The sequence below is a fragment of the Chryseolinea sp. T2 genome (genome assembly GCF_037203685.1).
GTDB lineage: Bacteria > Bacteroidota > Bacteroidia > Cytophagales > Cyclobacteriaceae > Chryseolinea.
In genome coordinates this window covers 57,672-115,342 of sequence record NZ_JBBCAU010000001.1, presented here as the reverse complement: position 1 = coordinate 115,342, position 57,671 = coordinate 57,672, and the positions used below count along the sequence as shown (strand labels likewise).

Annotated in this window: 45 protein-coding genes (2 of these 45 cut by a window edge); 30 read left to right on the top strand and 15 right to left on the bottom strand. The window is 48.5% G+C overall.

Translation table 11 applies throughout. The features are described from left to right. The 7 genes from WBG78_RS00475 to rodA all read left to right on the top strand — a co-directional run. Positions 1–651, top strand: partial view of an amidohydrolase gene (locus tag WBG78_RS00475; protein WP_337324392.1) — the 3' portion only. The gene continues 177 nt to the left of window position 1, outside the view; 651 of the gene's 828 nt are visible here — the last part of the coding sequence; its start codon lies off the left edge, out of view; its stop codon occupies positions 649–651. A 57-nt stretch (positions 652–708) separates the two neighbouring features. Continuing rightward, positions 709–2,235: a bifunctional phosphoribosylaminoimidazolecarboxamide formyltransferase/IMP cyclohydrolase gene (gene purH / locus WBG78_RS00470; RefSeq protein WP_337324391.1), complete on the top strand. Its 1,527-nt coding sequence runs from the start codon at positions 709–711 to the stop codon at positions 2,233–2,235. 412 nt (positions 2,236–2,647) lie between these two features. Further along, positions 2,648–3,673, top strand: coding sequence for a rod shape-determining protein MreB (locus WBG78_RS00465; RefSeq protein WP_025539554.1), 1,026 nt, complete (start codon positions 2,648–2,650; stop codon positions 3,671–3,673). A gap of 5 nt (positions 3,674–3,678) precedes the next feature. Continuing rightward, positions 3,679–4,518, top strand: coding sequence for a rod shape-determining protein MreC (mreC, locus tag WBG78_RS00460; RefSeq protein ID WP_337324390.1), 840 nt, complete (start codon positions 3,679–3,681; stop codon positions 4,516–4,518). Further along, entirely contained in the window at positions 4,515–5,030 is a 516-nt protein-coding gene (locus WBG78_RS00455) for a Rod shape-determining protein MreD (RefSeq protein WP_337324389.1), read from the top strand. Before mreC ends, WBG78_RS00455 begins: the two co-directional genes overlap by 4 nt. 59 nt (positions 5,031–5,089) lie before the next feature. Beyond that, positions 5,090–6,904 (top strand): penicillin-binding protein 2, encoded by a 1,815-nt coding sequence (gene mrdA, locus WBG78_RS00450; RefSeq protein ID WP_337324388.1) that lies wholly within the window; start codon positions 5,090–5,092, stop codon positions 6,902–6,904. 23 nt (positions 6,905–6,927) lie between these two features. Beyond that, the gene (gene rodA, locus WBG78_RS00445; RefSeq protein ID WP_337324387.1) at positions 6,928–8,202 is read left to right on the top strand and encodes a rod shape-determining protein RodA; all 1,275 of its coding nucleotides are present in this window, start codon (positions 6,928–6,930) and stop codon (positions 8,200–8,202) included. Positions 8,203–8,364: 162 nt separating this feature from the next. On the opposite strand, the gene WBG78_RS00440 is transcribed toward rodA, so the two are convergent. Further along, positions 8,365–9,417, bottom strand: coding sequence for a hypothetical protein (locus WBG78_RS00440; RefSeq protein ID WP_337324386.1), 1,053 nt, complete (start codon positions 9,415–9,417; stop codon positions 8,365–8,367). Between the two features lie 208 nt (positions 9,418–9,625). Here WBG78_RS00440 and WBG78_RS00435 point away from each other — a divergent pair, with 208 nt between their 5' ends. From WBG78_RS00435 to recO, 3 genes are read left to right on the top strand one after another with little or no spacing between them, the layout of a single operon-like run. Next, on the top strand, positions 9,626–10,213 hold the full coding sequence (locus WBG78_RS00435; protein WP_337324385.1) for a thymidine kinase: 588 nt from the start codon (positions 9,626–9,628) through the stop codon (positions 10,211–10,213). Further along, entirely contained in the window at positions 10,210–12,447 is a 2,238-nt protein-coding gene (gene porZ / locus WBG78_RS00430) for a type IX secretion system anionic LPS delivery protein PorZ (RefSeq protein WP_337324384.1), read from the top strand. Before WBG78_RS00435 ends, porZ begins: the two co-directional genes overlap by 4 nt. A 54-nt stretch (positions 12,448–12,501) precedes the next feature. Beyond that, positions 12,502–13,170 carry a DNA repair protein RecO gene (recO, locus tag WBG78_RS00425; RefSeq protein WP_337324383.1) on the top strand — a complete coding sequence of 223 codons (669 nt, stop codon included), beginning with the start codon at positions 12,502–12,504 and terminating at the stop codon, positions 13,168–13,170. Positions 13,171–13,447: 277 nt separating this feature from the next. Here the strand turns inward: recO and WBG78_RS00420 are convergent, their stop codons facing one another. After that, positions 13,448–14,170 carry a superoxide dismutase gene (locus tag WBG78_RS00420; RefSeq protein ID WP_337324382.1) on the bottom strand — a complete coding sequence of 241 codons (723 nt, stop codon included), beginning with the start codon at positions 14,168–14,170 and terminating at the stop codon, positions 13,448–13,450. Between the two features lie 80 nt (positions 14,171–14,250). Here WBG78_RS00420 and WBG78_RS00415 point away from each other — a divergent pair, with 80 nt between their 5' ends. Together WBG78_RS00415 and WBG78_RS00410 are read left to right on the top strand one after the other, a co-directional pair. Continuing rightward, complete coding sequence (locus WBG78_RS00415) at positions 14,251–15,222, top strand: isopenicillin N synthase family dioxygenase (RefSeq protein WP_337324381.1); 972 nt, start codon at positions 14,251–14,253, stop codon at positions 15,220–15,222. A 13-nt stretch (positions 15,223–15,235) separates the two neighbouring features. Next, positions 15,236–16,510, top strand: a complete 1,275-nt coding sequence (locus WBG78_RS00410) for a chromate transporter (RefSeq protein ID WP_337324380.1) — start codon at positions 15,236–15,238, stop codon at positions 16,508–16,510. A 123-nt stretch (positions 16,511–16,633) separates the two neighbouring features. Here the strand turns inward: WBG78_RS00410 and WBG78_RS00405 are convergent, their stop codons facing one another. From WBG78_RS00405 to WBG78_RS00390, 4 genes are all read right to left on the bottom strand, one after another. Then, positions 16,634–17,371, bottom strand: coding sequence for a hypothetical protein (locus WBG78_RS00405; RefSeq protein ID WP_337324379.1), 738 nt, complete (start codon positions 17,369–17,371; stop codon positions 16,634–16,636). 76 nt (positions 17,372–17,447) lie between these two features. Next, positions 17,448–17,786 (bottom strand): bacillithiol system redox-active protein YtxJ, encoded by a 339-nt coding sequence (ytxJ, locus tag WBG78_RS00400; RefSeq protein ID WP_337324378.1) that lies wholly within the window; start codon positions 17,784–17,786, stop codon positions 17,448–17,450. 1 nt (position 17,787) lies between these two features. Continuing rightward, a complete protein-coding gene (locus WBG78_RS00395) occupies positions 17,788–20,127 on the bottom strand; it encodes a hypothetical protein (RefSeq protein WP_337324377.1) in 2,340 nt (779 codons plus the stop codon). Between the two features lie 444 nt (positions 20,128–20,571). Further along, positions 20,572–22,551: an alpha-ketoacid dehydrogenase subunit alpha/beta gene (locus tag WBG78_RS00390; RefSeq protein WP_337324376.1), complete on the bottom strand. Its 1,980-nt coding sequence runs from the start codon at positions 22,549–22,551 to the stop codon at positions 20,572–20,574. Between the two features lie 57 nt (positions 22,552–22,608). Here WBG78_RS00390 and WBG78_RS00385 point away from each other — a divergent pair, with 57 nt between their 5' ends. The 3 genes from WBG78_RS00385 (at position 22,609) to mnmD (ending at position 25,155) form a co-directional block, all read left to right on the top strand. After that, positions 22,609–23,847 (top strand): M16 family metallopeptidase, encoded by a 1,239-nt coding sequence (locus WBG78_RS00385; RefSeq protein WP_337325273.1) that lies wholly within the window; start codon positions 22,609–22,611, stop codon positions 23,845–23,847. Between the two features lie 169 nt (positions 23,848–24,016). After that, positions 24,017–24,499: a 2-C-methyl-D-erythritol 2,4-cyclodiphosphate synthase gene (gene ispF, locus WBG78_RS00380; RefSeq protein ID WP_337324375.1), complete on the top strand. Its 483-nt coding sequence runs from the start codon at positions 24,017–24,019 to the stop codon at positions 24,497–24,499. After that, on the top strand, positions 24,496–25,155 hold the full coding sequence (gene mnmD / locus WBG78_RS00375; protein WP_337324374.1) for a tRNA (5-methylaminomethyl-2-thiouridine)(34)-methyltransferase MnmD: 660 nt from the start codon (positions 24,496–24,498) through the stop codon (positions 25,153–25,155). The genes ispF and mnmD overlap by 4 nt, the downstream gene beginning before the upstream one ends. Before the next feature lie 145 nt (positions 25,156–25,300). Here the strand turns inward: mnmD and WBG78_RS00370 are convergent, their stop codons facing one another. Next, on the bottom strand, positions 25,301–25,516 hold the full coding sequence (locus WBG78_RS00370) for a hypothetical protein (RefSeq protein ID WP_337324373.1): 216 nt from the start codon (positions 25,514–25,516) through the stop codon (positions 25,301–25,303). A gap of 395 nt (positions 25,517–25,911) precedes the next feature. Between WBG78_RS00370 and gltB the strand changes: the two genes are divergently transcribed. From gltB to WBG78_RS00355, 3 genes are all read left to right on the top strand, one after another. Then, positions 25,912–30,447, top strand: coding sequence for a glutamate synthase large subunit (gene gltB, locus WBG78_RS00365; protein WP_337324372.1), 4,536 nt, complete (start codon positions 25,912–25,914; stop codon positions 30,445–30,447). A 7-nt stretch (positions 30,448–30,454) separates the two neighbouring features. Continuing rightward, positions 30,455–31,930, top strand: a complete 1,476-nt coding sequence (locus WBG78_RS00360) for a glutamate synthase subunit beta (protein WP_337324371.1) — start codon at positions 30,455–30,457, stop codon at positions 31,928–31,930. Between the two features lie 221 nt (positions 31,931–32,151). Beyond that, positions 32,152–33,030, top strand: coding sequence for a carbon-nitrogen hydrolase (locus tag WBG78_RS00355; protein ID WP_337324370.1), 879 nt, complete (start codon positions 32,152–32,154; stop codon positions 33,028–33,030). 65 nt (positions 33,031–33,095) lie between these two features. On the opposite strand, the gene WBG78_RS00350 is transcribed toward WBG78_RS00355, so the two are convergent. Then, positions 33,096–35,483, bottom strand: a complete 2,388-nt coding sequence (locus tag WBG78_RS00350) for an ABC transporter permease (RefSeq protein ID WP_337324369.1) — start codon at positions 35,481–35,483, stop codon at positions 33,096–33,098. 320 nt (positions 35,484–35,803) lie between these two features. Between WBG78_RS00350 and WBG78_RS00345 the strand changes: the two genes are divergently transcribed. Next, complete coding sequence (locus tag WBG78_RS00345) at positions 35,804–36,904, top strand: agmatine deiminase family protein (protein WP_337324368.1); 1,101 nt, start codon at positions 35,804–35,806, stop codon at positions 36,902–36,904. A gap of 6 nt (positions 36,905–36,910) precedes the next feature. Here the strand turns inward: WBG78_RS00345 and WBG78_RS00340 are convergent, their stop codons facing one another. Together WBG78_RS00340 and WBG78_RS00335 are read right to left on the bottom strand one after the other, a co-directional pair. Beyond that, the gene (locus WBG78_RS00340) at positions 36,911–37,942 is read right to left on the bottom strand and encodes an LLM class flavin-dependent oxidoreductase (protein WP_337324367.1); all 1,032 of its coding nucleotides are present in this window, start codon (positions 37,940–37,942) and stop codon (positions 36,911–36,913) included. 356 nt (positions 37,943–38,298) lie between these two features. Then, positions 38,299–38,715 (bottom strand): DUF2541 family protein, encoded by a 417-nt coding sequence (locus WBG78_RS00335; RefSeq protein ID WP_337324366.1) that lies wholly within the window; start codon positions 38,713–38,715, stop codon positions 38,299–38,301. Between the two features lie 270 nt (positions 38,716–38,985). Here WBG78_RS00335 and WBG78_RS00330 point away from each other — a divergent pair, with 270 nt between their 5' ends. After that, positions 38,986–41,361 carry an ABC transporter permease gene (locus WBG78_RS00330; RefSeq protein WP_337324365.1) on the top strand — a complete coding sequence of 792 codons (2,376 nt, stop codon included), beginning with the start codon at positions 38,986–38,988 and terminating at the stop codon, positions 41,359–41,361. A gap of 10 nt (positions 41,362–41,371) precedes the next feature. On the opposite strand, the gene WBG78_RS00325 is transcribed toward WBG78_RS00330, so the two are convergent. Both WBG78_RS00325 and WBG78_RS00320 read right to left on the bottom strand, forming a co-directional pair. Then, positions 41,372–42,034, bottom strand: a complete 663-nt coding sequence (locus WBG78_RS00325) for a DUF2461 domain-containing protein (RefSeq protein WP_337324364.1) — start codon at positions 42,032–42,034, stop codon at positions 41,372–41,374. A 55-nt stretch (positions 42,035–42,089) separates the two neighbouring features. Next, a complete protein-coding gene (locus WBG78_RS00320) occupies positions 42,090–43,373 on the bottom strand; it encodes a UDP-N-acetylmuramoyl-tripeptide--D-alanyl-D-alanine ligase (protein ID WP_337324363.1) in 1,284 nt (427 codons plus the stop codon). A 138-nt stretch (positions 43,374–43,511) separates the two neighbouring features. Between WBG78_RS00320 and WBG78_RS00315 the strand changes: the two genes are divergently transcribed. From WBG78_RS00315 to ftsY, 6 genes are all read left to right on the top strand, one after another. Further along, complete coding sequence (locus WBG78_RS00315) at positions 43,512–45,689, top strand: T9SS type A sorting domain-containing protein (protein ID WP_337324362.1); 2,178 nt, start codon at positions 43,512–43,514, stop codon at positions 45,687–45,689. A gap of 23 nt (positions 45,690–45,712) precedes the next feature. Next, the gene (locus WBG78_RS00310; RefSeq protein ID WP_337324361.1) at positions 45,713–46,357 is read left to right on the top strand and encodes an HAD family hydrolase; all 645 of its coding nucleotides are present in this window, start codon (positions 45,713–45,715) and stop codon (positions 46,355–46,357) included. Positions 46,358–46,459: 102 nt separating this feature from the next. Further along, entirely contained in the window at positions 46,460–46,699 is a 240-nt protein-coding gene (gene rpmB, locus WBG78_RS00305; RefSeq protein WP_337324360.1) for a 50S ribosomal protein L28, read from the top strand. 28 nt (positions 46,700–46,727) lie between these two features. Continuing rightward, positions 46,728–46,910, top strand: coding sequence for a 50S ribosomal protein L33 (gene rpmG / locus WBG78_RS00300; protein ID WP_337324359.1), 183 nt, complete (start codon positions 46,728–46,730; stop codon positions 46,908–46,910). A 3-nt stretch (positions 46,911–46,913) separates the two neighbouring features. Continuing rightward, the gene (locus WBG78_RS00295; protein WP_337324358.1) at positions 46,914–47,069 is read left to right on the top strand and encodes a DUF4295 domain-containing protein; all 156 of its coding nucleotides are present in this window, start codon (positions 46,914–46,916) and stop codon (positions 47,067–47,069) included. Between the two features lie 89 nt (positions 47,070–47,158). After that, positions 47,159–48,118: a signal recognition particle-docking protein FtsY gene (gene ftsY / locus WBG78_RS00290; protein ID WP_337324357.1), complete on the top strand. Its 960-nt coding sequence runs from the start codon at positions 47,159–47,161 to the stop codon at positions 48,116–48,118. Here the strand turns inward: ftsY and WBG78_RS00285 are convergent. Both WBG78_RS00285 and WBG78_RS00280 read right to left on the bottom strand, forming a co-directional pair. Further along, positions 48,101–48,919 carry a DUF6048 family protein gene (locus tag WBG78_RS00285; protein ID WP_337324356.1) on the bottom strand — a complete coding sequence of 273 codons (819 nt, stop codon included), beginning with the start codon at positions 48,917–48,919 and terminating at the stop codon, positions 48,101–48,103. The genes ftsY and WBG78_RS00285 overlap by 18 nt on opposite strands. Beyond that, positions 48,903–49,718 carry a DUF6452 family protein gene (locus tag WBG78_RS00280; protein ID WP_337324355.1) on the bottom strand — a complete coding sequence of 272 codons (816 nt, stop codon included), beginning with the start codon at positions 49,716–49,718 and terminating at the stop codon, positions 48,903–48,905. The genes WBG78_RS00285 and WBG78_RS00280 overlap by 17 nt, the downstream gene beginning before the upstream one ends. Positions 49,719–49,933: 215 nt before the next feature. On the opposite strand from WBG78_RS00280, the gene rimO reads away from it, so the two are divergent. The 3 genes from rimO to WBG78_RS00265 all read left to right on the top strand — a co-directional run bounded on the left by rimO (position 49,934) and on the right by WBG78_RS00265 (position 53,487). After that, on the top strand, positions 49,934–51,259 hold the full coding sequence (gene rimO, locus WBG78_RS00275) for a 30S ribosomal protein S12 methylthiotransferase RimO (RefSeq protein ID WP_337324354.1): 1,326 nt from the start codon (positions 49,934–49,936) through the stop codon (positions 51,257–51,259). Positions 51,260–51,336: 77 nt separating this feature from the next. After that, entirely contained in the window at positions 51,337–52,905 is a 1,569-nt protein-coding gene (bshC, locus tag WBG78_RS00270; RefSeq protein WP_337324353.1) for a bacillithiol biosynthesis cysteine-adding enzyme BshC, read from the top strand. 9 nt (positions 52,906–52,914) lie between these two features. Further along, positions 52,915–53,487 carry a 5-formyltetrahydrofolate cyclo-ligase gene (locus WBG78_RS00265; protein WP_337324352.1) on the top strand — a complete coding sequence of 191 codons (573 nt, stop codon included), beginning with the start codon at positions 52,915–52,917 and terminating at the stop codon, positions 53,485–53,487. A gap of 30 nt (positions 53,488–53,517) precedes the next feature. Here WBG78_RS00265 and WBG78_RS00260 read toward each other — a convergent pair whose 3' ends face one another. Then, on the bottom strand, positions 53,518–56,010 hold the full coding sequence (locus WBG78_RS00260) for a YhdP family protein (protein ID WP_337324351.1): 2,493 nt from the start codon (positions 56,008–56,010) through the stop codon (positions 53,518–53,520). A 404-nt stretch (positions 56,011–56,414) separates the two neighbouring features. Between WBG78_RS00260 and WBG78_RS00255 the strand changes: the two genes are divergently transcribed. After that, on the top strand, positions 56,415–57,671 hold the 5' portion of the coding sequence (locus WBG78_RS00255) for a M20/M25/M40 family metallo-hydrolase (protein ID WP_337324350.1). Its footprint extends 93 nt past the window's final position; the window shows 1,257 of its 1,350 coding nt (coding positions 1–1,257); it begins with the start codon at positions 56,415–56,417; its stop codon lies off the right edge, out of view.

Sequence of the window (57,671 nt, the reverse complement as noted above, 5' to 3'; positions counted from 1 at the left end):
ATGAACATGCGCACATTTAAGTGGATGAAGCACATGTCCGAGCAAACCGGCGCCCTCATCCTGGGCAGCTACATAGTTTCAGTTCATGATCGCTATTACAACCGCCTCCTCTGGATGGAGCCAAACGGTAACTTCAGGACCTACGACAAGCGGCACCTGTTCCGGATGGCCAATGAGCACAAAACCTATGCACCCGGAGAAAGCCTGCTGATCTCAACCTGGAAAGGATGGCGCATTTGCCCGTTGATCTGTTACGACCTTCGCTTTCCTGTTTGGAGCCGTAATCGCTGGGATGCAATTGCCAAGCGACCATCTTACGATGTCGCAGTTTACGTCGCCAACTGGCCAACTGCACGGATCGAAGCATGGGATACTTTGTTGAGAGCACGTGCCATCGAGAATCTCTCCTACGTGATCGGCGTGAACCGTGTCGGGCAGGATGGTAATGGCATTGAATACAATGGCCATTCATCGGTCATCAGCCCAAGGGGCGAAACCATCTTCACCAATGAAGGTGCAGAAATGGTGCACACGTTAGAACTCAGCGCTAACTCGCTTCAGGCGTTCCGCGACAGGTTCCCGGCATACCTGGATGCAGACGAATTCACAGTGGAATATGAGCACTACGAAGAATCAGACTTCGGAATGTGAGCACCATAATTGAATATCCATCTCGCCACAGAGGCGTATAATCCCCATATATCAAGCATGTCTCAACGAAAGATCTCCCGGGCCCTTATTTCTGTATATTATAAAGACAACCTCGAGCCCATCATCCACACACTGGCAAAGAACGGTGTTGAGTTTGTGTCAACAGGAGGCACTCAGGACTTCATCGAGAAACTGGGCTACCCGGTAACACCGGTGGAAAAACTTACCGGCTACCCTTCAATATTCGGAGGACGTGTTAAAACCCTTCACCCTGCCGTTTTCGGAGGTATTCTTTATAGACGTGACGATAAGTCTGATGTCGCCCAGGCCTCTGAATTCAAGATTGGTCCTTTGGATCTCGTAATCGTGGATCTGTACCCATTCGAAGAAACAGTTGCAAAAGGAGGATCTGAAGAAGATATAATTGAAAAAATCGATATCGGTGGCATTTCGCTGATTCGTGGTGCAGCCAAGAATTTCAACGATGTGCTGATCGTTTCGTCCAGGTCCCAATATGCAGACGCGCTTCAACTTCTGCAGGAAAAGTCGTGCAGCACGGAGCTTTCCGATCGTAAGCGTTTTGCAGCGGCCGCATTTGATGTGACCTCACACTACGACAGTGCCATCTTCAACTACTTCAATGCAGAACAGGGAGCTACCCGATTGAAAAAGAGCATTCAACAGGGACGACAACTTCGATATGGTGAAAACCCTCACCAGCAGGGCACCTTTTTCGGAGACCTTGATGCTCTGTTTGAGCAATTGAACGGCAAGGAATTATCATACAACAACCTTGTCGATGTCGATGCTGCAGTCAATCTGGTGGCTGAGTTTAGAGGAGAAACTGCTTTTGTCATCATCAAACACACGAACGCGTGTGGCGTAGCCACAAGCAATACATTAAAGGAAGCCTATCTTAAAGCTTTCCAGGCCGACACAATTTCAGCCTTTGGAGGCGTGCTGGCGACAAACCAAACCGTCGATCTGGCGGCCGCAGAAGAGATCAACAAGTTGTTTTTCGAGATCCTCATCGCGCCGGCTTTCAATGACGATGCTTTGGCACTGCTTCGATCCAAAAAGAATAGAATGATCCTTCGCCAGAAGCAGTCATTAAATGAGAAGAAACAGATAAAGAGTATTCTCAATGGCGTGATCGAGCAGGACCTCGATCTGAAGACGGATGCCAAAACAGACTTAAAGGTCATGACTCGTCTGGCTCCAACGGCCGATCAGGTCGATGCCCTCCTTTTTGCAAGCAAGATATGTAAGCATACGAAGTCTAATACAATCATCCTGGCAGTTGATGGACAGCTCCTCGCCAGCGGCGTAGGTCAGACATCACGCGTCGACGCATTAAAGCAGGCTATCGAAAAGGCAAAGGCCTTTGGCTTCTCGCTTGAAGGCACCGTCATGGCTTCAGATGCTTTCTTCCCTTTCCCTGACTGTGTAGAAATTGCCTCAAAGCAAGGGATCAAAGCTGTTATCCAGCCGGGTGGCTCTGTTAAAGATCAGGACTCAATTGATTACTGCAATGCTAATGGGATGAGCATGGTGTTTACCGGCTTCAGACACTTTAAGCACTAGTACCAACCGACAATTTGATAATTAAAGAGGGCCTTTAGGCCCTTTTGTCTTTATGATCTCTCTTCCCAATGGTATAGAATCGTGTATTAATAGAAATATTTACGCGGGTAAAGTTAGTTCGTCGAAAACCAAAACTTGTCTCTTGAACATTTGACAATTGATCACCTATTTTGAAGACGATTATGGTCCCGACAGAGGCCTGAAAAAATTGCCAGTTGTCAATTAGCATTTGTCTATTGAAATCGCGGCGACACTAAACGCAACTCGTGTCTCCAAAATTTTACTTAGCCGTCAAAAAACGTACATTTTTTAAGGGACAGTTAATTTTTTTCTAAATTGAATCCAATTTTGCGACCAGTCTCATTTTCACGCAAGCAACATTTTTTAAACCTCGGTAATCAATTAAGAGTACATGGCATTTTTTGATTTTTTCACCAGCGATATAGCAATCGACCTGGGTACGGCGAACACCCTCATCATTTACAAAGACAAGATCGTAGTTGATGAGCCCTCCATTATAGCATTGGACAAGGTTAACAGCAAGGTTTTGGCTATTGGTCGCGAAGCCATGCAGATGCACGAGAAGACCCATGATCACATCAAAACCATCCGTCCTTTGAAGGAAGGTGTGATTGCCGACTTCCAGGCAGCTGAAATGATGATCCGTGGTCTTATCAAAATGATCGACACAGGCAAACGCCTGTTCCCACCATCTTACAGGATGGTGATCTGCATTCCATCAGGGATCACTGAAGTTGAAAAGCGTGCCGTTCGCGATTCTGCTGAACACGCGGGCGCGAAAGAAGTTTATATGATCTACGAACCTATCGCCGCAGCCATAGGCACAGGTATCGATATCGATCAACCTATCGGAAACATGATCGTCGACATCGGAGGAGGTACCACCGATATCGCCGTGATCGCTTTGTCGGGTATCGTCTGCGATCAGTCAATTCGTGTTGCCGGTGATACATTTAACCGTGACATCCTCGATTATATGCGCAGACAGCACAACCTTCTCATCGGAGAGCGTTCGGCTGAGCGTGTGAAGATCGAAGTTGGCTCTGCCCTTACAGAACTCGATGAAGGTCCTGGCGACTATGAAATCCGTGGCCGTGACCTCATGACAGGTATTCCCAAAACCATTAAGATATCTTATTCAGAAGTAGCATTTGCCCTCGACAAGTCAGTATCCAAACTTGAAGAAGCTGTGCTCAAAGCGCTTGAAACATCTCCTCCGGAATTGTCGGCTGATATTTATGAGCGCGGAATTTATCTCACAGGCGGCGGTGCTCTCCTCCGCGGTCTCGATAAACGACTTGCCCTTAAAACTAAACTTCCTATCCACGTGGCTGATGATCCCCTGCGAGCTGTCGTTAGAGGTACAGGCCAGACCTTGAAGAACATTAATCAGTTCCGGGCAGTGTTGATGACATAGGTTGAATGGAGCGGCTCATTCTTTTTGTATACCAGAACAGGGCTTTTTTCACATTTCTTTTTTTGGAGCTTTTCTGTGCGTGGCTCATTGTCCAAAACAATGCGTACCAGGGATCAAAGTTCTTTAATTCGTCAAATGGTCTTGTTGCAGCGATGAACTCGTTCTCTCAGAGTGTACGAGACTACTTCATGCTGACCGAGGTAAACCGCACACTCTCCGAGGAGAATGCGTTGCTGAAACGAAAGTTAAGTCAGCAACCCATGACGTTCGTTTTACCCAACGATAGCATCTATCGCGACTCTTCAGCTGTTAACCAGTATCAGTTCGTTAGTGCCAAGGTGGTGAACAACCACGTTGACATGGTTAAGAACTTCATCACTATTAATAAAGGAAGTGAAGATGGAATAGAAGCCGGAATGGCGGTTATCAGCCCACTTGGCGTTGTCGGAAAGGTGAAGCTCGTGTCCAATCACTACGGAGTAGTTACCTCCATCCTGCACGTGGATGTAATGGTTTCCGCCGTTCTGAAGCGCACGGAGCATTTCGGAACCGTTAGATGGGACGGTAAGGATCCCGACGTAGTGGAATTGAATTACATTCCGCCACACGTTCGCCCCAATGTCGGTGACACGGTTGTTACGTCCGGATATAATGCGGTGTTCCCTCAGAATGTCATGATCGGTGTTATTTCATCGGTCGACCTCAACAAGGATGCACTCTTCTATGATATCAAGGTTAGACTCAGTCAGGATTTCCGAAAGCTTGCATGGGTAACTGTGGTGAAAAACACTCACCACGCTGAACAGGATTCGCTGGAACAGGTCATTCAAAAGTTGGAGAGATGAGCAGGAATATCATTTTATCGGTCATATCCTTCTTTATCTATCTGCTTTACCAGGTGCTGATCCTGCAGAACGTCGTATTGTTTCATACAGCTTTCTGCTTCCTTTATGTAGCGTACCTGCTGTTGTTACCAGTGGAAACGAACCCGCTCACGCTGATGGGTATCGGCTTCGTCATGGGCCTTGCCGTCGACATGTTTTATGACAGCGTTGGTCTCCATGCCTTCGCCTGCGTCATGATCATGTATATCAGAAACTACTGGCTGAATAACCTCACACCTCAGGGTGGATACAATACCAACGATGCCCCTTCAATAGCGCTCAACGGCTTGCAGTGGTTTACGGTTTATGCAACGCCGCTTGTGTTCATTCACCACGCTGCATTGTTCTTCGCCGAAGTTGGCGGCTTTTCAATGTTCTGGTTCACCCTTTGGAAAATAATAACGAGCACTTTATTCACATTAGTTGTAATTTTAATTGCCCAGTCTTTGTTTCCAGGACGACGGTCCCGATAAACCCCCTCGGGCCCTACGTGTATTAATTTTTTTAATCTGCCCCAGGCAGCCTATGTGATATGAACGAGGGAAGAAAAGAGATTATTCAGATTGCCTGCGTTTTGGTCGGGTTGATATTCCTGATCAAACTATTCGTCATTCAGGTCCTTGATGACCGCTATGACAAGCTGGCCTATAGTAACGCCATCCTGCGTGAAGTGGATTATCCTGTTCGCGGCCTTATTAAGGACCGTAACGGTAAACTCATTGTATATAACACACCCGAGTTCGATCTTCAGATCATTCACAAGGAGGTTAAGAACCTTGACTCAGCAAAGTTTCGCGAAGTTTTCGACCTGACCCCCGAACAGCTCCGTCTGAAGTTCAAGGAACTAAAAGCTAAGCGCGAGTACTCACCAGTAAAACTGACAACGTTCCTCACGCAGTTATCTACCCGCGACTTTGCCAAGATCCAGGACAACATCGACCTGTTCCAGGGATTCTACATTCAGGCCCGAACAACCCGCGCCTACAGAGCACAAGCTGCAGCCAACGCCATTGGATACGTGAGCGAAGTTTCGAAACGCCAGCTTGACAAAGACGAAAGTGGCTTCTATAAACAGGGCGACTACATCGGACAAAGCGGTATCGAAGCTTACTACGAGCAATATCTCCGGGGTCAGCGTGGTGTTCGTTTTAAACTGCGTAATGTGGATGGCGTTGAAAAAGGATCATTCCGCAACGGCGCCATCGACACACTGTCAGTTGCAGGACAGGATATCACCAGCACACTCGATCTTGATCTTCAGACCTACGGCGAGTACCTCTTAAAAGGCAAGTCCGGAAGTATTATCGCCATCGAACCATCAAGCGGTGAAATACTTGCCATGGTCTCCGGACCTTCTTACGATCCAACGTTGCTTACCGGCAGAAACTATAGTAAAAACTATGTGCTGATCAACAGCGATACCAATAAGCCGCTGTTCAACAGGCCATTGATGGCAGCATATCGTCCGGGTTCAATCTTCAAGATCGCGCAGGCAATGACAGCCCTTCAGGAAGGAGTCATTACACCTGAAACAAGATTTAAATGTGACCGGGGACATCCAATGAATTGTCACGGTCCGCACTCTAACGAAGATCTCCGGGGAGCAATCACCAACTCGTGCAATCCTTATTTCTACAATGTGCTAAAGCGCATGGTCGCTAAAGGTACCTCAAATGATCCTTTCACTGATGCTCGGGTCGGTCTTGAGGAATGGACCAAACACATTAGAAGTTTTGGTTTGGGTAAACCCTTAGGCGTCGATCTTCCGAATGAAAAGGGTGGCCTGGTGCCGAGCGTTAGTTACTACGATCGCGCTTATCGCGGACGTCCCTGGAAATTCTCAAATATCTATTCTATCGCCATCGGTGAAGGTGAAAATCTGGTCGTTCCACTTCAGATGGCCAACTTCGCAGCCACTATTGCCAACAAAGGGTACTACATCGTTCCTCACCTGGTGAAGGGAGTTGGCGACTCCGGCAAACCACTGCCACAGTATCTTGAAAAACATTATACAACGATTGACTCAGCTTACTTCCGCATTGCTGCCGATGCTATGGAGCGCGTGGTAACGGAAGGAACGGGTCAGTTCCGCGCAAAGCTCAAGGACATCGTATTGTGTGGAAAGACAGGAACCGTTCAGAATGAACCGAGACCTGATCACTCTGTATTCATCGCCTTCGCGCCTAAAGACAATCCTAAGATTGCAGTGTCGGTGTATGTCGAGTACTCCGGTCAGGGTGCTCGTGCAGCTGCCGCCATCGCCAGCTTAATGGTTGAAAAATATCTGCTTGGTGCTACAGAGCGACCTCAGGTGGAAGAGTATGTGTTGAAAGGTAAATTTTTGTAGGACTGTTTCGGGGTAAAATTGCAATGGCTAACAGAGACGACATTCTTTCAACCAAAATGGACTGGGTTACGGTAGCGATATATATCGCTATCGTGTTCATGGGTTGGCTGAACATTTACGCGGTTACCTACGATCCCGAAAGCGATCTTTCCATCTTTAATCTCACCATCAACTCAGGACGTCAGCTGATGTTCATTGGTGGTGCATTTGTCATTATCATGGCAATCCTTATAGTCGACATGCGCTTCTATGAGACTTTTGCCTACGTTATTTATGGTGTCATCATGTTCCTTCTGCTGCTCGTTCCTATCATAGGAAAGGAAGTCGGAGGAAACAGAGCATGGTTGGGTATCGGATCTTTTGGTGTACAACCCTCGGAGTTTGCAAAGTTCGCCACTGCTCTTGCAGTTGCCAAGTTCATGGGAGGTATTGGTTTTCGCATGGACCAGCGTAAGAACCAGATCATCCTGTTTGTCATGATTGGCATACCCATGCTTTTGATCCTCGCTCAAAAGGATACGGGTACTGCCCTGGTGTTCACGATCTTTTCGGTAGTGTTCTTTCGCGAGGGCATGTCGCCAATGCTGATCATTGCAGGACTAGTCGCAGGTATCATCTTTGTCCTTACGTTGCTTGTGAATGAAATCTATTTGTTCACCGGCATCGGCGTAATACTGTTGTCTGCAATCATGCTTGGCAAAAAGAAGCCGAAGCGTATCGCCTGGCTCGTGGCTGGAGCAATAGCCATATGTGGCATCATTAAGAGTGTGGACTATGTTATTACCGATGTGCTTCGGCCTCACCAGCAGGCACGCGTTAAAGCACTCATCAACCCCGATGCCGACCCGCTTGGCTTCGGTTGGAACGTAACGCAGTCAAAGATTGCTATCGGTAGCGGTGGCTTCCTCGGCAAAGGCTTCCTTCAGGGAACTCAAACAAAGTTCAACTTCGTGCCCGAGCAAAGCACCGACTTCATCTTCTGTACTATCGGTGAAGAACACGGATGGCTGGGTAGCCTTCTTACCATCGCTTTGTTCATTGGCCTCATGCTGCGGGTGATCTTCCTCGCAGAGCGACAGAAAAACCGCTTCGCGCGGGTATACGGCTATTCCGTTGCCGTGATCTTTCTGTTTCACTTCGCCGTCAACATAGGAATGACAATCGGCTTATTCCCGGTAATTGGTATTCCTCTTCCATTCTTTAGCTACGGTGGCTCCGGACTATGGGCATTCACAATCCTGTTGTTCATCCTCCTCAAACTCGACGCGCACAGAATGTATGTGCTGCAACGAATCTGAGGCAATTAAGAATTAAGAGTTAAGAATTATGAATTAGCTGTCGGCTGGCCCGACCGTGCTATAAAACGTTCGTGTCTCTTTAAAGGCCAACAAAAAAGCCCCTGATAAGGGGCTCCAAAATTATCAATTATCAATTATCAATTGTCAATTATCAATTGGAACCTACATGATGAACCTCTTCTCCACCAGCTCCATGAACTCATGAAATTCATTAGACTCATGGTCCCATCCACCCGCGTGCTCGTCTTCGATATAACGCAGCGCCGCCTTCTTGTTTTCCAATTTGTCGAGGTGGTCGATGGCCTGACTGAATAGTTCAAAGTCGCCGTGGAACAGCACCTTCGTGAACATGAACTTCTGATTGATGGTGAGGCTGTCACGGATCTTTCCAATGCGCTGGAGATTCTCAGCCAATGATGGTCGCACTTGCTGTCGACTCAACATTTCATTTACTGTGAGGCGCACAGGAGGCTTTTGTCGCGTGGGCAGGGGTTCGGACTTCGAACGAAGTGGTTGTGCCTCTGCTCTCCTTTCCTGAGGAGCTGCCTTTGGCGCCGGCGGGGGAGGAGGAGGTTCCTCACCTTTTGGAACATATAGCTTGTTCGCATCCAATGGCACGATGCCGGAAAACTTTTCAATATAAGGATCTACGTCCTCGGGGGTAAAACTCACCTCCTCCAGGATCTGATCCAATATGCCGAGCGCTTCATTGCCCGGTATTTCTGTAACCCTCTGTTCCTCCAGCTTCGACAACATCTTCTCCAGAGGCGCTTTATTAACCTTAAGGTACTTGATCTCTTCCTTGAAGCGGGCGATATCAAGCTTGTTTTCCTTTCCCGTTATTATCATCGAGTAATAATCGAGTGGATCAAAAACAACAAGCAACACCTGACCGACAGCCTTCTTCAGTAGGGGAGCAAAATTGGTTCTGTTAATGGATATGTTCTGCGAAAGCAGTTTCATGAGGCTGTCCAGCGCCTCCTTTACTTCCGGCTTCTCATAGTCGAAGTAAGGACTCTGCATCTTCTTGGTGTCCTCTTTCCACGACTTGAACAGTTCGCGGATAACGAAGAGATTCACCTGTTGAATGTTACAAAGCTCTTTTATCTCGTTGCCTGTGATCTTGTCGCGGGATGAAAAAAACCGATCGAGCACTTTGTCTGCATAGGCATCAGCATATTTTGTGATGGCGTCCAGACTTATCTTCTCGTCCATGTGCAGTTCCGAATTAAAAGTACAACGGTAAAGTTAATGGATATCCAGAAAAGTGCGACGCCCGGGGCCCGTAAACAGCGGATTGTTTGGGGCTTTAACTGCTTTAAATGCAGAATTCGGACCTCCGGAACCTACCCCGTGAAATGCCCGATTTTGAGGAATTGAATTGGGCGTTGCGATGTTCCTGTAACGTCTTAAATTTAGCGCCATGTTTATTGAACCCCACCTCGGAGGCAAGAATCGAAAAACTGGTTGGATTGAAGTCGTATGCGGGTGCATGTTCTCTGGAAAAACTGAAGAACTCATCCGTCGTCTCAACCGCGCTCTGATCGGGAAGCAAAAGGTTGAGATCTTCAAGCCAGGCAAAGACGTTCGTTATCATCATGAACAAATCGTCTCTCACAACGAAACACGCATTCGGTCAACACCTGTAAACTTTGCCAATGACATCCTCCTCCTTGCCGGAGACTCCGATGTGGTTGGCATTGATGAAGCACAGTTTTTCGATGATGCAATTGTAGACGTATGTAACACACTTGCCAATGGCGGTAAACGTGTCATCGTTGCAGGCCTCGACATGGATTTCGAAGGCAGGCCATTTGGACCAATGCCCAACCTGCTGGCCATTGCTGAATATGTTACAAAGCTCCATGCCGTGTGCGCGCAGACTGGCGAGCTCGCATCCTTCTCCTTCCGTCTCGTCGACGATAAGTCTCAGGTGATGCTCGGCGAGAAGAAAGAATACGAGGCCCGTAGCCGTAAGGCTTTCATCGACGGAATGAAGACAAGAAAATGAGAGCATTAAAAACGCTCGCATACGTTCTGATCCTTTCAATCATTCCCAGCCTCACAAAGGCACAGCAAGACATCCCCATCGGTACATTCAGGCTTCATGTCTCCTATAATAATATCCAGGATATCACATTCGATGGCGTCAACAAGACGTTTGCTGCTTCTTCACATGGTATTCAGGTGCTGGATCGCTCGAACGGAGAATCATCGGGCATGTCTAAAGCCAACGGTATCTCTGGTGGCACGATTTCCAATGTAGCTTTTGATGCAGCCACACGAAAGCTCATCATCACATACGTCGAGGGTTACTTCGATGTTCTCGACGAATCTAACGTCTCCCTTCAATTCGATCCCTCTTCGAACTCAACATTGAGCGGCCCGCGCGCTATCAATGACGTTGCAATAGCTGATAAGGTCGCCTATCTCGCCACCGACTACGGCGTTGTTGTCTTCAACCTCGGGAATAATCGGGTTCGCGAGACGTGGCGTGACCTCGGAATATCAGGTCAGGATCTGGCTATCCGGCACATTGCTCTAAAGACTGACAGCATATTCCTCGCAACACCTCAGGGCATCCTTGCCGGAAAGATTTCGGACAACCTGCACGACTTCAGCAAATGGAAGCGTTATCAGTATTGGCCCTTTTCCAGTCCGGTTTCCGGACTTGCTGTCTGGCATGATGCAGCTTATGCCGCAGTTAATGGTATTGGATTATTCAAGCTCGACAATGGAGTATGGAAGGCAGTCGATGGTATCCCTGCCGATCAATATTTTTCTCTGGATGGGTCGCAAGACCTGGTACTATCGGCTACATCCGGTATCTATCGATTTGACGAGTCTGAACATATCGGGCGCTTATCCTCACCGTTGTTTCCGTCTCCACGTTTTGCTTCAGTCGACAAGCTGGGCAATCTCTGGATCGGCGACGGCCAGACGGGACTAGTGTCCGCGATAAATGGCACCTATGCGTCTTTGCTTCCTCAATGCCCGGCCAACGATGTTGCCACACGACTTTACTATTCGAACGGGAAGCTGCTTGCTGTTGGTGGTGCATACAACGACAACAGGTCTCCCCTTCATCGTCGCGGCGTTGTCGATGTATTTCACAAGGGCCTGTGGACGACTGTATCTCTACCCGCCAGCGATCTTCTGGACGTAACATGGGAAGAGTCCACACAAACCATCAACACCGCTTCATATGGATATGGCGTGACTTCCAAATCCTCATCCGGCGAACCTCAGATCTTCAATGACCTGAACAGCACGCTCGTTAAAGCAACATCGCCGGTTGAGGGTGTTCTGGTAACCTCACTGGCAAAATCAAAGAACGGACTCCTTGCATTGAACTATGGGGTGACGCCATCATTGCACCTGATGTCGCTGGCCGGGCAATGGACTTCTTACAATATCCCCGTTTCGCGAGCGCGATACGGCCAGAGAATTGTCGTTGATGATAACGATAACTCATGGATGATTATCGATCCACAACAGGGAGGTGGCATTGTCGTCTTTAATCATCACGACGGCAGCGCCCGACTTTTATCCGATGCACCAGGCGAAGGCGCCCTGCCCTCTATGACCATCTATAGCTTGCGCCTCGATCGCAATGGTGCCATGTGGATTGGAACATCGGCAGGCGTGGCCTACATTCCTAACGCCAAGGCTACACTACAGTCTCCGGCCGATGCCATCAAACCTATCGTCGATGGACGATTTGCCCTCAGAGACGATGCCGTAACTGCAATTGCCGTTGATGGCGGCAACAGGAAATGGTTTGGAACCCGGCGCGGCATTTGGCTTTACAGTGCTTCCGCAGAACAGGCACTCGGTTCATTTACGGCATCGAAAACTGCCCTTCCCTCCGATAACATCCTCGACATCGACATTAATCAGCTAACAGGAGAAGTCTTCATTGCCACCGACCAGGGCCTTGCATCATACCGGGCTGCGGCATCCGAACCTCTCACGACATCGGGTCCTGTGAAGATCTTTCCAAACCCGGTACCTGCAACTTTTGTGGGCTCAATTGGAATAACGGGCACTCCGGCAAATGCTATCATCAAAATCACCGATGTTTCCGGCAAGCTGGTATGGGAGACAAAGGCAAATGGTTCTACTGCCAGCTGGAATCTGTATGATGATCGCGGCCGCCACGCCCCCACAGGGGTTTACATTGTTTTTGCAGTGTCCGACGATGGCGATCAGCGAGAAGTGGGGAAGCTGGTGGTCATCAATTAAGAATTAACTTACCCTCTTAAGTTTGTTGGTTGAAAGATTGTAAGCTGCTTAGCAATGGTTCATAAGACCCGGGGAATTGTATTCAGGTTTACGCGATATGGAGAGACGTCCATTATCGTAAGCATATTCACCGAGTTGTTTGGCTTGCAGAGTTATATCGTAAATGGCGTTCGGAGCGCGTCGGCCCGAAACAAGATCGCCTTATATCAGCCCCTTACATTACTGGAGCTGGTCGTGTACCACAGGCCGAATGCCAACATTAATCGTATCAAGGAACTGCGCTGTGTTCATCCCTATCAAACGATCACAAGCGATGTGAGAAAGTCAGCCATCGCAATATTTCTGAATGAACTGATGAACAAGACCATCAAAGAGGAGAGTCATGCCGGCGACCTCTGTTCTTTCCTTATCAATTCACTCATTGTCCTCGATACACTAGGAGACCGAGCAGAGAACTTTCATTTGCTATTTATGATTAAGCTGAGCCGGTTGTTGGGCTTCGGCGCATTCAACACGAACGAGGTCTTGGGTGTACGGGTCGTTGATGAAGCAACGGAGCAATTACTGGACACGATGCTTGATGCAGATTATGATGCTGTATTGTCCATCTCAAATGACAGACGCCGCGAACTTCTTGACCTGATGATTAAGTTCTACGGTGATCATATCGAAAACCTTGGGGAAATGCGCTCACTTCATGTCCTGAAAGAAGTGCTCAGCTAGCAGCCACGTTTCGTGTCCTTCCTACTCCATCACACTTTTACATTCTACATTAATTCTACATTTAGAGTTTTACATTTTGCGGTTTCTGTCTCCCATTTAATTCATTTTCCATTTCCCATTCCTCACTTCGTGTTACCATTTATTCATTTCGTATTCCTCCCGCTTCCTCACCCCGCACTTCATTCACATCTTACAGAGGCCTCCCAAAAAACAAAAGCAGGCCCCCACGGGCCCGCCTCCAATTATCAATTATCAATTATCAATTGTCAATTATTAGTTATCCCAGTCTCTTCCCTACTTCATTCCAATTAACAACATTCCACCAGTTAGCAACATACTCATTTCTCTTGTTCTGGTATTTCAAATAATAAGCGTGTTCCCAAACGTCAAGGCCAAGAACAGGTGTACCCTTGATTTCCGCATTGTCCATCAGAGGATTGTCCTGGTTGGGAGTTGACCCGATCTTTAGTTTGCCGCCATCACTCACAAGCCATGCCCATCCGGATCCAAAGCGTCCCATCGCTGCCGCTGTAAACTGCTCTTTGAATTTATCAAAAGATGAAAACGAGCCGTTTATGGCATCAGCGATCTTGCCGGTTGGCGCACCTCCTGCCGATGGAGCCATTACTTCCCAAAAGAAGTTATGGTTCCATACCCCTCCACCGTTGTTCTTCGCCTTGGGCGACAGCTTTGAAGCATTTGCAAAAAAATCCTTCTCTGAACCGTAAGCAATCTTATCGGCAGCGATGGCTTCATTTACATTCTTTACATAGGCAGCATGATGCTTGGTATAATGAATCTCCATTGTCGTTGCATCGATGTTAGGCTCAAGTGCATTGTAAGCATAAGGCAACTTTACCTGCGAAAATTGAAGAGCCGTTGCAGGGACAATGCCAGAAGTATATGCGGATGCAGACTTAATTACAAGGGGAGTTCCGATCGTTGTAAGCACTGCTGTCTTTAACGATGATTCAATGAATTTTCTCCGTGAAGTTTTCATAGGCGAGATGGTTTTTGTCTCTCAACAAAATTACCCAAAAATTTTTAGCTTGCTGAGCCAATTAAACTTACGGTCTGCCTATGAAGGAAATATTGTACGACGAGATCCCATCTCTCGATTTGGCCGATTTCTATGGTGATGATCCCGAAAAGAAGAAGAAGTTTGTTTCGGCTCTGGGCACAGCATATAACAACATCGGTTTTGTAGCGATTAAAAATCACTTCCTAACCAACCAGATGCAGGATAGTCTTTACACTTCTATAAAGAAATACTTCGCCCTGCCCGATAATGTAAAAACTCAACATGAGGGTGCTGGTCTGGCTGGACAACGTGGATATACAGGAAAAGGTAAAGAGCACGCCAAAGGACGTAACACCGGCGACCTCAAGGAATTCTACCACGTCGGACAGGAGCTTTTGCCAGACGAGCTGAGCAAAGAAGGCTACCCGGGAAACATCTGGCCGGCCCAGGTACCTGAGTTGAAGAATGCTGCCGTCGACGTGTATCGTGCACTCGAGAAGACAGGCACTTATATGCTGCGTGCAATTGCTTTGTACCTGGGGCTTCCTGAAAAATACTTTGACGACAAGATCAAACACGGTAACAGTATCCTGAGACCAATACACTATTTCCCAATTGCTGACCCATCGTCTGTTCCCGAAGATGCTGTGCGCGCAGCTGAACACGGAGATATAAACCTCATTACCTTGCTCATGGGTGCCAGTGCCGATGGCCTGCAGGTGCTTCGAAGAGACGGCAAATGGATTCCTATAACAGCATTGCCCGACCAACTGGTTGTCAACGTGGGGGATATGCTCGAGCGACTCACCAACAAGAAGCTGAAGTCAACTATTCACCGTGTAGTCAACCCGCCCCGCGAAGCGATGAACCTGCCTCGTTACAGTATACCATTCTTCATGCATCCACGCTCTGAAATGAGCCTGGCAGCTTTGGATTCTTGTGTAGACCAGTCGAACCCAAAGCAATGGACGGACATTACCGCGGGAGAATTCCTCGACCAGCGGCTTCGCGAAATCGGTTTGAAGAAATGAGCCGACGTCGCTAATGGTTGTCACACGCATTCGATACTATATCTTCCTGAGGGACGTCTTTACATTGGCTCTCACCACTTTTGGCGGGCCACAGGCTCACCTCGCTCACTTTCAGAAGATTCTTGTCGAACGCAGAAAGTATCTGACTGAAGAAGAATTGATGGAACTTAACTCACTCTGTCAGATTCTTCCCGGACCGGCCTCAACTCAGACGCTCACAGCGGTCGGGTTCAAGATCGGTGGTCCGAATCTCGCCTACCTGACTCTGTTGGTTTGGATACTTCCGGCTGTAGCAGCAATGACCGCAGCTGCTGTCCTCATGTCCAGCCTTCAGACCAAGCAAATGTCCATCGAGTTTACGCGATTTATTCAACCGATAGCCGTTGGCTTCGTAAGCTATGGAGCCTATGCGATATGTCTCAAGACGATATCATCGAAGACGGGCATCGCTCTGATGATGAGCGCAGCGATTATCTCATATACTATACAGTCGCCGTTTGTATTTCCGATAATTCTGCTGGGCTCAGGAATGGTAACTGCTTTCAAGTACAAGCGACAACCAAAAGACGAACAACGAAAGAAGCTGGTGATATCATGGTCTAACTTTCTCTTATGGCTCGGCGTGCTGGTCTTCGCCGCCGTGCTGGGAGGAATTACCAAGGCACTCCCTGTGAAGTTGTTTGAAAACTTTTATCGAAACGGAAGTCTCGTTTTTGGTGGAGGGCAGGTATTGGCACCGTTACTTTACACTGAGTTCGTCGACGTTCAGCAGGAATCTCATGATAGCAACCGAGCCTCACAATTCAAGGACAAGCTGCGCCAGCGCTATAACCCGAAACCTTATCACCATCCCATCTCCCATGATGAGTTTCTGTCTGGTTACGCTTTCGCTCAGGCATTACCAGGTCCGAGCTTTTCGTTCAGCTCCTATATCGGGGCCTTGTCGGCCAGGGACTATGGTGTAGGAGGTTCGATCCTCGGGGCGGTGATGTCAGCATTGGGGATATTCCTGCCCGGCACATTCCTGATATTTTTCATCATCAGGTTCTGGAGCAGTTTGAAAAAGTATCGCGTGGTTCGCGCCTCGCTCGAAGGCATAACAGCAGCCAGCGCCGGGCTTGTCGCAGCCTCTGCAATCATTCTCTTTCAGCCTTTGGAGAACACCGTACTAAACTTCGCTACAACGATCGTTACGTTTTGTTTGCTGGCCTTTACGCGCATACCCTCACCGTTAATAATCGTCGCCGGACTTCTGCTGGGCCTAATTCTTCCTGTCGCAACACATTAAGATCCCGTTAGGGATCTCAGATCATTAGGGATCTCAGATCATTAGGGATCTCAGATCAAATAGCAAAATTTCATTCGACGCAGAACGCACGGATTTCAATTTGTGCACTTCGCGCGCTATGATCTATTTCCTGCTTCCGTAAAACAGGGTGATGAACAGTGTGGGGAACACTGAATAATTCTTGGTCGTCGGCATCATCTCCACCTGCTTGGCGTAAGCATCTATTAGAAACCCTGCCTCGAATCCTGTTACCTGACTCTTAATAGTACCGAGCTCGAAATTCAGTGCTGCCTTGAAGTTAGCACCTGGCGCAATCGTCGAATTGCCCAACCCTTCAAACAGCCGGCCTGTACCATTGATAAAGTCAATATTTATATCCGGATTCCATTGGCCTCTTACCGTAAACCCTCCGCCACCATCAGGGAAGTATTCAACATAATAAGGAGCAACAATGCCCAGTGTCGGGCCGATGGCAAACACTGCCTTGATCTCGGCTCCCTGCTGTGGTGCTTTCTTGAATAGGATGAAGTCGCGGCCATACTGGAATCGAAGTGCGTACAAGTAGTTCGACTTGCCGTAGATGAAAAGGTTGCCGCTCTGAATAGAGTTGCGCCGTACCTCCTGGGGGTGCTTCACGTTCATCACCTCAAGACCAAAGGTCTCGAGCTGTCGGTCATTCTTGAGCTTCCGTGCTTTCTTGAATACGAAACCACCTATAAGTCCACCAGACGTATTCTTGTTAATACCCCAGGTAAACTCTGAATTATATTCATAGCTGTCCTGCGTTTGCCCACAGGCAACCGTAGCCAGTAATGTTAACGCCAGAATGGTCAGGAGGGAACCCTTATCAAAACGCTGCATCCGCACAATGTTCTACTTCTAAATTTAGAATTTAAATGACCTAACGCAAATACCGTTGACAAGTTATTGGCACAACTTAATTGTTCGCAGCTGCCAGGATGGTTCCGAATTCGATGTCGTAGTGCGAGCGGTCAAATATGGCGTTTCCGTTGCGGATCAGCAACACCTGCGGAGATTCGTGCTCAACACTGAACTGGTCTGCCACGCGGTTAGAAACATCCCGGTAGCTGATCAAATCAAGGAAGTATGGCTTAATTCCGTCTGCCTCAGGGCTCCACTTTCGTTCCAGACGGTCCAGGGCCAGCCTGCTTATAGAACAACGTGAGCTGTGCTTGAATATTAGTACTGGTTTTGATTTCGACTCTTCGCGGATCATATCCAACTGATCAGGCGATCTTAGTTCATTCCATTTCATGCTAATCATACCACAAACCCTGTTCCCCTTTGTCATACCTGGGCTTCCGGCCCTTGTATTTGATGTTGTCGGGTTGGGTTTCTTCTTTCTTAAATAAACGCGCCCACCATAGCTTAAAGTTCGTCATCATGTCGCGTTCGGAGTCAACATTGTTCTTGTTTGGTTTGATGAACTTTGTATCTGGATGCAGGTTCCTGTTCTTTTCAAACAAAGTGAACTTCTGCATTTTAACATTACCCTGATAGGCGGCAACGCGTGCATAAGCTTTTCCGGGCTCGCGGGTGCGAAGTGCTTCCTGGGCACTGCTTGGATTGTGGATGTAATCCCAGTTGCGTTTCAGCCCTCCGGCATATTCACTCGCCTTAACCGAATTCTTCGTAGGCTTGATGCCGGGCATGCTTCCCTCGGCAGCGTGGGGTTTACGGCCGTATTCGGGTTGCTTCACTTTCGCAGTTAGTTCTGTCGCACGTTCAGCATTGCGGGTAGGTTTGATACCCAGCATGCTTCCCTCAGCAGCATGAGGTCGCTTTCCATAGTCCGGCTGTTTCACCTTGGCGGTCAGTTCTTCTGCACGTTTCGCGTTCCTGCCCGGACGAATGCCCGGCATGCTTCCCTCGGCCGCATGAGGCTTCTTTCCGTAATCGCCCTCCTTCACGCGCACCTGCAACTCACCAGCTCTTTTATCTGATTTCGAAGGCTCCACTTTTAACAGAGCACCCTCCGCCGAGTTCTTGTTTCGCTCGTAGCTTGGTCGCTTGACTTTAGCAGTCAGGCCCTCAGCGTCGCCATTGCCTTCGCGATGCTTCTTAATTGATTCTTCTGCAGCATCAGGATGCTGCACATAATTCTTACGGAAGTGCTTCAGGCGAATGTCGCCTCTATGTGACTCACCCTGATAACCAAAGCCAGGCTGCACCTCGAACCGCTTCCACTTGCCAGGATATCCGCTAACTTTTTTGGCTTGTGATGAAAGCCCACTGCGTGGCATCGAACCGGCAACATCAGGCATGCCCTTTTCGGGTCTACCTCTCTTGATGTTACCCTGAAATTGTGCTGCTCTTTGTCCCTGCGTCGGTACGCGTCCCTGAATGGGCTGCTCATTATTGTTCCATAACTGACCGCTAACACTGCCACCTCCCTTAAGAGGCTTGCCTCCTTTGATCCTTCCACGGAAAAGCGCCGCGTCAGCTCCGGTTTTCGGCGCTCTTACTTCAATAGGAATTCCATTGTTATTCCAGCGTCTGCCGCTGATGCTGCCTCCGCCCTTAGCTGGTCTCCCGGCTCTGGTATCTCCCCGATAGCGGTCGATGCCCCAGGCACCCATACCGGGCCGACGCCCCATTAGGGGCAGATCGCCAGGATGTCCATTGCTTCCCGATCTTGGCCGACCGGCCAACGTCGGATTTCCTTCCGTTGGCTTAATGCCTCTTCTTCTCAAGCTCCGTCCGGCAACATCGCCCGTCCACGCTTTAGGAGTAGCACGTGTAGCAGTACGGAAACCGCCGGTCTGTCCTGTATAGGCGCGATCACCACCCGGCCGGCCATGGTAAAACCTTGAAGGGCGGTGACCCTCTACAGTCGGTCTTGGTGATTCATAATTCTTCTTGTGAAGTGGACGCCCGGCAAGGTCCGTGTTGTTGTACTGTTTTGATTTGCGCTTCGGGCGAGCAAAGTTTGCATATACGTTTATGCTTTTGCGCGCTGTATATGACCCGGACGCCGAACGGGGAACTACCCTCGGAGTCTTATCAGGTGAGGGACCTCCTCTGGACTGAAGCCCTTTCACCTTCGCCAGGGCATTTGCATTCGATACACCCCTCGATTCGCCATGCGGCTGAGTTGCACGCGAATAACGATTATACTGAGGGTAAATATTGGTCTTGCCATCACCTGCGGAAGATCGGTTCTTATGTCTTAATCGATACCCGGCAATGTCACCGGTCCATGCCTTCTGTTTGCTTTGTGGTCGCGGGGCGGAGACGGGACGAACCGGCTTTCCGGGACGCTCCTTTCCGGATGCACGCCGTGGCGACGTACTCGCCCGCGATGCTGCCGACTGGCGTGGCGCTTTTACCCGCCTCTCACTTGATGCCTTCGCGGATGACTTTTTCTTCTTGTTTAATGGAGTCTTAAATCGCGACTCCCGGCGGGGAGCAGGCTGATCTCCTTTTGTATTCTGCGCATGCAATGCTCCACCGAAGGCCAGCATCAGGACGACAAGCACCAGCATACGCAGTGCGATCCCTGATTTCCTGGTCGGCGCCTGCGCTGCTGTTGGCAGAGGCTGTCCTGCTAATTGGAGGGCCGGAGGCGAAAAGCGATTTGTAATGAGCTCGTTCAAAAAATGGCGTCAGAAAACAGGCTAAGGTAACGAAAATCCGCGACCTGGCCGGTTCCCTTCGACAAGAGTACTAACGAGCGGACCAGTGAACTTCTTTCCAGAAGACAGGCTAAAATTCTTCAATCCCAAGATACCAGGACCTGCCATGCTAATGGGAGGGTTGATGATTTTGTTATGCAGGTTTAACCCTACGGCCACTTTATTGCGACTCTATGGCCACCCTATGGCTAAAATTTTTCTTTAGTGAGAAATTGCGCTGGAAAATGGGTTGCCGCCGCGCGACTATTGCGAAATTGAGCTAAAAAACGCCTTTCGGTTAGCAAAGAACCAAAAGACTCAAACGCAATCAACCGCTTAAATCAAAAGCCGTGCCGCCTCTCCATTCTTAATTCTTAATTCTTAATTCTTAATTCTTAATTTTTTCCCCCCGCTCCATGCAAAATGTCAGAAAGCAAGGACCCTTTCCAGCGCAGACCTGAACCTTGTCTTGGGTAAAAAATTGGCCTCCAATGTTGGGGCAAACGGAATAGGGGTATCCAATCCCCCGACCCTGATCACGGGCGCATCCAGCATCTTAAAGCAATGTTCACTGATCCACGCTCCGATTTCTGCGCTTATCCCGCCAGTAAGAGTGTCTTCATGAAGAATGATCACGCGACTGGTCTTTTCTACTGAATGAGCAACGGCATCCTTGTCCCACGGCAGCAATGTTCTCAGATCAATCAGGTCCGCCGAAACGGAGGGCAGCTGATCAAGAATCTCGGAAGCCCAGTGAACCCCCATTCCATAAGTGATGATCGTCACGTCATTTCCTTCCCGCACTAGTCTCGCCTTCCCGATCTCGACGGTGTAGTAGTCATCGGGTATTGCAGCCTTTAACGAGCGATACAATAGCTTGTGCTCAAAATACATTACAGGATTTGGGTCGTCGAACGAAGCACAAAGCAAACCCTTGGCGTCGTATGGATTGCTGGGATAGACGATCTTCAGACCGGGCGTATGAAAAAACCAGGATTCATTGCTCTGCGAATGATACGGCCCTGCAGCAGTGCCGGCACCCGTCGGCATACGCACAACAACATCAGAAGGCTGACCCCATCGCCAGTGTGACTTCGCCAGGTTGTTAACGATCTGATTAAAAGCCTCTGTTACGAAGTCGGCAAACTGCATTTCAACCATTGCCTTCATGCCTTTGATGGATAATCCGAGACCGGCGCCGGCAATGGCAGACTCACAAATCGGAGTATTACGTACCCGCGCTTTCCCAAACTTCTCAACAAATCCTTCTGTGATCTTGAACACACCACCGTATTCGGCAATGTCCTGCCCCATCAAAACCAGGTTGTCATGCCTCTCCATACTCTGACGAAGACCATCGCTGATCGCATCAATGTATCGCCTTTCCGATTGATTGTCAGTGGCAGGCTCCACCACGGTCTGACTATACGGTGCGTAAACATCAGACACTTCCTGGTCGATACTGGCCGCAGGATGTGTCTCCGCGAACGCCAGGTTCAGGCCCTGTTCTATCTCCTTCCGAATGCCACGCTTTACTTCTTCAACGTACTGGCTATCGGCAACTCCGGATGCAAGAAGAAATTGCTCGTAGTTCTCCACGGGATCTTTCCTTCCCCATTCCTCCATCAGACTCTTCGGAACATATTTTGTCCCCGACGCCTCTTCATGACCACGCATCCGAAAGGTCATACACTCCAGTATCACCGGCTTCTGGTGAACACGTACTTCATCCGCAAGAGAGCGAACAGTATCATAAACCTCCAGAACATTATTGCCGTCGATACTCACTCCCTGAATGCCATATCCTATTCCTTTGTCGGCAAAACTCCGGCATCTGAACTGCTCCGAACTCGGCGTTGAAAGTCCGTATCCATTGTTCTCGATCACAAAGATCACCGGCAGGTCCCAGACTGCCGCCACGTTCACCGCCTCATGGAAGTCACCCTCGCTTGTTCCTCCATCTCCATTAAATACTACAGTCACCTTTTTCTCGCCCTTCAGCTTAGACGCGAGAGCAATGCCATCGGCCACGCCGTTCTGCGGTCCCAAATGCGAGATCATTCCGACGATATGATGCTCATTGGTTCCGAAATGAAATGACCTGTCGCGCCCCTTGGTGTATCCCATCATCGTTCCCTGCCATTGGGCAAACAGTCGCCCGAGTGGAAGATTACGTGACGTAAAAACGCCGAGATTACGGTGCATGGGGAGAATGTATTCGTCTTGCTCCAGCGCGGCAGTTATCCCCACAGCAATTGCCTCCTGTCCTATGCCGCTGAACCATTTGCTGATTTTGTTCTGCCGTAACAGGATCAGCATTTTCTCCTCAATCAGGCGGGGGCGTACGAGGGCAGTGTACAAATCAAGCAGTTGTTGATCGCTGTAATCTTTACGGTCGAACTTCATTCAGTTTTGCGTTGAGCAAATGTAATGAGAGGGCAACAAATTGCTACTTTTGACCCTATGATCGCTTTTGAAGAGTTTGTATTAGAGAATGGATTGCAGGTCATCGTACACGAAGACCCGTCGGTGCAGATTGCCGTCATGAATATACTTTACGATGTTGGAAGCAGGGACGAAAATCCGGAACGAACCGGATTTGCTCACCTCTTCGAACACCTGATGTTCGGCGGCTCACGCAATGTGCCCAGCTATGATGAGCCCCTGCAGCGTGTGGGCGGTGAAAACAATGCCTTTACCAATACCGACATCACCAATTATTATCTGACGCTTCCGGCATCGAACCTCGAAACTGGATTCTGGCTGGAAAGCGACCGCATGCTGAGCCTTTCCTTCGACCCGAAGGTGCTGGAGGTTCAGCGCAAGGTTGTCGTGGAGGAATTCAAGCAGCGCTATTTGAACCAACCTTATGGTGACGTATGGCTTCGACTCCGTCCGCTCGCTTATAAAGTTCATCCTTATCAATGGGCAACCATTGGCAAAGAGATAGCTCACATCGAAGATGCAACACTCGACGATGTGAAATCCTTCTTTCAGCGTCACTACGTTCCCAATAATGCCATACTCGTCGTTGCAGGGCACGTTACCGTTGACCAGGTTCGAAAGCTCGCAGAAAAATGGTTTGGCGGTATTCCCTCCGGAGAGAAGCACAGAAAACTTCCCGTTGAACCGAAACAGAAAGAGAAACGCACCGATACCATAGTCGCCAAAGTGCCTGCAAGTGCCATTTACAAAGCATATCATATGGCGGGTCGATTTCACGAAGACTACTACCCGGCAGATCTTATCAGCGATATTCTGAGCAGAGGACAATCGAGCAGACTCTATCAACAACTGGTAAAGGAGAAGGAGATCTTCACATCGATTTCATCGTTTGTTATGGGCACCATCGATCCTGGCCTGCTGGTCATCAGTGGCCGGGTCAAGGACAATATCACACTCGGGCAGGCGGAACAGGAAATCGATAAGGTGCTGGCTGAGTTGCTGGACAAGGGAGTTGAACCGGAAGAATTGGAAAAGGTCAAGAATCAAACAGAGTCGACGCTTGAATTCGGCGAAGTTGAAGTAATGAACCGTGCCATGAACCTTGCCTTTGCCAAACTTTCAGGTGATGCGCATCTGGTGAACCGCGAGAGTGAACTGATTAACGCCGTTACGACCGAGGATATAAAGAGGGTCGCTGCTACAATTCTCAGAGAGGAGAACGCGAGCACGCTTTATTACGAAGCAGAGAAAGCCTAGAGGCGCAGTCACGATATAACTTTTACATTTTACATTTAGAGTTTTACATTTTGCGGTTTGCATCGTCCTGAAAAAAGTTGACACATCCGAGTCAACAGAATGAATTTAAAGCTCAGAGGTTTAATGTAAAATGTAAAACACTAAATGTAGAATGTAAAAGTCTTGCTAGATGAAAATACGTGTAGGAATGGGATTTGATGTGCACGAACTTGAAACAGGCCGCGATCTTTTCCTCGGCGGCATTCACCTTACCGATGCGCCAAAGGGTGCTGTCGGGCACTCCGATGCCGACGTTCTTATTCATGCCTTGTGTGATGCATTGCTTGGTGCCGCCAACCTGCGCGACATAGGCTTTCATTTTGCCAACACCGACGATCGCTGGAAGGGCATGGACAGCAAGTATTTTCTTAAGGAAGTAACGTCAATGCTACACGCCCGCGGATGGCAGATCGGCAATGCCGACTGCACGATTTGTCTCGAGAAGCCTAAGGTCAATCCGCACGTGCCAGCCATGAAGAAGGTCCTCGCCGACATCATGAAAGTAGAGGAGGACGACGTGTCGATCAAGGCAACTACAAACGAGAAACTGGGGTACGTTGGCCGCGAGGAAGGAATCTGCGCCTATGCTGTTGTATTGATCCAGCGTCCATGACTGATCTTCAATTCATCATCACGGAGGATGGTTCCCATACTCTGTTTCGTGCCGACCTGGACGAAACGTATCATTCAAAACACGGCGCTCTTCAGGAATCGCAGCATGTGTTCATCAACAACGGACTGCGATACTGGATGGAGACGCGCAATAAGGAACAGGTAACAATCTTCGAAGTTGGCTTTGGAACGGGACTCAATGCCTGGCTAACCCATCAGCTGGCAACGGAACAAAAACTTCAGGTAAGATACTTTTCGGTTGAAGCCTTCCCGCTACAACCGGAGGTTTGGAAAGAGCTTAACTATGCGCCCGATGATAGGACCTTCAAAGCAATACACGAAGCGTCGTGGAATGTTTCAGTACCGGTAAGTGAATATTTCACCCTACATAAGCTGGAAGGAAAACTGGAAGACGTGTCGTTGCCTGAGCTAACTGACATCGTCTACTTTGATGCTTTCGCACCAGCGAAGCAGCCGGAATTATGGACGTATTCTGTTTTGGAAAAGGCATGCGTCGCCCTGGACACGAACGGAGTGTTCGTGACTTACTGTGCAAAAGGTCAGCTCAAACGCGACCTTCGAAGTCTGGGTCTAAGAGTTGAAACGCTTCCTGGACCGCCGGGGAAAAAGGAAATGGTTCGGGCAATACGTCTCTGACGTTTGTGCCGATTTATTCCTAACTGTTCCTGAGGGGATGCCCGTATGATACTCTTCGGGCTAAACAGATTGGGGGATTTCTTCCCAGCGTGATCCGCCAAAGGCGGACCCGAACTGAACTGCGAAGTCTGATCTCTTGAAGTAATCAGGCTACCTTACGGCGGCTCTCTTCTACTTTTTTGCCATTACGGTGCTCACCGAGAACGATGACATCCTTTGTGATTTCATACTGCTTTGCAGCCTGCATCATCGCTTCTCTGGTGTCCCTGATGATGATCACTCCCGTTTTTGCGCCTTTATTACGCAATTCAAGATAAAAACCATCCTTCTTCTTCTTCGGTAATATTGCCGGTCTTCCCATGGCGTGTGTTTTGTTTGTTTTCGCACCCCGCAAAATCAATCTCTCAAATTAAAACCTTTGGTGCTTATGATCTTAACTGAAAAGGTCCACTATTAGTTCTTATTAACAAAGTTAAACTAGTAGTAACGGTTAAATAATTATGCGATAACAACTCCGCATAAAACGAGCCAGAAAAATCAAACGTTGCCAGCTAAAAACCATCTCTTCAAAATAGCAAAGGCTGCAATCGTTGACGCGTTAGCATTTTTAAAACTCACTGAATAAATTGTAAAAAGATTCAAAAAATTCCGCCAAACCTGCAGACTGCCCCAATATCCTTCTGTTTGTTTGGTAAATTCAAAACCCCGTTCTGCCCTGAGCGTGGCATTAATGTAATTATTAAACAACCAGAGACGATGAAAGAAAAAACCACCCATGGTTTGTACACTCCTGAATTGGAGCACGACGCGTGCGGGATTGGTTTTGTTGCCAACATCAATGGAACAAAATCAAACCAGAATCTGAGAGACGCGTTGTCGATGCTCGAAAACATGGAGCACCGTGGAGGTAGGGGAAGCAGTCCCAAAACCGGCGACGGCGCTGGCGTGCTAATCCAGATCCCACACGAATTTTTTGTTGAAGAATGTGCCCGCCTGGGCTTTGAACTTCCTGCCGCCGGGAAGTATGGTGTCGGTATGGTCTTTTTTCCAAGAGATAAAAAGATCATGAATGCCAGCCGCGAAGTGCTGAGGAAAAATATCAAGGATCTGGGTTTCGAACTTCTTGGCTATCGAGTAGTCCCTGTGGACCACAGCGTGCCTGGACCTGGTGCCCTCGAAGTGGAACCCTGCATTGAGCAGGTGTTCGTTAAACCAAAAGATGAAACACTCTCCGGCGATGCGCTCGAACGCAAACTTTTCGTCCTGCGTAACGCCACGACACATGCCGTGCTCCGCGACGGTCGTGGGTCAAGTAAAGAGTTCTATATCACGAGCTTCTCTGCCCGTACCATTATATATAAGGGTCAGTTGCGCACCGAACAGGTGCGTGCCTACTTCGATGATCTCCAGGATTCACGATTGAAGACAGCCCTCGCTCTTGTTCATTCGCGTTTCTCTACCAATACATTTCCAAACTGGAAGCTTGCTCAACCGTTCCGCTATATCGCCCACAATGGCGAGATCAATACGATCCGCGGTAACGTGAACAAGATGAAATCAAAGGAAGCCTTGTTCAAGTCGACGCTCTTTACCGACGAAGAACTCAGGTTGCTGCTTCCTATTACGAGCCCCGATGGTTCGGACTCAGCAAACCTCGATGCACTTGTTGAAATGCTTGTGCTCTCAGGTCGCTCATTGCCACACGTACTCATGATGCTTGTGCCCGAGGCGTGGCAGGACAATAAGCTGATGGATCCACATCGCAAGGCTTTCTACAAATATCACGCGTCCATGATGGAACCATGGGATGGCCCGGCCGCCCTGGTGTTTACCGATGGGCATCGCATTGGTGCTACGCTTGATCGTAATGGTCTGCGTCCGCTGCGTTACTGCATCACAAGATCGGGCCGCGTTATCGCTGCATCAGAAGCAGGTGCGTTGCCGATCGATCCCAAGGATGTTATCGAAAAAGGCCGCATCACGCCTGGCAAAATGTTGATGGTAGATACTACAATCGGCAAAGTGCTTGACGATGATAAGGTGAAGCGCGCCGTATACGAAGGCAAATCTTACTACAACTGGATCATCCAGAATCGTCTCAAGCTTCGACTTGAGCCAGAGCAGGAGTGGCAGGAGTCAAACTTCGAAGAGAAGACTTTGGTGAAGCGTCAGGCTGCGTACGGATATACCTCCGAAGACATTAAGATGCTCATTCATCCCATGGCCGAAAAGGGCTATGAAGCCGTTGGCTCAATGGGTGATGATACACCACCGGCAATCCTTTCAAAAGAAAGCCGTCACCTCTCTAACTATTTCAAACAACACTTTGCGCAGGTAAGTAACCCGCCGATCGATCCGATCCGCGAGCGCCTGGTGATGTCGTTGTTCACGCGCGTAGGTTCGAGCCTTAACGTTCTGGACGAAACTCCAGAGCACACAAGGCAGATTCACATCTCTCAGCCTGTATTGCTGAACTCCGACCTCGAGAAGTTCAAGCACCTGCAGGACCAGGGATTTGAAGCCGCAGTATTGCAATGCGTATTCAAGGCCGACGGCGAACCAGGACGTCTTGAAGAAAGCCTGACCCGCATCTGCGCTGAAGCCGAAAAGGCGGTGCGTGCAGGCAAGAAGATCCTGATCCTTTCTGATAAGAAGACAAGCCCTGAGTTTGCTCCAATACCTTCTTTGTTGTCGGTAGGAGCAGTTCACCAATACCTGGTTGAGAAGCGTATCCGTACGCAGGCTGGTTTGGTCGTTGAAGCAGGCGATGCATGGGAAGTACACCACTTTGCAACGATCATCGGATACGGTGCAAGTGCCATCAACCCTTACTTAGCATTGGAGACCATCCACTTCATGAACAAGGAAGGAATGTTCTACAAGCCGCTTCCGGATGAAGAGACGTTTGCCAATTATCAGAAGGCAATTGGCGGAGGTTTGCTGAAAGTAATGTCCAAGATGGGCATCAGCACACTCCAGTCTTATCAGTCATCACAAATATTCGAGGCCCTCGGTATTGGCAGTGATGTCGTTGAAAAGTGTTTCCGTGGTACGATCAGCCGCATCGAAGGTCTTTCGTTTGACGACATTGCAAGCGAGGTTCTCGTTCGTCACAACCTGGCTTACGACCTGGATACAAAAGAACTCCCTGTGGGAGGTATCTATCAGTGGAAGCGTCGTGGCGAGAAGCACATGTTCAGCCCCGAGGTGATCCACCTGCTGCAGCATTCGACCAAGTCGAACAACTATGAAGTATTTAAGAAGTACGCACAGAAGATCAATGATCAGGCAAACGATCAGCTGACATTCCGCGGCCTCTTTGAATTCAAGAAAAGAAAGCCAATTGCATTGGAGGAGGTTGAACCAGTTGAAGACATCTTCAAGAGGTTTGCTACCGGCGCCATGTCGTTCGGCTCTATTTCATATGAGGCACACTCTACGCTGGCAATTGCCATGAACCGAATCGGCGGAAAGAGCAACAGCGGTGAGGGTGGAGAAGATGAATCACGTTTTGAAAAGAAGGCGAACGGCGATTGGGAACGTTCAGCAATCAAACAGGTTGCTTCCGGACGCTTCGGTGTAACCAGCCACTATCTCACAAACGCTGATGAACTGCAGATCAAGATGGCGCAGGGTGCCAAGCCTGGAGAAGGTGGGCAGCTTCCTGGCCACAAAGTAGACGAATGGATCGGTCGCGTACGTCACAGTACCCCGGGCGTTGGTCTTATATCACCGCCTCCTCACCACGACATCTACTCGATCGAGGATCTGGCGCAATTGATCTACGATCTCAAGAATGCCAACCGTGCGGCACGTATCAATGTGAAGCTTGTATCACAGGCGGGTGTAGGTACCGTTGCGGCAGGTGTGGCAAAGGCAAAAGCCGATGCTATCCTCATCTCAGGTGCAGACGGAGGTACCGGTGCATCACCGATAAGCTCACTGCGTCACGCCGGACTTCCATGGGAACTCGGCCTTGCTGAAGCGCATCAGACGCTGGTTAAAAACAACCTGCGAAGCCGTGTCACCCTGCAGACTGACGGACAGATCCGTACTGGTCGTGACATAGCTATTGCAGCAATGCTGGGAGCTGAAGAATGGGGTGTTGCAACGGCTGCCCTGGTGGTTGAAGGATGTATCATGATGCGCAAGTGTCATTTGAATACATGCCCCGTGGGTATCGCTACTCAGGATAGTGAGTTGAGAAAACTCTTCACTGGCGATCCTGATCACGTCGTTAACTTCTTTACTTTCCTCGCACAGAACCTGCGTGAAGTAATGGCAGAGCTCGGCTTCCGCACCGTAAATGAAATGGTGGGTCGTGCCGACATGCTTCGCGTTCGTCAGGATATCGATCATTGGAAGATCAAGAAACTTGACCTCTCTCCGCTGCTCCTCAGCGAGCCTGCACGTGAGCACGTAGGTGTATACAAGCAGATCGATCAGGATTTCGAACTCGAGAAAGTACTCGACTGGAAACTTGTTGAAGCAGGCCGCGCAGCATTGGATGATCAGGAACCTGTACGCGAACGCTTCGCAATCAGAAACACTGACCGTTCCGTGGGTGCATTGCTCTCAAACGAGATCTCCAAGAAATACAAAGGCAAAGGACTTCCTGCCGATACAATTCACTTCAAGTTCAAAGGATCAGCAGGTCAGAGCTTCGCGGCTTTCACAGCACCTGGTGTGACATTCGAACTCGAAGGCGAAGCGAATGACTACTTCGGTAAAGGACTGTCGGGTGGTAAACTCGTCGTCTACCCTGATAAGGAAGCTACCTTCAAACCTGAAGATAATATCATCATCGGTAACGTGGCATTCTACGGAGCAACCGCCGGCGAAGCTTACATCAGAGGGCAGGCAGGAGAACGTTTCTGCGTGCGTAACTCAGGTGTGACTGCTGTTGTCGAGGGCGTTGGTGACCATGCATGCGAATATATGACAGGTGGTCGCGTGATCATTCTCGGTAAAACAGGACGCAACTTCGCCGCCGGTATGAGCGGGGGAATTGCTTACGTGTTCGACCCGGAGCGCGCACTCGACAGACTTTGCAACAAAGACATGGTCGACCTGGAGACTCTGGAGAACGAAGACAAAGCTGAGTTGAAATCCATGATCGAGAAGCATTTTGCTTACACCGGCAGCGACCCTGCCGAATGGCTCCTCGGAAAATGGGAAGAAGCGTCAGAGCTCTTCGTAAAAGTGATGCCGAAGGACTACAAAGCCGTGCTCTCAAAAGCAAAGGCAACGAAGTCATCTTCGACAAAATTGAAGGCCACAGTTAAATCGTAACAGCAGCATGGGACAAGTAGATGGATTTATGAAGTTCAATCGCGAGATGCCTAAGTCGCGCGATCCAAAAGAAAGATTAAAGGATTATAAAGAAGTATATAACCCGCTTGACAAAGAGAAGGTAAAGCAGCAGGCCTCCCGTTGCATGGACTGTGGTGTTCCCTTCTGTCACAACGGTTGCCCTCTGGGAAATAACATCCCCGACTTCAACGATGCTGTGTATCACGGCAAATGGGAAGAAGCGATCAAGATCCTCAGCAGCACGAACAACTTTCCGGAGTTCACGGGCAGGATTTGCCCTGCTCCATGCGAGGCAAGCTGTGTGTTGAGCATCAACAATCAGCCTATTACTATAGAGTACATCGAAAAGACGATTGCTGAACAGGCTTTCGAGAAAGGTTATATCAAGCCAAATCCTCCTAAAACAAGAACGGGCAAGCGTGTTGCCGTTGTAGGATCAGGACCCGCCGGTCTTGCTGCTGCAGCTCAATTGAACAAAGCAGGGCATTGGGTTACGGTGCTCGAACGCAGCGACCGGATCGGTGGCCTTCTACGGTATGGCATTCCCGACTTCAAGCTCGAGAAGCATGTTATCGATCGTCGTGTGCGGTTGATGGAGCAGGAAGGCATTGTGTTCCGCACTAATGCACACGTCGGTGTGAACATCAGTGCGCTGCATCTGAAACAGGAGTTCGATGCGGTAGTAATGTGCGGCGGAGCTTCTGCACCACGCGACCTTCCAATTCCTGGTCGCCAGCTGAAGGGCATTCACTTTGCTATGGAATTCCTTCCTCAGCAAAACAAACGTGTTGCCGGTGATCGGATCTTCTCAGGCGAAATTCTGGCAACAGAAAAGAATGTCCTCGTAATCGGCGGCGGTGATACAGGTTCTGACTGCGTAGGCACATCGAACAGGCATGGAGCAAAGTCGGTAACTCAAATCGAGTTGCTCGCCAAGCCTCCGCTGTCACGTCACGATAATAACCCATGGCCGCTCTGGCCAATGGTGCTGATGACATCTTCGTCGCATGAAGAAGGTGTAGAGCGCCAGTGGGCTATACTTACAAAAGAGTTCCTTGGCGATAACTCCGGCCGTCTTACAGGCCTCAAGATCGTTGAGATCAAGTGGGGCGTAAATGCCCAGGGCAAGATGGGATTTGAAGAGATCCCGGGAACTGAGCGCGTTGTTCCTTGTGAACTCGCATTGCTGGCAATCGGCTTTGTGGGAGCAGAGAAGCACGGACTCGTAGAGGAGCTTAAGCTTGAATTGGATGAACGCGGAAACATCCGCACCGAAAATTATATGAGTTCCGTTGAAGGTGTATTTGCCGCTGGCGACGTACGTCGGGGACAATCGCTCGTAGTTTGGGCGATTTCCGAGGGACGTGAAACAGCCCGCGCGGTCGACACCTGGCTGATGGGAAGTTCAGGCCTTGAAGCAAAAGATGAATCTTTCGTTCATCTCACAACGGAAGAAGCTTAATCTTCAAAATATGGTTTTAAGGTTGAAGAGAACCTTCCTGGAACACTCCGGGAAGGTTTTCTTCTTTTATGGAACTTATCTGCCCTCCAGGTGTTTGGTATGGTCGATAGAAATGAACATTCTGCAAGTTTGTTAGTTTTGCAGGAAATAGTGATGTGATCAAGCATCTGAGACACTAAGTCAGATAGGAGATCACTGGAAGTAAATTCTGATCATCCGAAATGAGCAAAAAAGTAAAAGTTGGTATTGTGCAGATGTCCTGCACCGCTGTTCCTTCTGAAAACCTTCAGAAAGCTGTAGCGAGAATTCGCGAGGCCGCCAGCAAGGGTGCGCAGATCGTGTGCCTGCAGGAGCTCTTCACCTCACTTTACTTCTGTGATGTTGAAGACTACAACAACTTCAAACTGGCCGAGCCCATTCCGGGCCCGTCGACGGATGCACTCTCTGCATTGGCAAAAGAGCTGAATGTCGTAATCATTGCGTCGCTGTTTGAGAAGCGCGCCGAAGGTCTTTACCATAACACTACAGCCGTTCTCGATGCAGATGGAAAGTATCTGGGCAAGTATCGCAAGATGCACATCCCCGATGATCCTGCGTATTATGAGAAGTTCTATTTCACGCCCGGCGACCTGGGATACAAAGTGTTCAAAACAAAGTTTGCCACCATCGGCGTGCTGATCTGCTGGGATCAGTGGTATCCTGAAGGTGCGAGAATTACTTCGCTCATGGGTGCCGAGGTCCTCTTTTATCCTACAGCTATTGGTTGGGCTACCTCACAGGACGAGGCAACCAACAGCGAGCAATATAACGCATGGCAAACGATTCAACGTAGTCACTCTGTTGCAAACGGCGTGCACGTGGTGAGTGTTAATCGCGTTGGCTTTGAACAGAATGGAGCGATGAAATTCTGGGGCGGATCTTTCATTAGCAACCCCTTTGGCAGAATACTATACCTGGCTCCGCACGAAGATGAAGTTGTTCATGTTCAGGAGATCGATCTTAAGCAGACGGATAACTACCGCACTCACTGGCCTTTCATGCGCGACAGACGGATCGATTCATATCAGCCGATCACGAAGCGTTACATAGACGAGGACTAACTTGTCAGGCCTATGCCGTCCGGCATCATGTGCCATGTTGAAAATCAACAATAGCCAGGTTTCACCTACTCCGTGCGCAACACGCGTGCGGGGTTAAGTCTTGTTGTAGTATATACCTTGTAGCCAACGGACACAACAGACGCCATCAACAGTATCGACGCTGAAATAATAATAGACGCCACACTGACGGATTGATAATACTTCCAGATGCCCTGCATGAGGGCAATTGACAGATACCAGCCCAACACTGAACCCAACGCTGTGGCTATGCCCAGCACAATAAGAAACTCCCGGTTCACCACACCGGTGATATTTCCTGTAGATGCACCAAGCACTTTCCGCACTCCGATCTCTTTCATCTTCTTAATAATATTTAGCGACACCAGCGTGAACAAGCCCGTGGCTGAAAGTAGCATGGCAACGGCACCAAGAAATGCGAACATCGTTACGAGGTTCTTGTTAACGGTGTCGGCTTCTACCATCTCCTCGTCCATGTATTGACCTTCATACATGCGGTTAGGAAACAATTCCTTCCACTTCGACTCCATGTATTTGTTCACATTCACCAGTTTGTCGGTGGGAGCCTTCACGAGGATGTGACGTACGTTATCGCGTGGTGCATATCTAAAGAGGATCGGATCGAACTTGCGCCATAGCGCCTTGTTATAAATGTCTTTCACTACACCCACAACATAGTACTTAACAGTATCGGACCACGTGATCTCAGCGCCAAGAGGTTGTGAGAGCTCTAATTGCTTTGCAAGATCTTCAGTGATAATCACTGACTCGCGCCGGTCATTTGCTGATTCGGATTGAAAATTTCTGCCCTGCGTAAGAGTGATGCCTACGGTTGGAAGGTAGTCTTCTCCTACGTCGAGAATACTAACCTCAATTTCCTTGTCTTCATGTTTAATGGGATCACTCAACCACTGGGAAAACAAATGTGACTGCGTTCCGGCCATAGCTGTGATGTCGTCATTGTCTGCGAGGGAGTTCCTGAAAGTTTCAAATTCAGATCGTCCGTTCACGTAGGTATATACGATGCCGTCCCTGTTAAATCCCAGGTCAAAGTCGCGTTGATAAGCTGCATTGTCAACAAACGCAAAGCTGCATACAATTCCCGCGAGCGACAAGGCAAACTGTATGCATAGCAACATCCTCATGAACAGATTTGCCCCTCCGAATTTGAGTGTGCCTTTCAGAATTGTTGTCGGTTGAAAGCGGCTGATGTAGAATGCGGGATAGCTTCCTGCAAGGAGACTCGTAATGACCAATGTCACGATCAGGAAGATGACAAAATTGGGTCGGCCCCAGTAGTCGGTGTGAAGCTCAAAGTCTGACCACAGTTTGTTGAAGGCAGGCATCAACCATAACTCGGCCAGAACGAAACCCACAATAAGTGCCAGGAAGCAGATAACAAATGTTTCGCCGATGAACTGGAAGATGAGATGTCTTCGCGCGCTGCCCATCACCTTGCGTATACCGATTTCCTTTAGTCGTCGCGACGAAATGGCCACAATCGTGTTGGTAAGATTAAAGCAGGCAATCAACAACACCAATACTCCCATTGAAACAACTCCCAGTACCGCCGCGAGTGGAGATCCGTTTCGCGTCCATACACCCTGCTTGTCACTGTAACTGTCCCTCACGCCCATACCAACAAAAGGCTCGACGAGAAAGTATTTGATGATAAAGTCTTCCCTTATCCGATTATTGTTTTCAACATATCCCTTAAGCCGTTCCTGAACCAGAGATACTTTCGATGGGTCATTGATCTGCACAAACAGCGTCGTGCGATAGTACCATCCATTCTCGTTGAACCTTGGATCGCTCTCACCATCAAAGCTGAGGTCGTAATGTGCATAGGCTTCACCGTAGAAACTTGAATTGCTGGGTTGCTTTTTGAACACGCCGGCAACAATATAATCCCTCGTCTTTCCGCTGTCGAGCATTTGAACGAGGTGTTTGCCAACGGCATTGTCGCTTCCAAAGAACTTTGTGGCGAGCTCGCTGCTGATGCAGATATTGCTTCGGTCGCTGATGTCGCCGGCACCTCCCGTAAACTCAAAGGTGAATAGTTTAAAAAATGAAGGATCAACAAAATTGACGTCGGCATGCAAAAGTTCGTCGCCAATACGGAAGTTGCTGCCTTCGGCCGGTGAGTAACGCACGACCTCGTCAACTTCTTTTACGTTCTGGCGAATGGCGTTTCCAAGGCCTATGGGCGCATAACCGTGTTCAGTAAGCTCGTTCTGAAACTCACGAACGGCCCCGACCCGATAAATTGTGCTGGCATTCGCGTGATTCTCGTCGAAACTCGCATTGTGATCATAATTGAAGTACGCAATAATGCAGCAGGCAATGGCGATGCCCATGCCCAGTACATTTATAAAGATGTAAAGCTTGTTCTTGAAGAGGCTCCGGAAAGTGATGAGAAGATAGTTCCTGATCATGGGACCTTGTTTTTGGGTGCAATCCGACTAGTCCTTAGTCTTGAGTATTTAGTCCTGAGTATTTAGTCCTGAGTTCTGCCGTCAGCTGAAATCATACTCAGGACTAAGGACTCAGGACTAAGGACTAATTTACGACATGCCATCTCGGATTAGCCCTCGACATGACAAAAATTTAATGACATACATCTTCATGTTTTATGATTACTATCTCTTCGACAACGATGGCAATGTCACAACCTGACACTTATTTTTGATTAGCTTTGCAATGGAATTTTTGAGGTACGCTCACTTTTGCCCAAGGGCCAAACGCCTTCCAACTAATGAATCAGGACACTAAGCAACAACAGATACAATTCCATACTCGGGGAATTGGTGACACACAAACGCCGAAAGAACTAGGCTACACATTCCCGGCTGAATTTGCAAAACACAAATCAACCTGGCTGAGCTGGCCGCACAAGCACGAATCGTGGCCTGGAAAGATCGAAACTATTTATCCGATCTATGCCCAGTTCATCAAAGCCGTTGCCGAAGGTGAGATGGTGAACATCAACGTTGTTGATGAGAAGATGAAGGAAAAGGCGTCGCGACACATTGAAAAGGCAGGCGCCGATATGAAGAATGTAACGTTCTTCTTTCACCCCACCAACGACGCCTGGTGCCGTGACCATGGGCCCGCATTTCTTTTAAATCCAAATGCAGATCAGAAAAAGATCATCGTGGATTGGGGCTATAATGCGTGGGGTAATAAATATCCGCCATTCGATCTTGACGATAACATTCCGACGCTGATTGCCGAAAAGCTGAACCTCCCTGTATTCTATCCGCAGATAGTTATGGAGGGTGGCTCCGTCGACTTCAACGGTAAGGGTACTGTACTGACCACTACATCATGCCTGCTTAATACAAACCGGAACCCTCATTTAAACCAGAAACAGATTGAATCGTATCTCATTCAGTTTTATGGCGTGGATCAGGTTCTTTGGTTGGGCGACGGCATTGTGGGCGATGACACTGACGGACATATCGACGACCTCGTGAGGTTTGTGAACGAAGATACCGTAGTAACTGTGGTTGAAAGCAATCGCCAGGATGCGAACTATGTTCCGCTGCGCGACAACCTGCGCGAATTAAAACGCATGCGCCTGCTCAATGGCAAGCCAATGAATATTGTCGAGCTGCCAATGCCTGAACCTATCTCTTATGAGGGCATGCGCTTACCTGCCTCATATGCCAACTTCTACATCGCCAACAATTATGTTGTGGTACCCACATTCCGTGACAAGAAGAATGATCCTCTCGCGCTCAAGCTGCTGGAAGAATGCTTCAAAGACAGAAAGGTGATCGGTATTGATTCCGTTGACGTAATCTGGGGATTGGGCTCTTTCCATTGTTTGAGCCAGCAGGAACCGGAGATTTAGATCCTCCTACGGGATCTGAATACCTACGGGATCCGAGTGCATTTGCATTAACCCGGAAAAGAGTTTCAGCGACTTTAATCTTGCATCCTGATCATAGACGTTGGTTGTGATCATCAGCTCCTGTATGCCCGTCTGCTTTATAAAAGAATCGATGTGAAGTTTGACGCGCTCCTGGCTGCCGGCGAATGAGCACGCCAGCATGCTCAGCACTGCTTGCCTGGTCATCTCGTCCCAAACAGTGTTGATGTCTTCCACGGGAGGAGGCATGGGTTGACGCCTGCCGGTGATCACTCCCATGAACATTTGTAGAACGGATGTGAAGAGGTAGTTCGCCTCCTCATCAGTGTCGGCGACCACAACATTCGCGGCTGCCATCATATATGGTTTCTTAAGTACTGCAGAAGGCTTGAACGTTCTCCGGTAAAGATCTATCGCTGTAAACAAATGCGTCGGAGCGAAGTGACTCGCGAATGCGTATGGAAGGCCTAACTCACCGGCTAGACGTGCGCTGTCGGGGCTTGAGCCCAGTACCCAGATCGGAATATCAAGCCCTTCGCCAGGGATGGCTCTCACTGCACTGTTCGCATTATCTTTTGAGAAATACATTTGGAGCTTGCGAATATCATCGGGAAACTCTTCGACGCGCGCCTGCTGACGACCTATTGCCCGGGCAGTCAGCTGATCAGTACCCGGTGCGCGACCCAGGCCAAGATCAATACGGTTGGGATAGAGCGTGGCGAGCGTTCCAAATTGTTCTGCTATGATATACGGAGAATGATTGGGTAGCATGATTCCACCCGACCCGACGCGGATGGTATTTGTCCCCTGTGCTATATAGCCGATCAGCACCGATGTTGCAGCGCTTCCAACACCTACGCTATTGTGATGTTCGGCAAGCCAGTATCGATTGAAACCCAATTGCTCGGCAGCCTGCGCAGCGGCAAGACTATGATGAAAGGCATCGGCGATACTACGTCCTTGAGTTATCGTGGCCAGGTCCAGTATTGAATATGGGATATTTACGTTGCTATCAGGCATAATCAGGACAAGATGAATTCGCCTTTCATAACATGGCTTGAGACAACAAGGTTCCAGGAAGAATCCCCCGATTGAGACAAATTCCAGACATAAATCAGAACAGCTTCTACAGTTTATCATTGCGGCAGTTCGTCGCCGGCAATTTTTAAAAATTCAATATTAGCTCTCAAGCCTATGAAATCGTTATACGACAACGGATATAATAGTAATCAACAATCAATGCACATATGTTGATAACTCAGATAAAGAAGGGACTGGTCATAAAAAGAAGGGAGGCCATTGTCAATACAACGGCCTCCCTAGTGCACGATTGAAAGTCCAAAGGATCGATGTCTTACGGGACTTCGCCAGCGGGGTTATTTCAAACCATACAATTCCACGTGTGCCTTATCGTTTTCAGCGTTCGGCAAAGTCTTATAAGTAAACTTAACTTGTTTGATCTCCGGCGATCCGCCCTTAAGATCGATCTGACGAGTTTCTGATCCTGCTTTCAATTCACTCTTCACGTGAATATCCTGCGTTTCGCCATTCTCGAAAATTACAGTGACATCTTCGATATTGATTGGTGAATCAGTCACCTTTAGAAGAATAGATTTGAACCGGTCGTTACCGAGGACAGCAATAGTCTGGTCCTCCATTTTGAAGTCAGCTTTTACTTCACCGATCTTATGCCAACCCGGCTTGTCGCTCAGCATCACGCTTGGCTTTTGCGCCTGAGCAAAGTTTACAATTGCTGCGAAGAGCACAGCAAATACTATCATTACCTTTTTCATATTTTATGTTGAGTTTATCCACCACTCCCATTCAAAAAAGTATGCCATAGCTAGCGGGAGGCTTTTTGAATGCAAAAAACGATGTTCGGATGTTTAGCCAGAGGATGGAATTCTACAACTATCGCAAAATTGGTCTCAACCTCCACAAACGTTGTATATCACAGCATTCTTTGAATTAGCGGAAGCCGGTTCATAGGCCAGGACCTCGAAATTTTTCGCATCTTAGAACTATAGTATCGTGTTCTTCATCTTTGAAAAAACCCTTGAGCCATGATCCGGAACTATCTCGTCGTCGCGCTTCGAAACATCACCAGGCAATTCAGTTATTCAGCAATAAACATCCTGGGATTAGCCATAGGGTTGGCCTGCAGTGCTGTAATCTTCATGTACGTGATGGGCGAATGGAGCTATGACCGCCATAATCCGAAAGCCGATAGAATCTATAAAGTAGGGATCGCCTTCTTTGGAATGGGAGGATTCGGTATCGGCCCTGAGGTGCTGGGCGAATCCCTCCCTGCACAATTTGAGGGAGTCGAGGCCTTCACCCGAATCAGAAGAGATGGATCGCTGATCATCACAACGGAATACCGTGAATTCCGCGAGCTGGCTTACTACACCGACGCCTCATTCTTCAAACTTTTCCCCAGGGATTTTGTTGAGGGTAGCCCTTCAACAGCCTTGAAAAATGATAACAGTATTGTTATTACAGAGAGCGTTGCTCAAAAGTTCTTTGGCACAGCAGATGCCCTCGGCCGCTCAATTTCCATTGGAAAAGAAAAAAAGCCCTTCGCAGTAACGGGAGTCGTGAAGGACGATAACCATAAGTCGCAGCTGAACTCAAAAATCTGGCTTTCGATACACGGCATACTCACCCACGAAACCAATTATACGTCTGCGGGCATGTACAATTATGTACTGCTGAAGGATGGACAAACTCAAAACGATCTTGAACTCGCACTCGACAGGATCCTGGAAAAGGAAATTTTCCCCGGGCACATGGGTGTTCCCGAAGGACTTTCTTTCGATGAATATAAAAAGCATCCTAACGCGGTACAGTTTCCTGTCTATGCCTTGAAGGACGTTCACCTCAAATCGAAACTACGATATGAGATATCTGCCGGTGGAGATGAGGATAATCTATATGCCTTTGGTGCGATATCATTATTTGTGTTGTTACTGGCGGCCGTCAATTTCATAAATCTTACGACGGCACGTGCTTCACGTCGCGCACGGGAAGTCGGAATCAGGAAAGCGGTGGGTTCGTCGCGTTTCAGCCTGATGAGCCAGTTTCTCTCTGAGTCCATGATCGTTGCCGCTATCGCGATGGTATTTGCATTATTCTTTGGGGAAGCGTTCCTGTTGATCTTTCAATTGATGGCAGGCAGCCCCCTCGTTGATTCTTTATGGACACCTTGGAACCTGGCAATACTATTCTCTTTCGCCGTACTCATTGGCCTCTGCTCGGGTATCTATCCTGCATTCTATCTCACCTCGTTTCAACCAGCCCGTGTTCTCAAAGGTCACACTAATCCCAGCGGTGGAAGTGGCTTCAGGAACATTCTGGTTGTTTCTCAGTTCGTCATTTCGTTGTGTTTGATGATGTGCACGACCGTTATTTTTCAACAGATGAACTACATGAAGAACCGCGACCTGGGATTCCACGGCGAAAACATTTTCACCATCGACGATCTCGGTGAACTGGGTACACAGGTTGAAGTGTTCAGAACTTTTGTTTCCGGATTGCAGGGCGTTAGTGGCGTTGGCAGACATTCAGGAGAGCCGGGAAATGAATCTGTTAAAACGGTCTATAACTATCAAACAGAGACTATGACCGAAGGGGTAACCCTCAACACCTATCCGATGGATGCTGAGATGATCCCACTCATGCAATATCAATTGATCGCCGGCCGGAACTTTAATCGCGATCTGGTTTCAGATACCTCCGCGATTATTCTTAATGAGGCTGCCGTGAAGTTTCTGGGTCTGAAAGAGCCGGTGGGGGCAAAGTTGAAATATGGTGGAACTGTAATAGGCGTGGTGAAGGACTATCACTGGCAGTCACTTCGCGAGACGATAGCTCCTTCGGTATTCGCGATGGGCAGAAACAATTATCCACAACTCAGTGTGAGAGTTAGCAATGCAACTGCTTCCAGCGTGCTCGGGCAGATAAACAATAAGTGGAAAGAACTGGTACCGGATGAGCCGTTCAATTATCACTTCGTAGATGAAAACTTTGGTAACATCCTCGAAAAGGAAAAGCTCTTCGGTCGTGCAGTAGGTTTCTTTACGGTGTTGGCCATTTTCGTTTCCTGTTTGGGATTGTACGGGTTGTCTGCGTATACAACTGAGCAGCGCAATAAAGAAATTGGAATACGAAAGGTAATGGGTGCGTCTTCTGCAAATATCGTCTTGATGCTGAACCGGCGATTTGCCATTCTTGTGGCGATGGCTGTGTTGATCGCCACTCCACTGGCGCTATACCTGATGTCGCAATGGCGCGAAGGATTTGCTTACCGTGCCGACATGAGCGTAGTATTATTTGCAGGCGCTATTGTCGCAGCATTTGGCGTTGCACTGGCAACAGTGAGCTATCACTCTGTTAAAGCGTCACTGTCGAATCCGGTGAAGGCGTTAAAGTATGAGTGATGTGTATTCCTTAATCCAACCCCTCCTTCAGAAAATCTACCAACGGCTGGGCTGCGCGCATGGCTTCGATTAATTTCTTCTTGTACGTTTTGCCCGTTACTTCCTCGTCGCTGAAGGGGTGTTCTACGAGGAAACTTTTCAACTTCAGCAATTCTATCTGCGGATGGTCTTTGGCATAACCCTTCGGGACTGACTTCAATGAATCTCCATCCCAAAGGCCGGCGTAGTACTTCTTAAATTTCGTATCCTTCAATATTTTTTGAAGGCGATCTCCATTATAATCTATCTCCTGGCGGACCTTTGCCAGAGTTTCGGCCTGAGGCACATAAAGGCCCGCAGCAACAAAGCTCTTGCCGTTTGGCTCCAGCTGAAAGTAATATCCTGGAGTGCCCATGGTTTTTCCTCCGGAAGAGATGGCGGCACTCATGTTTGTCTTGTATGGCGTCTTGTCTTTGCTGAACCTCACGTCGCGATAGATCCGGTAGGTGAGCCGCTTGGGATCGAGGCCTGAAAGTGACGAATCGAAAGCAATCATTTCGGCGAGTACTTCACCAACGAACGTTTCGAATCCCTCCTTTAATATAAGATAGTTGTCCTTGTTCTTCTCAAACCAATCGCGGTTGTTGTTACGTGCTAATGACTTGAGAAATTTTAAAATGTTTTCAGCGTTCATCCTTATATCAGATTCTAAACGAAAATTGAGAATTGAAGTAGAATTATTAAAGGGCTCAGATAAAATCAACAACGGTTTCCAAACCAATCCCTCGTGAGGCTTTCACCAGTACAGCCGCGCCCTTTATTGGATGACTCTTCAATTCTTGTATTAAGCTGTCCTTTGTTTCAAACAATAATGCATCCGGATATTCCTCTTTAGCCGAACGCATCAGCTTGCCGCATAGGATCACCCGATCGAAACGATTCGCTTTGAGCAACTTTCCAATATTTCGGTGCTCCTGTTCAGCTTCGTCTTCCAGCTCAAACATGTCGCCAAGTATCAAAGCCTTTACCGGTACATTCATTGCTGCCATATTCTCGATCGCTGCTTTCATCGAAGAAGGATTTGCATTATAGGCATCGAGTATGATGGTATTGTCTCCCTTCTTAACCAACTGCGACCGCATGTTGCCTGGCTCGTATCTGCGTACTGCTTCATTCGCTTTGGCTGCATCAACTTCAAAATACTTTCCAATGCACAACGCGGCGGCTATGTTCTCAAAGTTATAAGTGCCCACCAGGTTCGTCTGAACCTCTTCGCCATTTTCGGCACGAACCTTAATGAATGGGTCAGCACCGATCAGCGTACAGTGATAGTTATCACCCGCAGCGGGGTAGAATACCGGCTCTCTGAATCTCTTTGCCATGTTGGCAAGTATCTCATTCTGCGAGTTGATGAATACCTTTCCGTTTGTTGTTATCAAATGTTGATACAGCTCGGACTTCGCCCGTATGATGTTCTCGAAGCCTCCAAAAGTGCCAATGTGCGCCTTCCCTATGTTCGTAATGAAGCCGTGCGTTGGATTGGCTATGGAACAAAGCAAAGCGATTTCACCAAGGTGATTGGCGCCCATTTCAACAACAGCCACCTCGACAGAATTGTCGATTGCCAGGATCGTCAATGGCACACCAATGTGATTGTTCAGGTTGCCTTTCGTGGCATACGTCTTATAGCGAGTGCTCAATACGGCATTGACAAGCTCCTTGCTGGTAGTCTTCCCGTTGGAGCCCGTTAGCCCAAGCACTGGTATTGACAGTTGCCCGCGATGATGACGCGCAAGATTCTGCAGTGCGAGAAGCGTGTCGTCAACGAGCAGGCACCTTTCGTCTGATGCAAACTTTGCCTCGTCGACAACAACGCACGAGGCACCTTTTTCCAGTGCCTGTTGCGCGAATTCATTTGCATTGAACTTATCACCCTTTAATGCAAAGAACATTGAGCCGGGTGTGATCTTCCTGGTGTCCGTTGAAATGCCGGACGACCGTAAGAAATGACTATACAACTTTTCGGTTTCCATATCCTCTCTCTCCTGTGGACGTATAGTTATTGTGCGTCCGGAAAAGTATCTTGCAGGCAAGATAACAGCTCGCTTGCGGCCAACGTTATAGCGAGGAGAATAATTTTGCCGGTGCGGGTTCTGCTGATCATCATCTTCATGCTTCCACTATACGTACGTGCGCAATTCACGTATGTATATGAAGAGAACATTCCCGTGAGCGACAAAGACGGAAATCCCCTCACCATGCCCTGGGCCGGTGGCCTTAATGCTTCTCATTATAACAAGATGGACCTCGACCGCGATGGCAAAGATGACCTCGTGTTATTTGATCGCATGGCCGACAAAATCATAACGTTTCTCAATCGCGACAACCGCTATGTGCCTGCGCCGCAGTACGAAAGTGCATTTCCTTCGGAGGTCACGAACTGGCTACTGCTTCGCGATGCAAATTGCGACGGACGGAAAGATATTTTCACCGGCGACAACCTCGGCATCAAAGTATATATTAATGTCACCACTGGCGACAGGCCCGCCTGGAAGCAATACATTTTCTACGCCGGACCTGGAAGCACTGGAAGCACCGTACTGTTAACCAAAGGCTTTAGCGGAAAGGTAAATATGCAGTTGCAGTTCGATGACCTTCCTTCCTTCGTCGATGCTGACGGCGATGGTGACCTTGATCTTTTCAACGTGCGATTTGTTGGTAATGGCACCATTGAATACCATCGTAATTTTGGCATGGAGAGATATGGCACCTGTGATTCACTCGACTACGAGCGTCAGACTCAAACGTGGGGTGGCATTACAGAATGTGGTTGTGGCGTATTTGCCTTCAATGGAAATCCCTGCAACGTTCCTCCCGGAGGACGCACAGAGCATGCCGGAGGAAAAAGCCTGACGGCAATCGATGCGAACGGCGACTCCAACATCGATCTGCTCTTTTCAGAAGCCACCTGCAATAACCTTTATCTGCTTCCGAATTCAGGCACGCTTCAAAATCCTGCGATCACAACGACTTCTCCCTTTCCCAATGTATCACCGGCAAGCTTTCCGTTGTTCCCCGCAACGTTTTATGAAGATCTCGACTTCGATGGTGTAAAAGATCTGCTTGCCATGCCGAACATCTTCACAAAGACATTGCTGCAAACGGATCTTGCACATTCAAACTGGTTTTACAAAAACAACGGTACCGATACTGCACCTAACTTCGTTTTCCAGCAGTCAGACTATCTGCAGTCGTTGATGATTGATGTTGGCGACAATGCAGTGCCGGCATTCATTGATTACGATGGCGATGGCGACTTCGACATGTTTGTCAGTCAGTATACATCAAGTGAGATTCCCTCCAAAGTGGCAATGTATGAAAATACCGGAACGGCCGACGCTCCGGCATTCAAGCTCGTCAATGATGATATGTGGGGTTTCTCTCAACTTCCTTTTTACAATCTCAAGATTCAGTTTGCTGACATTACGAATGACGGACGGCAGGATCTCGTCTTCACGGCCACACATCTGCAAACCGGAATCACGCGGCTTTACTTCGTCCCCAACAGCGGCAGCGGCGTGATTAATGTTTCGGGCCAGGTCCAGCAATCCGATGTGGTGGTAGGAGTGAACGAGAACGTGTATGTAGGAGATGTTGATCGAAATGGTCTTGCCGACCTTCTCATCGGACGTACCAGCGGCGCCTTGGAGTACTGGCGAAACAGGGCCGACGGAAGCCTCGGATTTGAGCTCTTTGACAGCAGTTTCCTCGGCCTGGGCGCAAGCGTGCTTCGTCAGAATCTGGCCTGCTTCATGAGCGATCTCGACGGAGACGAAAAGGTTGATCTGATGATAGGAGATCAGAATGGAACGTTGTCAATTGTTTCGAATGTCAGAGGAGCAGGCGATGGAGCGCCCGCTGTTAGTGAATTAGTTTACAACACGATCACAAAGACCTACGAACGTCACAATCTGGGCGGGCGACTGTGGCCCACGGCCATAAACATTTTCAGCAGCACGCGGCCGGCCATTGTTGTTGGCAATGTTCTCGGAGGACTGTCAGTTCTGAAGAATGATAATGGTGAGGAGCTTCCCACTGAACCCACCATAAGCGTGTATCCTAACCCGGTGCAAAGACGGAGCTTTACCGATAAGGAGCTTACTATAAGAATAGACCGGCCAGGATTTGTTCAGGCGTTCACTGCGCTAGGCCAGGTGATGACGGAGCCTGTTTATGTATTGGGCAATGAAGAGTATGCTTTTAGCGTGTCGTCGTTGGCTGCGGGCGTATATATCCTCCGTTTCACTATTGAGAACAAGACGATGACACGTCGTGTTGTGGTTTATTGATTTCAAATTCTATATCATTGGCGATGGCTTACGGATTCATTTTTGACATGGATGGCGTGCTGATAGACAGCAATCCAACGCACACGATAGCGCTTCGCCAATTTTGCAGGGAGCACGGCTTTGAACTAACCGAACAACAATTGAGGGAAAAGATTTACGGTCGCACGAACCGCGACTGGCTTCTGAACCTCTTTGGAAATCTACCGGATGAAACCGTTAAGCGGTACGCCTACGAAAAGGAGGCCCTGTTCAGAAAGATCTACACCGATATCAAACCTCTCGAAGGGCTGCTCGCGTTTTTAAAGAAAATGGACACTTTGGGAATTCCCCGCGCCATTGCGACATCTGCCCCCAGGGCAAATGTCGATTTCACTATTGAGCATACTGGCATCGGACCCTATTTTAAGACCATTCTCGACGATTCTTTTGTCACTATTGGCAAACCGAATCCCGAAATCTACCTGAAGTCGGCGGAGGCGTTGGGTCTGGACCCCAGGAATTGCGTTGTTTTCGAAGATTCATTATCCGGGGTGAAAGCAGGCAAAGCAGCGGGTTGCAAGGTGGTCGGATTGACCACCACGCACACAAATGAGGAGCTTTCTGAAACGGACTTCAATATTGATAACTTTAATATAGAGCCGAAATCGATCCTGGAACGCCTTTTTTGATGAATGTGAGGCAATTATTCAAATTAGCATTGGAATATTGACCTTGTTTTAGCGATATTTGCAGTCCCTTTTCAAAAGGGGTAATTTAAATCAATAGCGGACATGGCACGAGTTTGTCAAATAACGGGAAAGCGGCCTCAGGTGGGAAACAATGTTTCGCACGCTAACAACAAGACTAAGAGAAGGTTCCTCCCTAATCTCCAGAAGAAGCGTTTTTATGTTCCTGAAGAAGGAAAGTGGATTACTTTGAAGGTCAGCACTAAAGCGATCAAGACCATTTCAAAGTATGGTATCACGGCGGTGTTGAAAGATGCGAAGGCTCAAGGCCACCTGGTGTTATAATCTGGTACAATCAAGAAATTAAGGTATCATGGCAAAGAAAGGTAATAGGATCCAGGTGATTTTGGAGTGCACTGAGCACAAGACCACGGGCATGCCGGGCATGAGCCGTTACATCACCACAAAAAACCGTAAGAATACTACTGAGCGCCTCGAGCTTAAGAAGTACAACCCGGTTTTGAAGAAAATGACTGTTCACAAGGAAATCAAATAAGATATGGCAAAGAAAGTAGTTGCGTCCCTTAAGAAGACCGACGGAAAAAGCTATGCAAAGGTGATCCGCGCGGTAAAGTCAGAAAAGACCGGTGCTTACACCTTCAAGGAGGAAATCGTATCCTCTGACCTCGTGAAAGAGGTTTTGGCCAAAAAGTAATAAGAAATTTGCGCAAGCAGTTGAAAAGTCCCGTCTCCGGGACTTTTTTTGTTTAAGTCTACGCCCGTTCAACGTCAACGCCAACGACCATGTCTTTTTTTGGAAATCTGTTTTCGTCTGAAAAAAAGGAGTCACTCGACAAAGGACTCCAAAAGACAAAGGAAAGCTTCTTCGGAAAGCTGGGTAAGGCAATTGCCGGCAAGTCGACCGTTGACGACGAGGTTCTCGACAACCTCGAAGAGATCCTGGTGAGTTCAGACGTAGGCGTAGAGACAACCCTAAAAATTATTGAGCGCATCCAGGAGCGCGTCGCCCGCGATAAATATCTGGGAACCTCAGAACTCAATAGAATCCTTAGAGAAGAAGTCGCTTCGTTGCTTTCCGAAAACAACGCCAGCGATGTGAAGAACTTTGACATCCCCGCCGGCAAGAAACCCTTTGTGATCATGGTGGTGGGTGTGAACGGTGTCGGAAAGACGACCACGATCGGAAAACTTTCCGCTCAGTTTAAGAAGAACGGGAAATCAGTACTTCTGGGAGCAGCGGATACTTTCCGCGCTGCGGCCGTGGATCAACTAAAATTGTGGGGACAGCGTGTAGGCATTCCGGTAGTCGCTCACGGTATGAATACAGATCCATCAGCGGTCGCATTTGATGCCGTGAAAGAGGGCCTCGAAAAGGGGGTTGATATCATCATCATCGACACTGCAGGTCGCTTACACACAAAAGTGAACCTGATGGCGGAACTGACGAAGATAAAACGCGTCATGCAGAAAGTGATTCCCGATGCACCTCATGAAGTGCTGCTTGTTCTCGACGGCAGCACGGGTCAGAACGCGATGGTGCAGGCGCGCGAGTTTACGAAGGCAACCGATGTTAGCGCCCTGGCAATCACCAAGCTCGACGGCACTGCAAAAGGCGGTGTGGTAATTGGCATCTCAGACGAATTCAAGATACCGGTTAAGTACATCGGCGTTGGCGAAAAGGTCGATGATCTTCAAACCTTCAACAAATCCGAATTTGTCGACTCACTATTTAAAGGTGGGTAACGGAGGAGTCTTCCTCGTTGGTATTCTGATAAAGAGCTGGTAATTGAATCCCCAGTAAGAATCCTTGTCGGCCCTCCCGTAACCAGGCACATCGCTTGGCTTCATCTCAGGTGTATCAGCCATATTCAATCCGAATTTCAGGCGAGCAGTGTAGCCCAGCCAAAAGATCTTCCAGATCTTCACGCGTAGCCCTGTAGTTACCTCGACCCAGCTAGCGGGTACGTTGTCGTTGCGCAACAAGTCCGAATCTGTTCCAAACACAGGGTCGGTTGAGGTCACAAGCATCTGTTCGGAAAATTTAGAACGGGCATAACGCAAGCCTAGAAAGAACATGTTTCTGTCAGGATCCTTTTTAAGGAAATTGACGTCTGCCCCAACGCGCCAATAGTCGCCGCTATTGGAATACTTGGCCTGCCCTTCACTTTCCCATTCGCGTTCCCAATGTCCGTAGTCGAGCGCGAGGAAGTATCGATAGAAGTCAACATCGGCATTAATCTCCCAACCTTTGAACGTGTCATCAAACGAAGGACGAATCAAGGAGATGAGATCTGTGCCAACCCGTACCCCGGTAGGAAGATAGCTTGGCTTTATTATCGTTGTGTCGGGCTCGGTGCTCTTTGTGTCCTTTCCATTTTTTGATGCAGGGGTGTTCTTTGACGGCTGGGCAGACGTTGACGGAGGATTCTTCGATGCAGGCGTAGTCTTAGAGTCCTGGGTTTTCTTTGGATCCTGTGCCTGAACAACGCTCGCGGCCGCCAGAACCAATCCAAACAATAGCGATATGTTAGCGCGTGAGCTCAAAATTGATTTTAGGTAGGTCGTAAATGCTGTCTTCCTTTAACGTGGGTGTTGTGAAACTTGAATTCAGAGTGTCGTATCTGAGTTTGCTAATGAAATTCTGCACGCCGCATTTTGGAGAGAGTGTTTTAGTTGTCCTCAGGTATGTGACCTTTAAAGTATCATCAGGAAATGAAGCATCGGTATAGTTGAAGATGTATGTCGAAGAATCGGCTAGCAGATTCAAAGGAAGCCAAATTTCGCTTAACGTGGCACCTACTGGCACCCTCTCATTTGGACCAAACTTTATCGAATCAATTGCCACGTCCGCAACAAAGTCGACGTAGAGAATATTCGTGCGCGGACAGCGATAAATTTCAAGATTCGAGCTCGGTGGCTGGGTCGGAACGGAATTAAGTATTCTTATTGAATCAAAATCTGTGGAAGTGGGTGCGATATCACTGAAAACGTAACGTTCACCACAGTCTTCTGACACAAATTGTACAAGCGATTTGTACGACAGATCCAGGTGCTTTGGCTCCCCGGTGTTAATTCCTCCATAGTAACCATCAAACGTGTAGCCTATTTCGGTTGCATATGGGTTTAATGGGAGTTTGACACTGCTGCTGCCAGTTGCACCGGCCAGAAATACGGTGTCAGTTCCCGGAGTAGATACTCCTGCCAGATTGTAAACATCAGTCCCACCCCCGATAATCTTAAAAGCGATAACCATCACATTATTATTGAGCTGATAGCAATCAGGCTGGTCGAGGCAGGAAAAAGTAAATATGGAGAAGAAAACGAACCAGCTTAATCTCTTCATGGTTATCAAACGCGGCTGTAAAGATAGTTTAACAGGCTAAAGGCCAAATTCCGGATCGGCCAATTTTTAGTACTTTTGCCGCTGCTTTCGGCCGAAGTGCGAAACCTAATCTGCTGATAAACAGTTGGTAACGATTCAGGCGTATTTCAAAAGGCCGGTAACGATAAGCAAATACCCGACCAGCTAACTTAAAACCGCTGCTGTTGGGGTCTAACATGAAGACGAAGGGCAACAAGAATACAAAAGTAAATATCGTCACCCTGGGGTGTTCCAAGAACCTGGTGGACTCCGAAGTGCTGCTTACCCAGCTTCGCGGCAACGGCATCGATGCCGTCCATGAGTCCGAATCCGACGACTCCAGTGTGGTGGTCATCAACACCTGTGGCTTCATCGATAACGCCAAACAGGAATCTATTGATACGATCCTTCGCTACGTCGATGCCAAAGAAGAAGGCATAGTAGACAAAGTGTATGTCACGGGATGCCTGTCTCAGCGCTACAAGGATGACCTTGAAAAGGAAATTCCGGAAGTAGATGCCTGGTTCGGCACACGCGATCTGTCCAGGATGCTGAAAGTTTTCAAGGCCAACTACAAGCACGAGCTGGTTGGAGAGCGCATCCTCACCAATCCAAGTCACTTTGCTTACCTGAAAATCTCCGAAGGCTGCGATCGCCCCTGTTCTTTTTGTGCCATACCGCTGATGCGCGGTAAACATATCTCAAAACCAATCGAAGAGCTTGTTAAGGAAGCAAAGAGCCTGGCTAAGGCCGGTGTGAAAGAATTGCTTCTCATTGCCCAGGATTCTACTTACTACGGGCTGGATCTCTACAAGAAGAGAAACCTGTCGGACCTGATGCGTCATCTTTCAGACGTAGATGGTATCGAATGGATCCGTCTTCACTATGCATATCCCGCTGGATTCCCGCTCGATGTCCTCGACGTAATGGCGGAACGAAGCAACATCTGCAAATACATCGACATCCCGTTGCAGCATGGTTCAACCGAAATGCTGAAACTCATGCGCCGCGGCATCACCCGCGAGAAGACTGAAGATCTGATCTCTACCATCCGCGATAAGGTTCCCGGCATTGCCATCCGCACTACGATGATCGTTGGTCATCCTGGTGAAACGGAAAAGGAATTTGACGAGCTTGTGAAGTTTGTTGACAAGACCCGCTTCGACAGATTGGGCGTCTTCACTTATTCACATGAAGACAACACACACGCCTACTCAATGAAGGACGATGTACCGGTTGAGACAAAACAACAGCGAATGGATGACCTGATGGAGATCCAGCAGGACATCTCACAGGAGTTGAATCAGGCCCGTATCGGCAACACCTATAAGGTACTTGTTGACCGTAAAGAGGGCGGTGAATTTATCGGCCGTACAGAATTTGACTCCCCCGAGGTAGACAACGAAGTAATCATCCAGGACAAGGATAACTATCTGAGAATCGGCGACTTTCAGCAGGTTCGGATCACGGACGCCACGGAATTTGACCTCACCGGCGAAGTGGTCAGCACGCCTCAGGTGTAATCACTTCAACCCAAACCTTCAAATTGTCGTTATTCGAAAGATGGTTCCCATTACCACCACCAACCTCTCCTGTCAACATGCAGCTTGATAAGGTTTCGCTTGCTGATACCAATGCTTTCAGCAAATTCTTTCTCGATTACATGTCCAGTGAAGAGGCGCTGCGGCCTTACTTTCATAGGGAGCCACACATTGAAAATTTCGGAGACCAGATAACAAACAAAGTCGAATCCTTTACGATCGATCAGCGCTCAACACTCGTGCAAACACTGAAGGCGCAATATGAAGGATTCAAAAAGTCGCCGGCGCTCGAGCAAAGTATCAATCTGCTCAGCGACCAAAAGACAGTTACCATAACGACCGGTCACCAGTTGAACATCTTCACTGGTCCTCTATATTTTATCTTTAAGATCGTCACCGTCATTAATACCTGTAAACGCCTTAAGCAACAGTATCCGGAATACAATTTTGTTCCCGTATACTGGATGGCATCGGAAGACCATGACTACGATGAGATTAAGTATTTCCGATTGCACGGAAAGAAGTATGTGTGGGAAACGAACCAAACCGGGGCCGTCGGTCGATTCAATACTACGGGGCTCGATAAGCTTGCAAGTGAGGTCTCTGATGGAATCTCCATATTTCGTGAGGCTTATTCGAAGCGTAAGAATCTCGCTGCAGCCACACGGCATTTTGTAAATGAACTTTTTGGCGAGAAAGGTCTTGTTGTGATCGACGCCGATAGTCGTGACTTGAAAAGGGCATTGGTGCCCGCGATGCGCGACGACATACTGTTGCAGGACCTCAAAGGATACGTAGACATTTCAACGGTCGGGCTGAATTCTTCCGGATATAAGACACAGGTATTCTGCAGGGATATCAACTTCTTTTACCTTCATCAGAACATCAGGAGCCGAATTGAAAAAGACGGCGACCGATTTATTGTTGTCGACACAGACCTATCATTTTCGCGACAGGAGATTGAAAAGCTGATCGACCAGGAGCCTGAACGATTCAGTCCTAACGTTATCCTGCGTCCATTGTACCAGGAATTGATCCTCCCGAACATCGCCTATGTAGGGGGGCCATCTGAAGTTGTTTACTGGATGCAGTTGCAGGATGTTTTCGAATTTTACAGGGTTCCGTTCCCCATACTGATGCCCCGAAACTTTGGAATGGTAATCGATCATGAAGTTTCACGCAAATGGTCGAAGACAGGGTTGACACTTAAAGACCTTTTCGAGGACAAGAACTATCTGTTCAACGAATGGGTGCTGGCTCATTCTAATCACGATCTTTCCGTTTCAAAAGACCGGAGTGCCATCACCAATCTTTTCAATGAGCTGCGAACTCGTGCTGAAAAAATAGATCCGACGCTTAAGGGATTTATAGAGGCGTCAGCAAAACGATCGCTCACAAGTCTTGATAAAGCTGAGCACAAAATGCTTAGAGCAGAGAAAAGAAATCAGTCCGACAAACTTCGGCAGATCGGTGAAGTGAAAGACATTTTGTTTCCCGGTGGCGGATTGCAGGAGCGTACAGATAACTTCCTGAACTTCTATCTGCGCGATCCGTCCTTTATTGATTCACTTCTTGAACACTTTGATCCATTCGATTATCGGTTCAATATTTTATCTTACACTGCCTGACCTAATCGCATGACCAAGGAAGAAATTCGAGAAACCTATCTAAAGCAAAGGCTCGCGCTTTCCGAGATGTCATGCTCAATGATGAGCCACACGATTTCGGAGAAGTTCATAGCGAACTTCGATCTCGACCGACTCAATGTGCTGCATTCGTTTATTCCAATAACAAAGAATAAGGAGCCTGACACCTGGGTCATCATTGACTGGATACGCACAAAGTACCCGGACATCCGAATTTCCCTTCCGCGCGTGGTCACTAAAACAAGGCAGCTGCAGAATTTCTATTTCGACGATCGCTTTCCCCTTAAAAAGAACAAGTGGGGTCTTGAGGAACCAACCCAGGGAGAATCGACAAATATTCAGGACATCGATCTGGTGATCGTGCCACTCGTGGCTTTTGATAAGAAGGGCAATCGCGTTGGATATGGAAAAGGATTCTACGACAAGTTCCTTGCGGGGTGCAGGCCTGATTGCAAGCGTGTAGGGCTATCGTTCTTCGAAGCAATTGATCGTATTGATGACATCAACACGCTTGATGTTCCGCTGCATCATTGTATTACTCCGAAGGAGTTTTATACTTTTTAGTTTTATCGGGAATCGCGAATTCAGATTCGATTATTGATTATCATCATCCCAGTCGAAGTACTCATCGCTTTCAAGTTCGAGTTCCTTCTTTTGCTTGGTGCCTTTATTTTTGAACGCCTCTTTCAATTCCTTCACCTCGTTCTTCAAGTCGGCCGCAATCTTTTTCTTCACCGCCTCGGTATCGTATGATATCCGGTAGTCATCCGTAGTACCGTAGATTTTCAGGAATATCTTCGTCTGACCCGCACCATCCTCTTCAAGCGCGCTCTTGGCCTCCTGATAGTTCACATTCTTGTTGTTTATCAATGGGGCCACAATGTGATAATCGATACGCTGATCGAAGGTATGCGTTCCACTTAAACGCAAAGATGTTACGTTGGTGCGGACTTCCATTTGTGGAATGTACACCGTCTTATTTTCAATGTGAATGTCATTCTTCAGCTCCGAGAAGCGCAGCTTGCTGAGACCCTCATCGTTGAGAAAGCGATTGAGCTTCTTCATAGGCTCAAAATTGTTGAGCTCGCCGTTTTTGATGGAGGCACTGATGTCGCCGGTAAGTGTTTCCTGGAACAGCTTTAGATTTTGATTCAGGGTCATCTCGAGATTCACATCGGCCGTCGTCTGACCTTTCAAATGTTTGTCCTGAATGAAGTCCTGCTTAAAGTTTTCAAATACATAGAAAATGCTGTCTACGTGAATGCCATTCAGCCGGAACGAGCTTACCACATCGATTGCCTTCCTGTTCTTGGAGTCAACGATACCCGAAAGGGTCATATCGCCACCCATCGATCTGAAAGTGATATTGCGCGAAACGGCCATCTCGTTCTTCACCAGCAGATCGCCCTTAAGATTGCTCGCGTGAAAGCGCTTATAACGGAGTGACTGTACGTCGCAGTTGAAGTTAAGATTGATGTTCTTCGAGATGCTGAACTCGTACTCCTGGGCCGTCCCGCCCGTCGAGTTTCCGAATCCTATGGCAAAGAGCTGGTCCACATCAAGGAACCGCGACTTAAGATCCGTTTCGATTCCAATGGGCTGATTGTCGAACAGCAGGAAGGTGATGATGTTCTTGAAGAATCCGTTCATGGTGATGTCGCTGTTCCCTAGCCGACCCGACACATTGCTTAGCGCGAGGTCGTTATTGCTGAACTGCAGATTTCCATGAAGACCTTCGATCCGGGTGTTGTCCTTTCCAAAGTTGAAGGAGATGCCCTGCAAGTCAATCGTACCTTGTGTCGTCACCTTCTGGGCCGTCGACTTCTTCTTCAGCAAGTCGATCTTCCCATTGAAAGATACGTTGGCAAGCAACGAACCTGACGCTGCCCTGATTTCTTCGATAGGATAGAAGCCCAGCAAGGCGGCAGCATCAACGCGGCCTTTAAAGTCGCATACAACATCCGGGCTGGAGAAGTTGTGGATCGTAAGATTACCCGAGAACGGTTCCTTATTTAGCGTTCCGCTGATGTTCTTTAATGATAAATGCGCGATGGAAGTGTTCATCACATCATTCGTTCTGAAAGAACCCTCGAGGCGGGCACCCTCTATGCGCGACTTATAGGTTGGATGGTATACCGTAGCATTGGTACAACCAAAGTCAATATTTAATGCTGGGTTTGCTTTCTTTCCGATTTCGCCCTGCAGCCTTCCCTTGAAGTACACATCGCCATCGCTTCGGTACTGCGCGAGATTTCCCGCAGTCGATTCGGGAAGGAACGAAACCAGGGTTTGAATATCAGTGTCCTTGCCATCCACCTTGATATCAATCTCATTTTTCGTTTTCCACGAGTAGATTCCAGCCACATTGAAGGAGGCTTTACGCAACACGAGAAGGCTGGGATTGATCGTCAGTACCTTCTTCAGATCGTCGTATACAAGATCGCTCTCAATTTCAAATGACTTGCCCGCCAGATACGATTTGCCCTCAATAGATAGTTTGTCAATGGTGAGATCACCGTCCGCATCGATGTCGTACACGTCGTTGTCGGTATCGATCGATGCTTTGAGCTTATTGCTTTTGTAGGTGTGTTGTTGGTTAAGCGACTGATCGCTGTAATGAACTACGGTATTGATCAGTTGAACATTGTGTAGCGCAAACTTTACCGAACCCTGGCCGGCACCAGAACCAGCCTTGGCAATAGTGTAGTTGTTTTCCCCGTTCAGGTTCACCTTCAGGTTAGTCTCGCTGTCGTTAATGCGAAGCCCTTCGATCAAATACTTGCCGTTCCAGGCATCGATCAGGTTCATCTCAAAGGCCAGCTCCTTCGCCGTGAGCAGGGGATACTTTCCCGGATGACTGTCCTCCACCATCACGTCGAACATCACGATGGAAAGTTTTGGAAAGTTCTGCCAGACGGAAACGTCGAACTTACCCACACTCACCGGAGTACTCAATTGCTTGTTTGCCTCCCGGATAAACTGGTTGATGATCTTGTCCTTGAAAAGGAAAGCCGATATGGTGACCGACAACACGACAACCCCGATCACGAGGGCCAGATAAAAAAGTATTTTGCGAAGGATGTTCAAACGCACTAAGAGTTCACAAAAGTACAAGACAAATATCAAACCGCTTTTCACAGAGGTTCAATACTTCTCGCCAAAGGTCGGCATTTCTAATACAAAATGCCCGATCGGGGAAGGACACCATCTGAAAAGTACCGGTTAAACGCAACTATACGAGCGATGCGTATGTATGTCCCGACGGATTGTTGAATGATCCTGCACAATGCATTTGGCCTGCTCACGCGCCCATGCAGGTTCCCAAATGGCGCGGGCTGCAGCAATGCACGGGCCTTTGCCACTTGATGTATATCTTACCTGATGTATATTTCGCGGGCGATGGATGCTTAATCAGCAAGGGCGCATCAAACGAATGCGCCGGCTTTGGTCTGATGAAAATCGGGGAACAGTAACATTGCTTAGATTAAATTATGATGATGAAAAAAGAGATCAGTACCACTTGTCAGAAGCGTTTCGCGTGGTCAACACTCATCGCCTGTTGTATCGCAGGCTTCCCCCTCTGTGCCCAGCCATCAAAGGTGGAGAAGAAGATTGTGGCGGCCGTTGATTCATATACTGCCGAAAATCTCAGGCTGTGGGAAGATGCCGTGAACATCAACAGCGGTTCCATGAACTTTGAAGGTGTCCGTAAGGTAGCGCAACTCTACAAACCAAAGTTTGAAGCCCTTGGATTCACAACGCGGTGGGTCGATGGCAGCCCATTCGGACGTGCCGGGCACCTAATTGCGGAACACATAGGCAAGCAGGCTGGTAAAAAGATTCTTTTGATCGGGCACCTCGATACGGTATTCGAACCCGACAGTCCCTTTCAGAAGTTCTCCATGCTCAACGATTCAACGGCCCAGGGCCCCGGAGCAGGCGACATGAAAGGCGGAAATACAATCATGATCCAGGCACTTCAGGCGCTTGCAAAGACTGGATTGTTGAAGGATATGAACATTGTAGTCGTCATGAGCGGCGATGAAGAATCGAGCGGAAGTCCACTGGCATTGGCGCGACACGACCTGATCGAGGCAGCCAAATGGGCCGACGTAGCCATCGGATTCGAAGATGGTGATGGACTGTTTGAACACGCCAACATTTCGCGACGCAGTGCCTCCGGCTGGGAACTTCGGGTGAGCGGCGTGCCTGCACATTCATCACAAATATTCACGAAAGATATTGGGGCAGGCGCCATCTATGAGGCAAGCAGAATACTCTACCAGTTTTATGAGGCGCTGTCCACTGAACAGGACCTGACGTTTAACCCGGGCGTTATCCTGGGCGGAACTGCCGTTGATTACGATGACAACATCAGCGGAGGCAAAGCGACGGGTAAAGACAACGTTGTGTCGAAAGATGTCGTTGTCACAGGCGACATTCGTACGATTTCACCGGAGCAATTGAAAAGGGTACAGGATGCCATGACGGCAATTGTTGCCAAACATCTTCCTCAAACCAAAGCGGAGATCATCTTTGGTGATGGCTATCCGCCCCTCGCCCCGACAGAAGGCAACAGGCAATTATTGTCATACTTCAATAAGGTGAGCAACGACCTTGGCTTTGGCGAGGTGGTGGCGGTGAAACCGCGCGATGCCGGTGCCGCCGACATTTCGTTTACCTCAGGCTATGTTGATATGGCTCTCGACGGTGTCGGCATGCGCACGACGGGAGGCCATACGGTAAAT

Excerpts from the sequence above, each read along its gene's own strand:
- purH (WP_337324391.1), top strand. The coding sequence starts at position 709 with ATGTCTCAACGAAAGATCTCCCGGGCCCTTATTTCTGTATATTATAAA.
- WBG78_RS00465 (WP_025539554.1), top strand. The coding sequence starts at position 2,648 with ATGGCATTTTTTGATTTTTTCACCAGCGATATAGCAATCGACCTGGGT.
- mreC (WP_337324390.1), top strand. The coding sequence starts at position 3,679 with ATGGAGCGGCTCATTCTTTTTGTATACCAGAACAGGGCTTTTTTCACA.
- WBG78_RS00455 (WP_337324389.1), top strand. The coding sequence starts at position 4,515 with ATGAGCAGGAATATCATTTTATCGGTCATATCCTTCTTTATCTATCTG.
- mrdA (WP_337324388.1), top strand. The coding sequence starts at position 5,090 with ATGAACGAGGGAAGAAAAGAGATTATTCAGATTGCCTGCGTTTTGGTC.
- rodA (WP_337324387.1), top strand. The coding sequence starts at position 6,928 with ATGGCTAACAGAGACGACATTCTTTCAACCAAAATGGACTGGGTTACG.
- WBG78_RS00440 (WP_337324386.1), bottom strand. The coding sequence starts at position 9,417 with ATGGACGAGAAGATAAGTCTGGACGCCATCACAAAATATGCTGATGCC.
- WBG78_RS00435 (WP_337324385.1), top strand. The coding sequence starts at position 9,626 with ATGTTTATTGAACCCCACCTCGGAGGCAAGAATCGAAAAACTGGTTGG.
- porZ (WP_337324384.1), top strand. The coding sequence starts at position 10,210 with ATGAGAGCATTAAAAACGCTCGCATACGTTCTGATCCTTTCAATCATT.
- recO (WP_337324383.1), top strand. The coding sequence starts at position 12,502 with ATGGTTCATAAGACCCGGGGAATTGTATTCAGGTTTACGCGATATGGA.
- WBG78_RS00420 (WP_337324382.1), bottom strand. The coding sequence starts at position 14,170 with ATGAAAACTTCACGGAGAAAATTCATTGAATCATCGTTAAAGACAGCA.
- WBG78_RS00415 (WP_337324381.1), top strand. The coding sequence starts at position 14,251 with ATGAAGGAAATATTGTACGACGAGATCCCATCTCTCGATTTGGCCGAT.
- WBG78_RS00410 (WP_337324380.1), top strand. The coding sequence starts at position 15,236 with ATGGTTGTCACACGCATTCGATACTATATCTTCCTGAGGGACGTCTTT.
- WBG78_RS00405 (WP_337324379.1), bottom strand. The coding sequence starts at position 17,371 with ATGCAGCGTTTTGATAAGGGTTCCCTCCTGACCATTCTGGCGTTAACA.
- ytxJ (WP_337324378.1), bottom strand. The coding sequence starts at position 17,786 with ATGAAATGGAATGAACTAAGATCGCCTGATCAGTTGGATATGATCCGC.
- WBG78_RS00390 (WP_337324376.1), bottom strand. The coding sequence starts at position 22,551 with ATGAAGTTCGACCGTAAAGATTACAGCGATCAACAACTGCTTGATTTG.
- WBG78_RS00385 (WP_337325273.1), top strand. The coding sequence starts at position 22,609 with ATGATCGCTTTTGAAGAGTTTGTATTAGAGAATGGATTGCAGGTCATC.
- ispF (WP_337324375.1), top strand. The coding sequence starts at position 24,017 with ATGAAAATACGTGTAGGAATGGGATTTGATGTGCACGAACTTGAAACA.
- mnmD (WP_337324374.1), top strand. The coding sequence starts at position 24,496 with ATGACTGATCTTCAATTCATCATCACGGAGGATGGTTCCCATACTCTG.
- WBG78_RS00370 (WP_337324373.1), bottom strand. The coding sequence starts at position 25,516 with ATGGGAAGACCGGCAATATTACCGAAGAAGAAGAAGGATGGTTTTTAT.
- gltB (WP_337324372.1), top strand. The coding sequence starts at position 25,912 with ATGAAAGAAAAAACCACCCATGGTTTGTACACTCCTGAATTGGAGCAC.
- WBG78_RS00360 (WP_337324371.1), top strand. The coding sequence starts at position 30,455 with ATGGGACAAGTAGATGGATTTATGAAGTTCAATCGCGAGATGCCTAAG.
- WBG78_RS00355 (WP_337324370.1), top strand. The coding sequence starts at position 32,152 with ATGAGCAAAAAAGTAAAAGTTGGTATTGTGCAGATGTCCTGCACCGCT.
- WBG78_RS00350 (WP_337324369.1), bottom strand. The coding sequence starts at position 35,483 with ATGATCAGGAACTATCTTCTCATCACTTTCCGGAGCCTCTTCAAGAAC.
- WBG78_RS00345 (WP_337324368.1), top strand. The coding sequence starts at position 35,804 with ATGAATCAGGACACTAAGCAACAACAGATACAATTCCATACTCGGGGA.
- WBG78_RS00340 (WP_337324367.1), bottom strand. The coding sequence starts at position 37,942 with ATGCCTGATAGCAACGTAAATATCCCATATTCAATACTGGACCTGGCC.
- WBG78_RS00335 (WP_337324366.1), bottom strand. The coding sequence starts at position 38,715 with ATGAAAAAGGTAATGATAGTATTTGCTGTGCTCTTCGCAGCAATTGTA.
- WBG78_RS00330 (WP_337324365.1), top strand. The coding sequence starts at position 38,986 with ATGATCCGGAACTATCTCGTCGTCGCGCTTCGAAACATCACCAGGCAA.
- WBG78_RS00325 (WP_337324364.1), bottom strand. The coding sequence starts at position 42,034 with ATGAACGCTGAAAACATTTTAAAATTTCTCAAGTCATTAGCACGTAAC.
- WBG78_RS00320 (WP_337324363.1), bottom strand. The coding sequence starts at position 43,373 with ATGGAAACCGAAAAGTTGTATAGTCATTTCTTACGGTCGTCCGGCATT.
- WBG78_RS00315 (WP_337324362.1), top strand. The coding sequence starts at position 43,512 with ATGCTTCCACTATACGTACGTGCGCAATTCACGTATGTATATGAAGAG.
- WBG78_RS00310 (WP_337324361.1), top strand. The coding sequence starts at position 45,713 with ATGGCTTACGGATTCATTTTTGACATGGATGGCGTGCTGATAGACAGC.
- rpmB (WP_337324360.1), top strand. The coding sequence starts at position 46,460 with ATGGCACGAGTTTGTCAAATAACGGGAAAGCGGCCTCAGGTGGGAAAC.
- rpmG (WP_337324359.1), top strand. The coding sequence starts at position 46,728 with ATGGCAAAGAAAGGTAATAGGATCCAGGTGATTTTGGAGTGCACTGAG.
- WBG78_RS00295 (WP_337324358.1), top strand. The coding sequence starts at position 46,914 with ATGGCAAAGAAAGTAGTTGCGTCCCTTAAGAAGACCGACGGAAAAAGC.
- ftsY (WP_337324357.1), top strand. The coding sequence starts at position 47,159 with ATGTCTTTTTTTGGAAATCTGTTTTCGTCTGAAAAAAAGGAGTCACTC.
- WBG78_RS00280 (WP_337324355.1), bottom strand. The coding sequence starts at position 49,718 with ATGAAGAGATTAAGCTGGTTCGTTTTCTTCTCCATATTTACTTTTTCC.
- rimO (WP_337324354.1), top strand. The coding sequence starts at position 49,934 with ATGAAGACGAAGGGCAACAAGAATACAAAAGTAAATATCGTCACCCTG.
- bshC (WP_337324353.1), top strand. The coding sequence starts at position 51,337 with ATGCAGCTTGATAAGGTTTCGCTTGCTGATACCAATGCTTTCAGCAAA.
- WBG78_RS00265 (WP_337324352.1), top strand. The coding sequence starts at position 52,915 with ATGACCAAGGAAGAAATTCGAGAAACCTATCTAAAGCAAAGGCTCGCG.